This window comes from Rothia endophytica (assembly GCF_039543885.1).
Classification (GTDB): Bacteria; Actinomycetota; Actinomycetes; order Actinomycetales; family Micrococcaceae; genus Rothia; species Rothia endophytica.
Map to the genome: position 1 here is coordinate 602499 of NZ_BAABKP010000001.1, position 57671 is coordinate 660169.

Sequence of the window (57671 nt, forward strand, 5' to 3'; positions counted from 1 at the left end):
AGCGGCGAGTCGTTAGAGCTGTGAGCGCAGCGAACTCGTTGTCCGCCCCCAGGCGGAATAGAAAATCAGATTATTCGGCGAGCATAGCGAAGCGGCGAGTCGTTAGAGCTGTGAGCGCAGCGAACTCGTTGTCCGCCCCCAGGCGGAATAGAAAATCAGATTATTCGGCGAGCATAGCGAAGCGGCGAGTCGTTAGAGCTGTGAGCGCAGCGAACTCGTTGAGGAGACAACGGGCCGTCACGCCTCTGAGGCGTGGCGGCCCTTTTTTGTGAATTTTTTGGTCAGGTAGTGACAAATAAACCTGCGTGCGGTTAGGTTTAATGTGTTGTGTTGTCCCCCCTTTGATGGACACAGCGTTCTTTCCCCCACGATAAGGCTGATTTTCATGCTTGTACCATCCCTTTTGAGGCGTGGAGTGCGCCCTGCTGTCGCCCTGCTGGCTCTAGCGTCGGCGTCCTATCTTGTCCCGGCACATGCCGTGCCTGCTGAGCTTTCGGATGTGGGCATGGAGTCCCGTTCGATCCAACAGAAAGAAACCCCTTTGCCGGTAACCGGTGGGGATAATCCAGGTGCTCAGATGGGGCATGTTTTCAAGAACGCTGAGCAGGAAGGAGCTGGTGTGGAGCAAAACGGCTTGGTGGACGCGGTTCAGAGCGATCTTCCGCCAGCACCAGGAGTGCTGGGTATGGATGTCTCAGGTTGGCAGCCCAACGTTAACTGGGTCAACGAGTATGCTAAGGGTGCGCGTTTTGCCTACGTTAAGGCGAGCGAGGGTAGCTACTACACTTCTGATGATTTTTCCTCCCAGTATCTTGGTGCGGATAGGGTGGGGATGCTCCGCGGGGCTTATCACTTCGCCATTCCGTCCCTGACCAGCGGTGCTGAGCAGGCTCGATTCTTCATTGCGAACGGTGGTGGGTGGAGCCCAGATGGTAGAACGTTGCCTGGCCTGCTCGACATTGAATATAACCCCTATCCGCAACTGGGTAATATGTGCTTCAACATGTCCCCGGCGCAGATGAACCGATGGATTACTGATTTCACAGAAACTTACCGTGGTATTACCGGCCGTTACCCGGCTATCTACACCACTACTCACTGGTGGCGAAACTGTACGGGTAATACAGAGGCCTTCAATTTCATGCCCTTGCATTTGGCAAGCTATTCACACCAGCCTGGAGCTATGCCGAATGGCTGGGTTGAACAAGACATCTGGCAGTATTCTGATGCTGGCCCTTTTGCCGGAGATTCCAATATTTTCAATGGCACGATGAGCGATTTACGGGGGTTCGCGGCTAATGCTAACTACCGCCCCGTGGGTAGCACCAGACCCTTGGTGACCGGTAAAGATTTCATTGATGTGCCACCGCATCATGCCTTTTACGGTGAAGTGAACTGGCTGTCTTCTAACGGTATTTCTAGGGGCTGGGAAGACGGTACATACCGCCCGACGACCTCGATCACACGCGAGGCCATGGCGGCCTTCATGTACCGTATGGCTGGTGAACCTAACTACTCTCCACCTGCTAGATCACGTTTTTCTGATGTTCCTACGAGTCATCATTTCTACAAGGAAATTAGCTGGTTAGCTGACCAGGGGATTACGAGAGGTTGGGATGACGGCACTTTCCGGCCTGACGAGTCTATTAGTCGTGAGGCCATGGCTGCTTTCTTTTACCGTCTAGCGGGTGAGCCGGCTGTTGTAGGGGCTTCCCCTTTCCTCGATGTTCGGCGTGGCGATACCTTCAATCGCGAAATTACCTGGCTGGCATCTACCGGTATTACCAGGGGCTGGGACGATGGTACCTTCCGCCCCCAGACGCCCGTTACCCGGGAGGCGATGGCAGCCTTCATGTATCGCTTTACCTACAGATCCTAATAATTACTAACTACCCAGAATGCAGAAGGCTTCCAAGAAGGTAAAGGTTCTCTGTGATTTGCTGGTTTTGGTGGGGCCAGCTCGGGCTAGGCTGTAGGCAACCCGCGTTAGTGAGTAGCCCTTCTTGACCTGAGGAAAAGTCTAACGACGATAAATGTCCTCCCGCCGCACTGCTTTTTTCAGCAGATACAAGAAAACCCCTGCAGGTCTTCAATGCCGAAGATTAACAGGGGTTTTCGTAGTTGTAGGGGTGCAAGACGCCGCTAGTTGGCTAGGCGATAGACCTTAGCTTCGTAGGGGCGCAGGGTGGTTCCCGCATCATCTGTGTAGTTAGAGATGACCGGTGAAAGGCCCTCTCCGAGACCAAAATCTCGGGTTAGCTCCTGATCGGTAAAGTTGGCAATCACTAGAAGCTTCTCACCCTCGCCAATGCGCTCGTAGGCGTAGACCTGGGCATCATCTTCACCCAGGGGTAGAAAATCACCATAGACCATGAGATGTTGCAGTTCACCGCGGCGCAAACCAATCAGCTGACGGTAGAAGTTCCACAGCGAGTCCTCACGACTTACCGCCTCAGCAACGTTAATCTCGGTGAAGTTGGGATTTATCCCAATCCAGGGCTGCACCCCAGCGTCCGTGAAACCGCCGTTGTCGCTGGCGTCCCACTGCACCGGCGTCCTGGCATTATCACGGCCCTTGGCATAAATCAGCTCCATAGCCTGCTCGTGAGTCAGGGTGCCGTACTGGCGCACCATACTCTCGTACATGTTGAGGGAATCAAGGTCCTTGTAGTCATCGATAGCGTCAAACTGCACGTTGGTCATGCCGAACTCTTCACCCTGGTAAATGTAGGGGGTGCCCTGCATAAAGTGAAGTACGGTTGCCAGCATCTTGCCCGAAAGCTCCCGATACTCTGGTGAATCATTGCCGAAGCGGCTGATAGTGCGCGGCTGGTCGTGATTATTCCAGTAAAGAGAGCCCCAGGCCTTACCTGATAGCTTGGTCTGCCACTCATTCAAAATGGTTTTGAGTTCAACCAGGTCAACAGGCTTTCGGGACCACTTACCCATGCTGGCACCGGGATCAGAATCCACCGTCATATGCTCAAAGTGGAAGATCATGTGCAGCTCATCTGACGTGAAACCTGAGAACTGGATAGCTTCTTCCGGGAGAGTGGCGCTCATCTCGCCCACGGTCATTACATCATATTTAGCGAAGGTCTCAGCGTTGAGCTCATGCATCCACTCGTGCACCCGGGTCCCGTTTTCGATGACGAAAGGAATTGAAGAGGTCTGCTTGCCGGGGACTACAGCAGGGTCATCGGGCAACCCTTCAGGTTTGGAGATGATGTTGATGGCATCTAGGCGGAAGCCGTCCACACCCTTATCCAGCCAGAAGGTGACAATATCGAAGATTTCCTGACGAACCTTGGGGTTTTCCCAGTTAAGATCGGGTTGCTTCTTGCTAAACATGTGAAGGTACCACTGGTCAGTATGCTCGTCATACGCCCAGGCGGGGCCGCTGAACTCAGAAACCCAGTTATTGGGGGGTAGGGGGTTGCCTGCCTCATCGTGACCTGAAGAATCACGCCAGATGTAGTAGTCGCGGTAGTCATTATCCCGGCTGGCACGGGAAGCCTCGAACCAGGCGTGCTCATCCGAGGAGTGGTTGACCACCAGATCCATCAGAATCTTAATTCCCAGACTGTGGGCGGTTTCCAGCATCGTATCGAAATCAGCCATGGTGCCGAACTCTGGCATAATCGCCCGGTAGTCCGAGATGTCATAGCCCATATCGTCATTGGGCGACGCAAAGACCGGAGACAGCCAAATGACGTTAATGCCCAGCTCCGCTAGGTAGGGAAGCTTCTCGGTAATACCGGGGATATCACCCAGACCGTCGCCGTCGGAGTCCTTAAAGGAGCGCGGCCAAATCTGGTAGACCACCGCTTCCTTCCACCACTGCTTACCTGAATGATCTGCCATTAGTTTTCTTCCTTCTGAGTGTAGAGGTAGACCTTTGCCTCGTAAGGGCGCAGAGTTTCACCTTCGTCATCGGTGTAGTTGCTGGTCAATAGTGTCTGCTCGCCGTCCGGCTGTACGTAGGAGCGCTCGATCTGCTGGTCAGTAAAGTTAGCGATGACGAGCAGGGTCTGGTCTGCGCTACTGCCGTTGCCCTCGCGCAGGTAGGCATAAACCTGCTCATCTTCAGCGTCTAACAGACGGTAGGTTCCGTTGATCATCACAGGGTTTGCGTGGCGCAGCTTGATGAGCTCCTGGTAGTGGTAGAAGACCGAATCTTCATCTGCCAGGGCTTCTTCAGCGTTGATTTCTGTGTAACGCGGATTGAGCTTGAGCCAGGGTTCACCTGCGGTGAAACCGGCGTTCTTTTCTGCGCTCCATTGCACGGGAGTGCGAGCATTGTCTCGGCCTGAAGCGGAAATGTAGCGCAGCATGTCCTCATGCGACACAGTACCTGAGCTCACCAGCTTGGCATAGGAATCGTGAATTTCGATGTCGTTGTAGTCTTTGATGTCATCAAAGAATACGTTGGTCATACCCAACTCTTCGCCCTGGTAGATGTAGGGGGTGCCCTGCATGAAGTGCAGAACGGTGCCTAGCATCTTGGCGGAGCGGACGCGGTGCTCGGGGGCGTCGTTGCCAAAACGGGAGACAGCACGGGGCTGATCGTGGTTGTTCCAGTACAGTGCATTCCACGCCTTGCCTGAGAGATCATCCTGCCACTTGGAGAGAATGCGCTTGAGGTCAACCAGCTTAAAGCGGGTGTCATTCCACTTACCCAGTTTGGCGTCCGGGTTGGCATCCACACCCATATGCTCGAACTGGAAGAGGGTTTGCAGTTCACCGCGGTCAAAGCCGGTGTAGAGCAGGCCGTCTGCGGTGGTGACGTGCGGGGTTTCGCCAACGGTGATGACGGGGTAGTGAGCCAGCACCTGCTCGTGCATTTCGTGCAGGAACTCGTGGACGCGAGGGCCGTTGGCTGCCATGCCCAGCGAGTCGGTCTTGGCGCCAGCTGCTACAGCGGGGTCGTCGGGGTAGGCAGGGTCTTTAGAAATCAGGTTGATGACATCCATACGGAAGCCATCGACACCCTTATCCAGCCAGAATCGCATGAGTTCGTAAACCTCTTCACGCAGGACAGGGTTCTCCCAGTTGAGATCGGGCTGCTTGACCGAGAAGAGGTGCAGGTAGAACTGCTCGGTAATCGGTTCCCATTCCCAGGCGGAGGGGGAGAAGGCTGCTACCCAGTTGTTGGGAGGGATGGGGGAGCCGTCTTCGGTGAAACCGGCGGCGTCCTTCCAAATATAGTAGTCGCGGTACTTGTTATCGCGGCTGGTCTTAGCCTGCTGGAACCATTCGTGCTCGTCAGAGGAATGGTTAACAACCAGGTCCATCATGATTTTGATGCCGGCGCCGTGGGCGGTTTCTAGCAGGGTGTCGAAGTCTTCCATGGTGCCGAATTCGTGCATGATGTCCCGGTAGTCCGAGATGTCATAGCCGTTATCGTCGTTGGGTGACTTGTAGATGGGGGAGAGCCAGATGACGTCTACGCCCAGCTTAGCCAGGTAGGGGATTTTTTCGGTGATACCGGGTAGGTCTCCGATCCCGTCGCCGTTGCTGTCGTTAAAGCTGCGGGGGTAGATCTGGTAAACCACCGGCTCCTGCCACCACTGGGTTTCTGCTGTGGACTGGTCTAGTTGTTCGGTCACGGTGAGCTCCTAATCATGGGTGAGGTGTTAGAGGTTGATATCGAGGTAGAGGCCTGAGTGGTCAGAAATCGCCACTGTCGGATCGTTGTCGGGGAAGATGACGCTGTGCTCAGCTACGTTTAGGTCGGTTGAGCTAAAGACGAAGTCAATGCGTTGCTGGGCCGCAACCAGGGCATCCCACCCCGCGATAGGTTTGTGCACGGTTGCCTCACCGGTGACTTTTTGGGCGGTCGTAAAAGTATCAATCCAGCCCATAGAGGTTATCAGGTCATAACCCTCGCCACGTACCTCTGCGGGGCTGTTGAAGTCACCTGCCAGCAAGATGGGGGCACCGCAGGCAAGCTGGTGGATCTGGGCATCAAGCTGCCTGAACTCCTTCTCAAAGTAGCGCACACCTTCCCGCTGCCACCAGGACATGTGGGTGGATACCACCCAGACGCCCTGATGCTCTTCTCCCAGCTGCACTGCAAGGGCAACGCGGCGTGGCACGTCGGTGTAGCTGTAGGACGGCGCGAGGTTGACCATCTCGATACGGGCGACAGGCCTTTTGGCGAGTACCGCAACCCCTTCGTCGTAGCGGTCGAAACCGATGTGTGCTTCAGCCCATCCCCAGTAGTAGCTGTGGCCGGTGAGTTCTGCAATGAACTGGTTGAGGATCAGGGCGAAGTTGTCCTGCCGTATCGGTTGTTCGTTGCCGCCGAGGAAACGCTGTGGTTCTCCAGCGAGTGGGGAGTGCCTAAACTGGTTGACTTCTTGTAGAGCAACAACATCTACAGATTCAGAGACGATGAAGTGAGCTAACTCGTAAATCTTGGGAATTTGGTGAATCTCTAGCCAGCTGTGCACGTTCAGCGTCAGGAGTTTCATAAATGGTCTCACCTTAAAGTCAGAATAAGAGGGTAGGTTACCTACCATCATATAAACAGGTGTTCCCTCGCCGTGAGCAAAGAATGCTTGAAGGGGAGGGGAACTTTTACCCGCTGCTGTAAAAGGTTCCAATCTCTGAAATTAATACCAAGTGTGAGTTGTGCCTCTCAAAAGATGTCAAACGCTGGTTATATTAGGTTTTGAGTTATTACACGGGCGCTAGCCACACACCCTCGCAAGAGTCAGACGCAGCGCCTCACAACATGAAAGGGATCTCTACCGATGATGGAGAAGATTCAGAGGTTCGGCTCGGCGATGCTCGCCCCCGTCCTCATCTTTGCTTTTGCCGGTCTTGCCGTTGGTATCGCGATCATCTGCAAGAACGAGCAACTCCTGGGCAGCATTGCTGCTGAGGGTACCGGCTGGTACAACTTCTGGTCTGTTTGGGAATCAGGCGCTTGGACCGTCTTTAACCAAATGGAACTGCTCTTCGTGCTGGGTCTGCCCATTGCACTGGCAAAGACCGCTCAGGCGCGCGCTGTGCTTGAAGCCGGTATGGTCTACCTGACCTTCAGCTACTTCGTTGGCGCCATCCTTAGCATCTGGGGCTCAAACTTCGGTGTGAACTTTGATGTTGACCTTTCAGAAGGTGCTGCCGGTACCGGTCTGAAGATGATTGCAGGTATCAAGACCCTTGACACAGGTATCTTCGGTGCCATCATCATCTCAGCCATTGTGGTATGGCTGCACAACCGTTACTTCGGTACCAAGCTGCCCGACTTCCTGGGCATCTTCCAGGGCACCCAGTTTGTTTACGCCCTCGGCTTCTTCCTGATGATGCCCGTCGCTCTTCTCTTCTGCCTGGTATGGCCTCCTATCCAGACCGGTATTGAGTCCATGCAGGGCTTCTTCATGGGCTCCGGCGTCTTCGGCGTATGGCTCTACACCTTCCTCGAGCGCATCCTGATCCCCACCGGTCTGCACCACTTCATCTACACTCCCTTCGTCTTTGGTCCCGCTGTGGTTCCGGATGGCATCACCAAGTACTGGGTTGCTAACTTGGACACCTTTGCAGCTAGCCAGACCCCCGTCAAGGAACTCTTCCCCGGTGGTGGCTTCGCTCTGCACGGTAACTCAAAGGTCTTCGGTCCCATCGGTATCGCAGCTGCTTTTTACACCACCGCACGCAAGGAAAAGCGCAAGGAAACCCTTGCTCTGCTGATTCCTGTCTGTCTCACCGCAATCCTGATTGGTATCACCGAGCCTCTCGAATTCACCTTCCTCTTCCTGGCACCCCCGCTGTTCGCAGTTCACGCAGTTCTGGCCGCTACCATGGCAGCTACCATGTACGGCTTCGGCGTTGTCGGTAACATGGGCGGCGGTCTGATTGACTTCCTCTTCCAGAACTGGATCCCCATGTGGCCCAACCACTCCGGTATGGTTCTGACCCAGATTGCTATCGGTTTGTGCTTCACCCTGATCTACTTCGTGGTCTTCCGCTTCCTCATCCTCAAATTCAACTTCAACACTCCTGGTCGCGAAGTTGAAGGCGAAGAGACCAAGCTGTACACCAAGGCTGAATACAAGGAAGCCAAGAAGGCTGGAACCCTGAACAAAGACGGCTCCCTAGCAGCAGCACCCGCAGCAGCTACCGCAACCTACAACGATCCTTACTCGCAGCGTGCGACTGAGTTCCTGGCCCACCTCGGTGGCGCTGAGAACATCACCAGCGTGAACAACTGCGCAACCCGTCTTCGTGTCTCAGTTGCAGATCCTTCACTGGTAGGCACCGAAGCTGACTTCAAGTCCTCCGGAGCTCTAGGCCTGGTCAACAAGGGTAAGGCTCTGCAGGTCATCGTTGGTATGGACGTCCCCCAGGTTCGCGATAAGTTCGAAGATCTGGTCAACGAGGGCAAGTAACCCCGCTCTGGCGCTAGCTAGGTAGCTGAACGCCAAAAGGGCTCCTGAGCTTCAACACATGTACGCTAGAGATAGCAAGCGAGTGAGAAGACAGGAGCCCTTTGTGGATTTACAAGAATTAGTTAACAAGCATCACAACCGGCTGAGTGAAACTGAACGCGAAATCCTCGCGTTCATGCTCAATAACGAGCAGTTTGTTGCTGACTCAACGATTAGCGTACTGGCTCATAAAACTTTCACTTCGACCTCCAGTATCATTCGCTTGACCAAAAAACTGGGGTTTAGTGGTTTCGCCGAGCTTAAGTTCTTTGTCAAGAGTTCTTTGAGTTCAACCTATGAACCTAACGCTGATTTCCTTAAAAGCGGGCGCGAGGACATCCTTAAAACCTATGAGGGGCTGCAGAGCGCAGACTTTGACGCGGTCTCTCAAATGTTATACCGAGCCCGCACCATATACTGCTACGGCACCGGCTTCGCTCAGCGCAATGCTATCTCTGAGTTTTCTAAATCAATGCTGGCCTGCGGAAAATTCACTCACGTGATTCCCGCCAGTAGTGAATTTAGGGGTAGCACCGGCGTCATCACCCCCGAGGACCTCATGATTATTGTGTCTCTATCCGGTGAAACTGCAAGCGCTCTTGATACGGTCAAAACCCTGGCAGCACGCAAAATTCCCATCATTGCCATTACTGCACCGGGGGTCAACACCATCTCCTCGGCAGCAGATATCTCTCTGCACTATATAGCCACCCCCACCGTGACCAAGTTTCACCGAGACCCCTTCCATTCTTTTGTGGCGCTTTCCGTGCTCCTTGACTACACGGTGCGCCAGTATATTCAGTTTCTCGAAAGTAATTAACCCGATGAACGCTATCCTCTATGCCCTGCGCGATCTCAACAAGATGCGCACCTTCCTCTACTGGTACTGGCTCATTAGCCCCTTTGTCTTCTTCTTTTACCAGTATTCTGCGTCCTCTATTAGCGGGGCAGGTTTGCAGGAGATGCTAAATCAACCAGAAATTGCCCTTACCTTCTTGGGGGCATGCATGTCTCTGATTATGGCGGGGCTACTCAAGGGTGCTGAAAGTGAAAACGAAGTGACCGAGAAAACCTTCGGTATCTTCGCCGTGGCCCAGCAACTCTTGGTGGGCAACATCCTTGGTTTTTTGCTCAGCTTCTTCTATGCGAGAGTGCTGTGGGACGCCGGGGGAGAACCTTTCGCGCCGCGTCTGCGCTGGGTACTACTGGGCGGTATGACGCTGATCGGTTTGCTCAGCCTTCTCACGGTGGTTGGAAATATCAATATGGCCCTGAACCGCTAAGCAGCCGGCGCCACTGGTTACCGGGCCCGGTTACTGTGCAGGGCACCTAGCAACTATCATGGTAAACAAAGCAGAAGACGCGTTGAAAGCTAGAGAATCTCAGTGAACGAGCCGCAGGCACCCTCCACCATCCCAGCTGATCAGGCAACCCAGCAGATTTCCCCCTGGTCTCATGGTCCGGTTGCAGCCGAACAGCCCCAAGAGGTCGCTCCTCACCTTTTAGATCATCCACACAGCTCAGATGACGACGTCGAGGTACGTGCTGGGCTTGAAGCGTGGGCTGAGCAGATGGAAATCTATACCGGGCCCGATGCCATGCTGGACTTCAACGAAGTTGACTACGTCCATATTGACCTGACCGACGCCAACTCATCCGGTGTCGCCCAGATGTTCATGGGGCGCAAAACCCGCCTCTCCACAATTCTGCGGGATAAAGAAAAACGCGAAGCTGGAATGGTAGCTGCCCGGGCACTGCGCACTAAAATCTTTGAGCTCAGTGTGGAGCACGGCCTGGATGCTGGGTATTTTGTGGCCGGCACAGCGTCCTGGCTCTCCCACGATGTGCGTGAAGATGGCATGGTGTCCGAAAAACGTTTTATCGCTCCTATTCTCATGGCGCCTCTGTCAATCACTCCGCACCCCAACGGTGATGACTTTGAGGTCAAATTAAACGGCCCGGCTCAACTTAACCCGGCTATGGTGCGCCAGATTAAAAAAGAGTACGGTGTAGATTTGGGCACCATGGATGTAGCGCAACTGGCCAACTCCATGCGGAAGCTTGATCCTGAGCCTGTGATCGAACGGATGCGTATCAGCACCGCTGGAGTGCCGGGTATGACAATCCGGTCCATCTACTTCATTTCTACCTTCGCTGACCTTAAAGAAAGCACGGGCGAGCTACCTGCAACTGCGCATACAGATCTGGTGAGAGAGGTAGCGCGGCTCAAACTGAACCCTCTAGAAAAACCTTTTGTCGCGCCCATTCAGAACACACGTGAACCGGTCGATACGCGTGATTTGAGCAGTGACCTGCTCATTTTCGATGCGGACTCAGCCCAGCAGGAGGTCATTGACCTGGCATACCTGGGGCACTCTTTCACCGTAACCTGCGCACCGGGCACAGATCAGTTGCGCACCGCTATCAACGTGGCAGCTTCGTTGATGAACGAGGGTAAATCAGTGCTGATGGTGGGCGAAAAGCGTTCGACCCTGGCTGATGTGAGGGAGCTAGTTGAGCAAGCTGGGCTTGATGAGCTCTGCTTTGACGTACTCTCTGAAAAAGACGACGAAGCCAACCGCAACGAGTTTATTCAGGCGGTGATCCGCAACGAAAACAGTGCCGTGCCTAACCTCAGCAAAACCTTCACTGAGCTAGAAGAAACCCGGGCTAAACTAAGGGACCACACCCAGTCTCTACGGTTTACCGAGTCCCGTTGGGGCTGCTCTGTCTATGAGACACTGCAAACCCTAGCCGCGCTCACCGCCCAGCACCCGGCTCCTTCAACCCACGTCCGTTTGGACCGCTCCACCATGGACGCCCTAACGCAGCGCAGCGCCACGGCACAGAAGTTACAGCGTCTTGCGCAGCTGGGTGGTTTTGACCCGTCAACTCGCACATCAGCCTGGCACCGCGCCAAGCTGGTCAACACTGATGAGACTGCTGCCGCCCATGAGCTCGCTCAGAACCTGAGCGAATCTTTAGCGAGCCTGCGCGCTAAAATGCGTTTAATGGCCGATGAAGCGGGCATCCAAGAGGGTGCCACCATGGAGCAATGGCATGCTCAGCTCGACCTCTTTGAACGTATCGCAGATACCCTGACCCGTTTCCGCCCCGATATTTTTGACCGTCCCGTGACCGACCTCATCGCAGCAACAGCCACCGGCTCGTGGCGGCGTGAACACGGCGTTGATATGTCGAGTATGCAACGTTCCCGCCTGCGTAAGGTTGCCAAAGAATACATCCTCCCCGGTGTCAGTATTGGAGATGTCCACGAGCAATTGTTTGTGGTCCAGAGCCAGCGCGAGGAATGGATGCGCTGGGTAACCGACCAGCGAGTGCCCACCGTCCCCAACAATCTAGGGGAGCTTCAGGCCGCCTACCTACGCCTTCAAGAAGAATTTGTCGGGCTAGCGATCGTTCTCGAAGATTCGCCTCAGGGCACGGACTTCAACAAGACTGAGCTTAGCGTTTTAGAGAACCGTCTTGCGGCTCTCATCAATGAAGAGAAACTGCTACACACCCTGCCCGAACGGGTGGATCTTCTCACCGAGCTTCAAGAAGCAGGGCTCACCGAGCTGCTCAGAGACATCTATGAGCGTCAAGTGCCAGGAGATGCACTGGCTGCCGAACTCGAATTAGCCTGGTGGCAGACAGCCCTTGAAATGATGCTTCAGTCGCACGAGATTGAGATTCTTGATGGCACGACTCTGCGAGAGCTCGAAACGACCTTCCGCCGCGCCGACTACTCCTTCGTAGCATCGGGCAGCGCCAGGCTGCACTCCAACCTGGCTAAGCTATGGAAGCAGCGTATTGAGAGCGACGAACACGGGGCAGCCTACCTGCGCAGTCAATTACGCAGTCACCGGTTTGAGCTGATGCAACTGCTGGAACAAGCCGGAGCTATGGCGACCAGCCTGCTACCTCTCTGGCTGACCAGCCCCTTTGCACTATCTCGCAGCGTCCCCACCACCATGCGGTTTGACGCAGTCATTCTCTTAGACGCTGAATCAACTCCTTTGGCTGCCAACCTGCCCGCTCTCACTCGTGCTGAACAGGTCATAGCGCTCGGTGACCCGCGCAGCGGTTTCCCTACTCCCTTCATGGTCTCAGCGGTGACCCGTAACCTTCCAGCACCCAAACAGCAGAGCATGGTGAGCACCTTTGATGCGCTCTCTCAAACCTTGCCCTCCCGATCGCTGGCTATGGTCAACAAAGCCCTTGACCATGCTCTCTTCACCTACCTCAATGAGCATTTCTATGAAAATAAGCTCATCAGCTACCCCTGGGGCGAAGATATTACCGATGGCGCCCAAGCCCTCACCGTTGAGGTAGTGAAAACCGAGGGTAAAATCTCGGATAACGCCAACCTCGATTCACCCAGCCCAGAAGTTCAACGAGCTGCAGAGCTAGTGATTGAGCACGCCTACCGCACCCCTCAACAAAGCCTGGCGGTAGTGACAGCTACCCCGCGCCATGCCCAACGAATCGCTGCAGCGGTGCGGAACCTACTGATTCAGTACCCCCAGTTCGCGAGTTTTTTTGCTCCCGGAGAAGAACCTTTCAGAGTTGTTGATCTCGCCCGAGCTGTAGATATAGAACGGGACGTCATTATTTTTGCTCTCGGTGCTGGCAAGACTTCCCGCGGAGCATCCCACCATTTTGGCGCCCTCTCAGAACGCGGCGGGCGTCAAAAATTTGTGCTCGCCCTGACCAGAGCTAGGCACCTTACCCGCATGCTGACCTGCCTAACCCCCGAAGACCTGGACCCCCAGCGCCTTGAGCAGGGAGCCTTCGATATCTACCGCCTGTTACTGGCCTATCGTAAAGACAGGGATGCAAAGGCAGCGCAAGCACTCACCGCACCCATTACCGATAAACTACCGGTCAACGAATTCTTACGACACGATGACCTCGATGCCATCGACATGGGGGACTGGCTACTGAGCGACCTCGTGCGCAGGCTAGGTGCCCAGGGCGTTACACTCCACGAAGTGGACAATAATGTGATGTCCTTAGTGCTGACCGCCGATAACGAGTCCCTGGTGGCTGGAGCGGTTGCTAGCCCCCGCGCTCGCAAACAGAACGGGGAGGTGACCAGGCGCCGGGTTCCCCTCGCCGTCATCTCAGATGGCACCGACGCCTATGCAAAGATGAGCGTCCGCGAACGAACCCGATTACTGCCCGAGCTACTTGCTCGCACCGGCTGGAACCATATGACCGGTTGGACCATAGAAGTCTTTACCAACCCAGAGGCAGTAGTTAAGCGTATGAGCCGCTACGTGGGTGTAGAACACGAGGGCAAATAGATGGTTACGCCGGATCACACAGAAGCTGGCAGCGACCGCTACTCAGCTACACCCCGCCGCAGGCGTGGTAACCGGCGTGCTACCGGTGGTTCATCCTTCACCGGTGCGGAGCCCAAAATAGTCGGCTTAGCCCCCACTAACGCTCAGGGCGAGGAGAGTAACTCTAAGGATGAGCGAGATGCCTGGCTTAAAGAGCAACGCCCCCCGCACTACCAGAATCGGGTCTGAAGCTGGTGGGCAGGGGGCGCGAATCGAGTTTTCTACACCCTATTTTCCCTTGTCATTGGCGTAGAAACCTGAGCCTTTAAAAACTACACCCACCTGACCGAACTTCTTGCGAAGGGTTTCCTGCTTGCATTTAGGGCAGGTACGAAGGGCATCTTCAGCGAAGGACTGATGCTGTTCAAAAACATGGTCACAGTTTTTGCATTGATAAACGTAAACGGGCACGGGTGCTCCTTGCAATGGTGGTGTCTGTATCAATCAAAGAGTTATTCTACCGGCTCACTGAAGCCAACTTTCCCTAAGCGGTGAACCCCGCTTTCAGTGAGGACGTAGCTTAGGCGGGCGTCCCAATGGTCCGCTGGAACCTGGGTGAGAATTTCGCGTTCAAAGGCTACGCCCACCGTGGAGCGGCTACGGGTGCGGTGGTCCAGCTCTTCTAAGAGACGGTCGTAGTAGCCCCCGCCTTGACCCAGACGCCTGCCGGTCACGTCATAGGCGAGAGCTGGGACGAGACGTAAGTCTGCTTCAAGAAAAGCGGAGGAGGTCAGCTCCTCACCCAAGGGCTCTTCTATGCCCAAAGCATTAGTAGACGTAGCTGCACCCGGCGTCCACCGCACCCACGATAGCTGGTGATGGGGGAGGATTCTGGGGACCAGAATGGTGTGGCCACGCGCGATAAGTTGCCCCAGAGCTTTTTTGATGGGGGGTTCTGATACTAACGGCAAGAAAGCCGCAATGGTGAGGTGAGAAGAAGAACCTACCTCATTCTCTATTGCTCGGGTGAAACCCTGAAGTGTCTCCTGCGAAGCAGGGAATCTCTGACGCATCCTTCGTATATGAAACCTTAGAAGTTGCTTATTCTGTGCCGTCTCTTCTGAGAGGTTTGTGGTTTGTATAGGGGACATTGTCCGGTCTTAACCTTTCTATACTGTAAACACTTCAGCCATAAATTTACAGACTGCGCCCGATTACACGAACTATTGTTTGACATTGTTAGGTATTCTGAACGGTATGACTGAAGAAAAATCATTCACCGTAACCAAAGCAGTAATTCCTGCTGCTGGTCTCGGTACTCGTTTCCTTCCCGCTACCAAGGCTACTCCCAAAGAAATGTTGCCTGTGGTTGACCGTCCCGCTATCCAGTATGTTGTTGAGGAAGCTGTTCGCGCAGGCCTCGATGACGTTCTGATGATTACCGGTCGCAACAAGCGTGCTCTTGAGGACCATTTTGATCGCGTGCCCGGTCTTGAGCAGCAACTCTCAGATCAGGGTAAGGACGCCCTGTTGAAGAGCGTCGAGGATTCAAACGATTTGGGCGAAATTCATTACGTTCGACAGGGCGATCCCAAAGGGCTAGGTCACGCTGTTCTGCGCGCTAAGGTGCACGTAGGCAAGGAGCCTTTCGCCGTGCTTCTGGGTGATGACCTCATCGACGAGAAAGAAGATCTCCTATCCACCATGGTAGCTGTGCAACAGAAGACTGGTGGGTCTGTCGTAGCTTTGATGGAGGTTCCTGAGGAGCAGATTTCAGCGTACGGTTGTGCAGCTGTTGAAGAGGTGGCCGGTGAAGACGGTTTCGTTAAGGTAACCGGTCTTGTAGAGAAGCCTGCTCGTGAAGAGGCTCCTTCAAACCTGGCAATTATCGGGCGCTACGTCCTCTCACCCAAGGTCTTCGAAGTACTGGAAAAAACCGAGCCTGGCCGTGGAGACGAAATTCAGCTGACCGATGCTCTGCAGACCCTGGCTCAGGGGCAGGGTGAGGGTGAAGGCGTCTATGGTGTCGTCTTTAAGGGCCGCCGTTTTGACACCGGTGACAAGCTCTCCTATTTAAAGGCTAACGTTATTTTGGCTGCTGAGAATGATGACCTTGGCGCAGATTTGCGCCAGTGGATTAAGGAATTTGCTGCTGAAATCTAAATTTCACTACAGCATATAGATAATGGTGCGTCTCCCTTTCTACAGAGGGTGAGAGGCACCATTTCTATATCTGGTACAAGAAATATTCCCCCATGTATCTGCGGTACAATAGGTCAGATAGATTTCAGCTATAGAGAGGGGCAAACCGTGGCACTTTTGAGTACTTCGGGTGTTATTGTCACTCTATGCATTCTTCTGGGTCTATATGTCATCACGAGCCGCAATTCTAAAGCTCAATCTCGAGCTCCGTTCGGTGCAGAAATCTATGCTGAAGACGTTTTAGAAGACGCCGTTCTGGAGGCCATTAAGCACCAGGATGCAGGCGGTAGCCTCCATCCCTCGGGGGAACCTGCGCCTGCCTCCTCCACCCCTATTGTCCCCTCGCCGCGAGTGCCGGTAGGCAAGCGCGGCCGTCTGGCTATATTTGGTGGGGCAGCTTTCTTATTTTTGAGTGCCTTAATAATGGCTCTCGTGGCAGCTTTTAGCTCGGTCAGTTGGTGGGTTCCCGTATCTTTGCTGGCGTTTTCAGCGTTGATGCTGGGGCTTCTCCGTTTTTGGGCTGTGCAAGATCGCAATAGGTCACGTAGCCTATCCGCTCTTCATCGTTCTGAAATCCACGGTGCGCGTGGGCCAGAGTCCACCCGCGATGTTTCAGTGGAACTTAAACATGCCCCGCTGGTTACTGAACGAAGCAGGCAAGCTCTCCCGGTTAACCACGCTGTAAAAGCTCTGCGGGCAGCGCGCACTCAGCATGTGCCACGCAGGGCACCCCTTGAGCCTCTGCCCCTAACGGCTTCGGGCGAGATGCCCACACGTTTGCGTCTGGATGACGAACTGCCCCATAGTGGCTGGCAGCCCGTAGAGGTACCGCGCCCCACCTATTTGGATGCCGAGGTAGTGCACGCGGTGACTCCTGGGCCACTCCAGCGTAACACTGCACCTAAGAGCCGTAGCAAGACTCTGGCTCAAGCAGCTAGCTTTGACCTCGACGATGTATTACGCCGGCGTCGTGCCTAAAACAATTCATTGTTCACTCAGCGCCCTGTCTCTTGGAAGAGAGCCGGGGCGCTGAGTACTCTTAAGGCGTATCATTCTTGCTTCTTGGCTTGATGAACATATCTACCTCCCACTGCGAAGGGTTATATCCTATGGTGTCCCACCATCTTGAGATTGAGCGTAAATACGAGATGCCAGAGGCTGGATCCCCCATACCTCAGCTGAGCTGGTCCATGAAGGAATTGGTGGCAGCCCCAACTGTCAGCGAACATCTGGATGCCACCTATTTCGATACCGAAACCCAGAGTCTGGGGCGCCATAAAATAGCTGTTCGCCGCCGTACCGGGGGATACGACCAGGGATGGCACATTAAATTCGACGCAGCGGGTGGGCGCCATGAAGTGGGCTTTGACCTCACGGACGATGCGCTAGGAGTGCCTGATACGGTGACCGATTTTGTTCGAGCTGCCATTCTCGATGAGACCCTTGTGCCGAGGGTTTCTTTGACGACCGACCGGAAGCGTACGGTTTTGTCTCTTGCAGGCACCGGGGATATTGCTGAGATTTGTGAAGACAGCGTGAGAGCGGTTGACTATTCCACAGGAATACAAAGAACCTGGTGTGAGTGGGAAGTTGAGCTGCTGGGGGCAGCTGAAGAGAGTGAAGAGCTGGCGCAAAAGGTCTTCTCAGAGGTAGAAACAGTGCTAACTGCTGCCGGAGCAGTACCTTCGCAATCAAGTGCAAAAATTGCTCGGGCGCTGGGGCAGGACGCTGATTTTGAACGCAGACTCAAGGGCGATAAAGCTGATCTCCAGCCATCTGCGCAAGCTCAACGGAAAAAACGTACGGGACGCGCGGGTGCTAAGTTCACCCTGCCCAGTTCTGCGCAGGTGCTCACCACCGTCCTCGCCCACCAAAGCCTAGCGCTGGTACAAGCTGATCTTCTGCTGAAAGCCGGTGTGCAAGACGCAACCCACCGCGGTCGTATTGCTGCCAGGCAGCTGCGTAGCACCATTAAATACATGGTGCGTCCTTACACTAAAAGCCTTGAGGTAGATGAGCACTTGGCTGAGCTTGCCCTCGAACTGAAGTATTATGCCGAGGTGTACGAGACCAACCGAAATGGTGAGCTGCTGGCTGACATGCTGGCTGAGCGGGGAACTCCTGCTGCCGGGGATCTCTCTCATCTGATGAGCCGCGCCCAAGAACAGATGCTGATGGGGACTCAAGAAGCTCTCACCTACAGTGCTTCAGCCCGCCGACTGGCGGTGCAGAGAGAACTAGGGGCACTGATTGCAGATGTGACGTTGAGCGCTGATCTGCCCCTTAATAGCGAAAACTATCTCAATAAGGTGGCTAAGCGTCTGCGTAAGGGCGTCTTGAAAACCTATGAAAGTCACCCTGGGGGAGAGGTCGGGGTTGAGGCCGATGCGTCCTGGCACGATATCCGAAAGGTGGTTAAGGCCGCGCGCTACACCCTAGAATCCTTCCAGGACGCTGGCTTACCCCTCACTGAGGACCAGATCAACATGCTGTCTATGGCCAAAGAGCTGCAGGGGCACCTGGGCCGTCTCACCGATGAGATGACCTTTACTGCTTGGCTTTCAGGCGACGTTCCGCAGGCTCAGGAGAGTGAGAAGCCTTCCTATCTCTACCTGCAGGGCTACAGTGATGGGCAGGCAGATTTGGTACGGGGCGAACTGCAAGAGAAAGTTCCCGCTGCGATGAAGGAACTGAAGCAGCTCGCCTTGAAGTAGCAAGCTACCCTGAAGACGTCATAAAGAGTAAGGCGGAGGTACCTGAGGTACCTCCGCCTTGCATCACACACAGGAAGAAGAAAAATCTTCGACACCTTCTAGCTGCGTTGCTTCCCACAAGCTCAGCAACTATTTGGTAATAAAAATATAACCTAATTAAGCAACCTTTGGCTAGCATTCTGAGCCACTAATTTTGGTGTGCCTGATTATTGACTAAGGATGACCTAATAATACTGGGATGGTACTCCTAAGGTGTCCTGTCTAACGTCTTGCCCTAGAGTCGTCCGCAAGCCGGTAAACTTGAGCAAATGAGAGAATGGCTAGACACCTTGCACTGGAGTGCCGCTATCGGCTTCTTCTGGGTCGTTGGTGTCATTCGCACATCCATTATCTATTCTTTGGGGAGACTAGCTGCTGCAGGCGGGCGTCACTCCCAGAAAATCGCACGTTTGATGCGACATCCGGTCTATGTGCAAGCTAGAAGTTTTGTAAACCGCTGGGGAGTCTTGGCCGTACCCGCCTGTTTTTTCACCGTAGGGTTTCAAACCGCTGTTATCATCACCACCGGCTTCACCCAAATGCCTCTTCTTCGCTGGATACCGGCCATGCTTCTCGGCACCCTTATCTGGGGCGTTATCTACGGGACGGTTGGTATGGCAGTAGTGTGGGCGTGGCTTGAAAACCCCCTCATTGCCGTTACCCTCATAGCCCTCCTGGGTGCAATCATCGTCCTCTATCGCCTCATCCAGCGGAAGCAAACTGCTGAAGCTCTCAAGAAAGTGGAAAAGCTGTGACTCTGAGCGAAGCTATCCTCAACCATCCACACCTCCTCATCGACGAGGAAACTGGCCGCTACGAGCGCGTGGGCAAAGTCCCTGGCCTCTGCATTGGTTTCGTGCCGGGAATTATGCCCGGCAAATGGTTCAACCGCTGGCAACAACGCTACAGCGCGATAGCCCCCCTTACCGAGGTTGCGCTGGCAGAAGCCCGCGGCTTAGATGCTCTAGACGCCTTCGCCGATATGGTTATCGTGCGCGCCGAAGATGAGCCAGAGGCCCGCGACAAGAAAAAGTACCACGCCATCGAGATTTACCGAGAGCAACTGGTCGTCCTGATGCCCAAGGATCATCTACTCACCGTCCTGGATGAAGTACCTCTTGCCGAGCTCTCCGAAGAATTCCTCCTACAAGCGCCTGATGAAGTACCCGAGTGGGCAGAAATCTCAGCAGACTACCGTGCAGCTAACCCCCGCCAGCTACCCCAGATGCGCAACCGTAAGGACGCCGTAGAGCTCGTAGCAGCCGGGGTTGGGCTGATGATTGTCCCTCTCTCAGTGGCCCGCTTTTACCACCGCAAAGACCTTACTTACCGCCCCCTCAAAGGCGCTGATGAACGCCCCGTCCTCCTCTGCTGGAAACGGCAACTACGCGAAGATGACCGCGAAGCTCTTCTGCAAGACTTCGTAGGCATCACCCGCGGACGCACCGCAGCCTCTAACCGCGGTAGCGACAGCAAAGAGGTAGCCCTTGAAAAACAGCGCCGCCAAAAAGAAGAAGCTAAACAAAAACGCCAAGCCGCCAACAAACGCCGCGAACTTGAAGACCGCAAAAAACGCAACGCCCGCAAAAACGGCAACCTACGCCAATACCAGACCCAAAAAGGCGGGGCGGCAGGCCGCAAGAAAAAGTAAGAAAGGGTGTGCAAGTCGGCTTAGCTCCAACTTTTGAGCTATTTCCAAGCCCGTACAAAAGGCCGGAACCAGTCAGCAGCTTAACTACTGTTGACTGTCTGCGGGAACAGTTTTCTTGGAAGGTGATGACTGCTCTTCGGTCAGAACCACGGACTGGTTGGTGTGCGGCATGCGGATACCGCGCGCGTCCATCGCCTTCTTGAGCTCTTCACGCAGTTTGCGCCCCACCGAGAACTGGGCAGCTGGAGCAGTTTTGACCAGCAGGCGAAGCGTCACGGATTCGCCGGTAATGGTCTGCACGCCCAGGTACTCGGGCTTACCGGTCACATTGCCCTTAATGCCGGGCTTTTGCAGAGCCTCAGAGGTAGCCTCAACCAGGAAATCTGCCATCTCGTCAATATCAGCATCGTAGGGGATGGGCAGGTCCACCACGGTGCGTGCCCAGCCTTGGGATGAGTTGCCTACCCTCAGAATTTCGCCGTTACGGACGTGCCAGAGGGTACCTTCTAGGTCGCGCACCTGAGTGGTTCGAAGGCCCACGGCCTCTACTTCACCGGAGGCTTCGCCTAAGTCCACCCAGTCTCCAATACCTAGTTGGTCCTCGGCGACAATAAAGATGCCGGACAAGAAATCCTTGACCAGAGACTGAGCGCCGAAGGACAGGGCAACACCCACCACACCGGCAGACGCAATCACCGGGGCGATATTGAAACCCAATTCAGCGATAATCATGACGATCATGACTGTCCAAATGACGATAGAAGCCACTGACCTCAGCACTGATCCGACGGTCTTCGCACGCTGGGACTGGCGGGCACTCGAGAGAGCGGTGTCGGTCTTCCACCTGTTGCCCTGCCTCTTTTTGGGGGAAGCCGCTACCACCCGTGACTGGGTGCCCCGGGCAATCGAACTGGTGACCTTACGGATAACTAGCCGCACCATGGCATGCAAAATCAGCCCAATCAGCACAATCATGATGATGCGCAAAGGGGCGCCCAACCAGAAATCAATGCTGGCTAGATGCAGAAGAAAATCACTTGCGTTCTGGGCGCCCTCACCTAAGGAAAGCGTCATTAATGAAATCAGTGAAATACTCATGACTCACGAGCTTAGTACCTTTCCCTGAAAAGATCGGCAAAGGTGAGTGCCTCTGGAAGCTACACTGGATGAGAAGGAAAGGAGCCTGCCCTATGCCACTTGTCATGGATACTAGACCTGCAGCCTATGCCGTGGTAATCCGCGATGAATGCCTACTTCTGTCCCGGTGGGTTCCTCACATTCCCGGTATGAAACCGGGCTGGACGCTGCCCGGTGGCGGCATGGACCCGGGTGAACAACCTTCAGATACTGCCGTCCGCGAGGTTTTTGAAGAAACTGGTTACATTATTGAACTGAAGCAACTGCTGGGAGTGCATGCTGGTTACTTCAAGCCGGAAAACGGTTCAACGCGGCCTTTTTGCGCCCTGCGCACCGTGTACCGAGCCGAGGTCACAGGGGGCGATTTGACCTACGAGGTGGGCGGTTCTACCGACCTAGCTGCCTGGGTGCCGCTCGGCGAACTTGATCAACACTTCTGCTACAGCGTCGTAGAAGAAGCCGCAAAGATGATGGGCTTTGAGACCCTGGAATCGATGGCAACCCACTACCGCGCAACTCACCAGCCTTAGAGACCTAGAGAAGAGAAGGCCACCCATGACAACCGCTTTTTTCACTACTCCCCGCCGCAAATCTCTAGCCACGACGCTGGCGCTCACCTGCCTCGCACTCACAAGTTGCGTTTCCGGCCCTTCCGAGCAAAGTGCTGAATATACCGCGACCCCCACCAGCGCCACTATCCGCATCGGAACCGGTATCACCCCAGAAACCCGCCACGCTGCCTACCTTTACGCAGCTGCCCTGGAACAGGCTGGCTACAGTGTCGAAGTAACAGAAACAGGTGCAACCCGAGAAGAGCTCTTCGGCTCCATGGGAATCGATACCACCTCACTTGCTACCGCCGACCCCAGCGCCACCGAACCAGCAGAGGGCCGCATTCACCTCACCCCTGATCTCTCCGGTGACCTGCTGCTCTACCTCACTGATGACGGCAAAATCAGCCCCACCGAACTCGAAGAGAGTCGAGAAAGCGCCCGCAGTACCCCTAGCGAATCACCGACTAGCGCCAGCCCCCAACCAACCGACACTTCGGTGGGGCCCACCCCCTCCGCCTCACCCAGCCCCACTGCCCCGCCCCTCAACATCCGGGGGCTGAGCGGTAGCGACATCATCAGCTACGTGCAAAAATCACTGCCCGAAACGGTCGAGATGCTCGATTCATCGGCTGCCACCAACCGCTACGGTTACGCCATCACCTCAGCGACCGCCCAAAAATACGGCATCAGAAACATGGGGGATTTAGGAGAGCACTGCAAGGAGCTAGCCTTCACCGTGCAGTCCACCTTCACCAGTAACCCCGCCGGCGCCGCATCCTTGGACACCTACTACGGTTGCACACCCGGTAAAACCATAGAAAACGACGATCGAAGCTCACGCACCTGGCAACTTATCACTGCCCAAGCTCAGGTCGCCTACCTCTACAGCACCAACTCAGACATTAAACGCAACAACCTCACCCTGCTCGACGACCCCCAGGGCACTCAGCTTGCCCAAAACATCATCCCACTTACCCGAGCCGGCGAAATACCAAAAGAAGCCCAAAACATCGTCAACAGAGTCTCCGCTCAACTCGACACCCCCTCACTCGAGCGCCTCGAAACCCTCACCACCGGTGAAAACCCCATTTCAGAAACAGACGCCGCAAATTTCTGGCTCGAGAGCGTAAAGGAGTAATCTGGGGCATATGGAGTTCAAGCAATCAAAAAAACTGGCAAACGTTCTGTACGATATTCGCGGCCCTATCCTCGAAGAAGCCCAGCGTATGGAGGCACGCGGCCAACGCATTCTCAAACTCAATATCGGCAACCCAGCCCCCTTCGGCTTTGAAGCTCCCGAAACTATCATGATGGATATCATCGAGCACTTGCCCGAAACCCAGGGCTACTCAGACTCCCGCGGGCTCTACTCAGCACGCACCGCCATCGTTCAGTACTATCAGAACGAAGGCATCATGAACATCACCACCGATGATATCTACCTGGGCAATGGCGTCTCCGAACTGATCCCCATGACTCTGCAGGCCATGCTGGATCACGGCGACGAAATCCTGGTACCCTCACCGGACTACCCCCTGTGGACCGCTTCAACCCAGCTGGCAGGCGGAACCCCCGTGCACTACCACTGCGATGAAGAAAACAACTGGTCCCCGGACATCGAGGACATCACCTCCAAAATCACCTCCAAGACCCGCGGCATCGTTGTCATCAACCCCAATAACCCCACCGGCGCCGTTTACTCCCGCGAAACCCTGCAACGCATCGTAGACCTGGCAAAAGAACACCAGCTGGTGATCTTCGCCGATGAAATCTACGAAAAAATCACCTACGACGACGCTGAAATGGTGCACATTTCATCACTCGCCGGTGAGGACGTCCTCTGCCTCACCTTCTCAGGGCTTTCCAAGGCCTACCGCGTAGCAGGCTACCGCGCCGGCTGGGTCGCCATCTCCGGCCCCAAACTAGCCGCCGCCCCCTACATCGAAGGCATCAACCTCCTCGCCAATATGCGCCTCTGCGCCAACGTGCCCGCCCAGCACGCCGTGCAAACAGCGCTCGGTGGCTACCAGTCCATCAACGACCTCATCCTGCCCGGCGGCCGCCTCAAGGAGCAGCGCGACCTCTCCTACAAGATGCTCAACGACATGGACGGCATCACCGTCAACCAGGCAGAAGGCGCACTCTACCTCTTCCCCAAGATCGACACCGACAAGTTCAACATCACCAGCGACGAACAGTTCATGCTCGATCTGCTGCGCGAACAAAAAATCCTGCTCTCCCACGGCACCGCCTTCAACTGGGACAAGCCGGATCACTTCCGCCTGGTCTTCCTGCCCGACACCCGCACCCTTAGGGACGCGCTGGAACGTCTAGGCAACTTCCTCAGCGACTACAAGCAACAGTAAGGGAAGCGCAACAGGCAAAGGAGGGGTAGCAGGCGGGCACCTTCTCGCTAACTGACCCTCTTTGCAAGAGGGTCAGCCGGCGAGGGCATGGCTATCTGTGTTCTCTGGCGGCTCGTTCCACAGAGCTTATTTCAGCTCTACTACCTACAGGTCTACTGGGCGGCGTCCTTTCGGGCAGCATCCAATTTTGCCTGGGCGCCGTCCAGCCAAGCCTCACAACGTTGCGCCAGCGCCTCCCCGCGTTCCCACAGGGCGATGCTCTCCTCCAGGTTGGTGGCGCCAGATTCCATTCGGCTCACCGTCTGCAATAGTTCTTCGCGTGCCTGCTCGTAGGTCAGCTGATCTACGGGGGTCGCGTTGAGACTGGTGGTGAATTCGATATCTTTACTCATCATCTTCTTCTCTCGTTCTGGAAAATATTAGTGGTGGTGAATGTGGGTGATGGTGGCATCTAAGGATCCGGTTGCCGCGCGTACCTTTACGGTATCGCCGGGAGAAAGCAAAGTAGCGTCCCGCACTAACTGCCCGGTTTCGGTCTGCATGAGCACATACCCGCGCTCTAGAGTTTGCTGGGGTGAAAGAGCGGTGACGCGAGCGCGCAGCTGGGCTACCTCATCGCGGGAACGCACCACCCGCTGGCTTACCGCAGCCCGGGCGCGGGTACGCAGCCTCTCTAAGTCCTCAGCTCTTGCCAGCAGGGCAGAAGCAGGGTCAACCAATACCGGGCGGCTGCGGAGCTGGGCTAACCCAAAGCGCTCGCGTTCCACCCACTGGGTGACTGACCGCTCTAACTGGGCGCGGATTTGGGCGAACATCAGACGCTCCTCAGCAACATCGGGCACGATGCGTTTGCCAGCGTCCGTTGGGGTAGAGGCACGCAGGTCAGCTACATGGTCCATGAGCGGTGAGTCAGCCTCGTGCCCGATCGCTGAGACCACTGGGGTCTGCGCCGCAGCAACAGCCCGTACCATGGCCTCTTCAGAGAAGGGCAAAAGATCTTCGAAAGAGCCACCGCCGCGAGCAATCACAATGATATCGACCTGCGGGAGGGCATCGAGTTCAGCCAGGGCAGCGGTAACTTGAGAGACCGCATTGACCCCCTGCACCGCAACCTCACGAATCTCAAACTGGACGGCGGGCCAGCGCAGACTGGTGTTGCGCACAACGTCTTTGAGAGCGTCCGAATCTCTACCCGTAATCAAACCGATGCGGTGGGGGAGCAGCGGCAGAGGCTTTTTACGGCGGGCATCGAAGAGCCCCTCAGCTTGGAGCTTGGCACGCAACTGCTCTATGCGTTCCAGCATGGACCCAACACCGACCGGCTTGATGTTGGAACCCTGCATTGACAGCCGCCCGGTTTTTACCCAGTAGTCGGGTTTGAGCTGCAGCACCACCCGGGAGCCGCGATCAATATGACCGGCAACCTTAGTCATCTCAGAACCCCACACGGTGACCGAGACCGAAACTTCCTGATCAACATCGCGCAAGGTTACATAAGAAACCCGCCCGCGATTGTTAAGCTCAATGACCTGCCCCTCCACCCAGGTGGGCACGCAGCGGGCGATATAGTCGTGCATTTTGTTGGACAGCAGATGCAGCGGCCAGGGGTTTTCAGGGCTAGTCTGCCCGGCCGTGGGGGCCAACTGCCTCGGTTGCTGGGGTTGCTCCTGCAAAGCCTGAAGCTGCGCTAGGGTGGGTTCAGCAAAATCATTCATACATCTATTTCTAGCACCCCTGGCTGACATTTTAGGTGCCCTTAGAGCCTGCCGGCGTAAAAAGTGCCGGTAAGCTCACGTCAGTACCCTGAGGCAAAACCCAGCTGAAGACGTTAGTATGCTCAGCATGGGCACAGAGAACCGGGGCGCAGACCCCACGCAGAAACTCCCCGATTACGGGGACGGGAGCTGGACGAACCCCCAGATTGCCGCCGATAACAGGCGCTACCTGGCGGATCAAGAGGCGCAACAGGCAGCACTCCACCCTGTACCGCCCTATCAGCCGCCGCAGCCTCACGCTTATCAGCACAATCAGCCTGCCCCCGGTGGCAGTTACCGGGAGCCCGCCTACCAGCCGGCCCAGCGACGCTCCTTTCCAGCGTCCTACCGTGCTCTGCCTGCCCGCAAGCCGGCGCTGAATCTGACCCGGCGCTTTACCTGCATTCTGCTCATGCCCCTGGCACTGCTGACAGGGCTCACCTCGGCCCTGGCCTACTGGGCTGATACCACGCTGGTAGACACCCAAAACTTCACCGAACTGACCAGTTCCTTGGCCACTGACCCCGATTTTCAGCAGGCGCTGGGAACCTCAGTGACCGACGATATTATGAGCTCCGACGCCATCGCCACCTATCTGGGCGACGGCAATAGCACCACCTGGTACGGGGACGTACAGAATTGGCTCTACGATCGCACCCACACCATCGTCAGCGATGCAACGACCGGGGCAATCACCTCAGAGAACTTTCAAACCCTTTGGCTAGAAGTCATCAGTGACACTCACGCCTATAACTTCTCAGGTGAAAGCCGCCCAGCGGTGCTTGATCTTTCAGCAATTTATGATCAGGCTGATGATTCAGTGAATAATTCGCTGGGATTCACCATCGATACCAGCACCCTACCCGGACGCACCGTTCCCCTAGATAACGGGCAGGGCAGTTACCCCATCAATAGTGCTATCAACACCCTCATCAGGTTTTCTGATTCTTGGCAGCTCCTGCTCGCAGCAGCTGCGGTGATAGCGGCACTCAGCTTTTTGCTCTGGCCCGGTAACCGCTTTGCACACCTGGCTTTTGCCAGTCTCTCGGCCGCAGCGCTGCTCTGGCTGGCAGGTCTTGTGGGTGGCGGGCTTTCCCTCACCTCAGGCATTAGCCTGCCGGCCAGCCCCACCGCAGTACTCTTCCTGCAAAGCATCGCTGAAAAACTCACGGCGTCCTACGCAGACCTGCATTACCGCCTGGCCGGCTACGCCCTCATCGCGACCCTAGCCCTTACCCTGATGGCTATTCTCTCAGCGATACTGCGCGCCACTGCGAGAGCCACCACAGCACACACCCGCTAAGACCACGTAGGATAGAGAGCATGTCCACAGCAGAGAAGACCATTGAACTCGGCCTGCCCCGCGTGCCCCGTATGCGCAAGCCCCGCGAAGTAATTGAAGCCGCCGCACCTACCGGCACCAAAAAAGTACTGCTGGCAGCTCCGCGCGGCTACTGCGCCGGTGTTGACCGTGCTGTTATCGCCGTCGAAAAAGCCCTGGACCACTACGGTGCCCCGGTCTATGTGCGCAAGCAAATTGTGCATAACCGCCACGTGGTAGAGACCCTCGAAGCTCAGGGGGCTATCTTTGTGGATGAGGTAGATGAAGTTCCCGAAGGCTCGGTCACCGTCTTCTCAGCCCACGGCGTCTCACCGGCTGTTATCGCCGAGTCAGAAGACCGCCAGCTCAACACCATTGACGCAACCTGCCCGCTGGTCTCTAAGGTGCACCGTGAGGCCGTGCGCTTTGCTAAGCAGGACTATGACATCCTTCTCATCGGTCACGAAGGCCACGAAGAGGTTGAGGGCACCGCGGGTGAGGCCCCCGATCACGTTCAGATCGTCAACTCACCGGATGAAGTGGACAAAGTGACCGTACGCGACCCCGAAAAAATCGTCTGGATTTCACAGACCACCCTGTCCGTGGACGAAACCCTGGAGACCGTTGCGCGTCTCAAGGAACGTTTCCCCACCCTGCAGGACCCGCCCAGCGACGACATCTGCTACGCAACGTCCAACCGCCAGGGTGCCATCAAAGAAATCGCACCCCAGGCTGAGCTGGTGATTGTAGTTGGTTCAACCAACTCATCGAACTCGGTACGTCTCATGGAGGTTGCCCTGGAATACGGCGCTAAAGCCTCCTACCTCGTGGATTACGCCAACGAGGTTGATGAAACCTGGTTTGAGGGCGTCACCACCGTGGGTGTTACCTCCGGTGCATCAGTCCCCGAGATTCTGGTGCAGGACGTGCTGCGCCTACTGGCTGACTACGGCTATGAGGACGTGGAATCTATCGAGACCGCTAAGGAAGATATCCTCTTCTCCCTGCCCAAGGAACTGCGCTCAGCTCTTAAGAATGACACCGGCGCCCCCGCCATGCGCCTGGGCGGACGTGGTGAAAAGCCTAACCGCTAAAGTTTGAGCATCAAAAGTGACCCTTCAACCGTGAATAGTTGAAGGGTCACTTTTTTATCGGCTCCAGTCGGCATCTTCATTCGGTTCTGGCTCTTGTACCGTCAGAAAGTCATCAAGCCAGGAGTCGTAGGGCTCAGGGGTAGGTGTATCGAGGCCTGGTGTGCTGGGGTCAGGATCTGGGCTGGCTACTGTGGTCTCAGATGCAGGATGGTCAGAGTGAGAGCCACTATCTGCTGTTGCACCCGGCTCAGAGGCCGTACCCAAAAACTCTGGAGAGGTCAGCGGCTTGACCGCTGATTCGTTGGGGGAGGGGAACAGGCTCTCCTGCACTGGAGCCTTATTAAGCTCTGCAATCTTACGGGCTGTCACGAAGACCCTGGTTTCTAGGGAACCCACCAGACCGTTGTAGGAATCCACGGCGCGGGTCAGCGAGCGCCCCATAGCGCCTAAGTGAGAACCAGCGGTGCCCAGCCGCTCATAGAGCTGCTGAGAGAGCACAAAGAGCTCCCGGGCGTTATCGGTGAGGGATTCCTGGCGCCACGAGAAGGCAATAGCCTTGAGGGCTGCCAGCAAGGAAACCGGCGCCACCAGGGCAATATTTTTAGTTGCGGCATAGTCCAGCAGCTGCCCATCGTGGACTAGTGCCGCAGCCAGGGCAGACTCGGCAGGAATGAAGCAGAGCACCAGCTCAGGTGTAGCGTCGAAAGCAGCCCAGTACTGTTTGGAGGCCAACGCGTCTACGTGGGCGCGTACCGCTTTGGCATGCCGGTCCAGGTCAGCCTTCTGGGCAGGGCCCTCAGACTCCTGAGCGTCCAGATAGGCACCCAGCGGCGCCTTGGCATCCAGAATGACGGTCTTGCCGCCGGGTAAGTTGATGACCATATCGGGGCGGACGCCACGCACCGCCCCGTGGGCATCTTCAAAACTGGCGGTGGTTTGCTCACTGAAGGCGACGTGAGGTGCCATGCCGGCAGCCTCGACCACGCGTTTGAGCTGGGCTTCCCCCCAGGTGCCCCGAGCACTGGTAGATCTCAAGGCGGTCGAGAGCGTCCCGGTCAGATCCCGCAGCTGGGCCTGAGTTCTGTTGGACTCCGCAATCGCCTGAGCCAGCCCCCCATACTGGTGAGCGCGCTCTGACTCCATGGTGCGCACTGACCGTTCCATGGTGGCCAACTGTGTTTTGAGCGGGGCAAGGGCTAGCAGAACATCGGCATCAGCCTCAGCCTTGGTTTCCAGGCTCTGCACTCGGGCGTTCAGGTGCTTTTCTGCCTGCAAGGACGCTGCTAGATCAGCGGTCAGCCGAGCATTCTTTTCTTTCAGAGCGTCCCCACTGCCCGAGCCCGCGCGTCCCCAGAAAAACCCTGCTAGGGCACCGAGCACTAGGGCAAGAAGAACTGCGAGAAGAACCGTTGATGTAGCCATGCCTCAACTTTACTCTGCGCCACCTATGGTGGCTCCTTGAACCTAGCGGAGCTGCACCCCAAACGTGGTCACCTGTACGTAACTCATCAGCCTTACACTGGTGACTATGGCCTATATTTTCCTGTCGATCGCCATTGCTTCTGAGATTGCGGCGACCTCTTTGCTCAAGTTCACCGAGGGGTTTACCCGTCTTTGGGCTACGCTAGCCTGCCTGGCGATGTACGGTATTGCTTTCTTCATGCTGTCGCTGGCGGTGCGGGATATCCCGGTGGGTGTGGCTTATGCTCTCTGGAGCGGGTTGGGCACAGCGGCCATCGTGGCGGTTGGGGCTGTCTTTCTGGGCGAACCCATTACCCTGGTTAAAGTTCTAGGTATCTCGCTGATTGTGGCTGGAGTGCTGGTGCTCAACCTGGGCGGGGCCTCTGCCCACTAGGGCTAAGCCCTCACCTGCTTAGAGCCAGCCGTTTTCCTCAGCCCGATGGGCTGCATCGTAGCGGTTTTCGGCGTTCAACTTTGCAATGGAACTGGAAAGATGGTTGCGCACTGTGCCTTGGGATAGATGCAGTTGTGCCGCCAGAGTCACGATTGACGCGCCGTCCTTAGCTGCCTGTAGAACTTGCTTCTCGCGGTCGGTGAGCGGGCTGGGACCTACCGCGAAGCTCTCGGCTGCCAGTTGCGGATCGACTACCCTTAGCCCCGCATGAATCTTGCGGATAGTCTCTGCCAGCTGGCTTGCCGGGGTATCTTTAACCACGAAACCGCTGGCACCTGCTTCAAGTGCCCTTGCCAGGTAGCCCGGTCTGCCAAAGGTGGTAACAATGAGACTACGGCAAGGTAGATGTTGCTCCTTCAGCTGCTGAGCCACACTGATACCGTCCATGCCCGGCATATCAATATCGAGCAGGACGACGTCCGGCTGGGTTTGGCGGGCTAGGTCTAGCACTTGGTCCCCGCGTCCGCAGGAGCCCGCCACCTCAATATCTGCCTGTAGGGAAAGCAGGGCGCCTAGGGCGTCCCGGATCAGTTGCTGGTCATCGGCTAGCAGAATTTTAATGGGGCTCACGCGTCAGGCTCCTAGAGGTGAAGTATCTCCGTTCATCGTAACAAGGAGACGAGTACCACCTCCGGTTTCAAGCAATAGGTCGCCACCAGAATCTTTGACCCTTTGTTCCAGGCCGGTTAAGCCGTTGCCCTTGATCAGCTCATGGTCTAGAGAGAGAACTCCGTCATCGACAATTTCCAGCCGTTCGGCTTCAACCTTGACCCGGCAGTTTTCTGCCCCTGAGTGGCGAATGATGTTGGTGACCCCTTCACGCAGAGCCCAGCTAAACAGCACTGAGTTGGTGCCGGGCACCTGGGCCTCCTGCTCGCTAGGCAGATGAGCCTTAATCCCGGCCGTTTCGAGGGCACGTGCTGATGCGAGAATCTCGCCAGTGAAGGTCGGTGTTTTCAAACGGGTGACAGTTGCCCGCACCTCCGCTAAAGCCGTGCGGGATAGTTCTGAGACTTCTTGCATTTCTTGTTGCGCTCTGGCGGGGTCAGCTTCTACCAGGGCCGAAGCTAACTCTGCCTTGAGGTTAATAACTGTCAATGAGCGGCCCAAGATGTCGTGCACATCGCTGGCGATACGCTCGGCTTGCTCGGTACGCTGCTGCTGCTCACGACGCAGGACGCGAGCATCCCCGCCGGCTGAGAGCGCCGCCATGACCAGCACGAAGAAAGCACCGGTAATAAACCCGTACCCACCCTGCTGGAAGATGCGTGGGTAGTACACCACCATGACAAGAGTGGATAAGACGGTGACGAAGGTGCCGACGGTGAGCCCGATACGCGGCGGGGTTTGAAAGGCCCACATGGCAACAATGTAGGTGAAGAAATAGAGCCACCAGGGCCCCACTGCGTAGGTGAGCGCCGCAGTCGGGATGAGCAGGAGCAGGCTCCATTGCAGCGTCCGGTGCCAGGTTTTCTTGCCCGGTAAAACCCAGGGGGCGCCGTAAGAGGCCAAATAGGTCAGGGCAAAAATAACCACAGCAACTAGGCCCAGCGTTTTTTCTGTGTTGCTCAGTTGATTGTTAGTCAGCAATTGTGTGATTGGAAAGAGCAGAAATACTAGCCAGATTCCGGCGAACCCGGCGGCCAGCCAGTCAAAGTGCCGGCGTATGGTGGGTTGTGTGCTCATAATATCTACTTCCTGCTTGCTGCGAGCCTCAAACTTGTTGGCCTAGCGGGCGAGTGACCGCTTGCGCAGTAGGATGCTGGCTCCGATAAAGATTATGCCCCAGGCCGCCACATTTATCAGTGCATAGTGCAACGGTTCGGTCACCATCCGCTGAACCGCGTCGGTGGTGATAGTGTCGCCGGCGGTAAAGGGGTAGCGGGCTAGCTGAGTTACCCCGTACATGGGGGTGAAGCGGGCGTAGTCCATCAGTGATAGCGGCAAGGGGCTAAAGGTGGTGCCAAAGAAGGCGAGGAATACGACCAACCCACTAGCAACTGATACAGCGCGGGCTGACTTCACCAGGCGTGCCACCGCTATACCGTAGAAGACAAAGATAGATGAGGCCGCAATGGCTATTAGGGCGCTGAGCATCTGCTGAGCGGGCGGAATTTCTGCGGTGGTAAACAGCGCAATGATATTGACGGCGATAACCGGCAGGGCAGTGGTGACGAGAGCGTTGAGCACCTTGCTAGCCAGCAGAGCACTGCGGCTCATGGGGGTCAGTGCCAGCTGGCGGCCCCAACCGGACTCTATTTCGATAACCGCCGTGCCTGAGGAGGACACCGCACCGGTGACAGCCCCGTAGACTGCCATGCCGATCATGACGTAGGCGGTAGCGTTGCCATCTCGGAAGGGGGCTGAACCGTAGTCCTGCATCACCCCAAAGAGCAGGTAGAACCCGGCAGGCATGATGATCAGGTAGAAGAGGGTGGAAATATTGAAGAGGGAGTGCTTGAGGTCGTAGAAGAGAAAGCTGAGGCTCTGCATGGTTAGATCTTTTCTCCGGTGGTGTGGGTGGTGAGCTGGGTGAAGGCTTCAGCAAGGCTGGGTGCAATGATTTCCAGGTTGGTGACGCTGTGGTTCTGCAGCAGGTGCAGGGTGAAAGCCTCGGCGTTGTGGCAGTGCAGGGAGTGCGTCGTTTGGTTGACCGTGTAGTTGCTGACTCCCCAGTCACGGGCTTGTTCTTGGGGGAGATGCAGGGTTGGGGCGTCCAGGGTGAAGCTGATAGCGCGGGTGCCAGCGTGATCCCGAATGGTCTGCGGGGTGCCGTCCATAATGAGCTGCCCGCCTGCCAGCACCACGATGCGCTGGGCGAACTCTTGGGCTTCTTCAAGGTAGTGGGTGGCAAAGAGAATGGTTTTGCCAGCCGTAGCCTGAACCCGCATGGACTCCCAGAATTGTTCGCGGGCGTTAACGTCCATGCCGGCTGTTGGCTCGTCGAGGAAGAGCAGGTCAGGGTTGCCCAGCAGAGCGATGGCGAACTTGACCTTCTGCTGCTGGCCGCCAGAGCACTTGCTGATTTTTCTGCGAGCAATGTGGCTGATACCAGCTGCTTCTAGCGCGGCATCTACATCGGGACGGCTGGGGTAGGTGGCTGCCACCATGGCAACCTGGTCGCGGACTGAGAGGTCGGTGAGCAGACCACCTGTTTGCAGGACGGCGCTTACCCGGCCGTCTGCAACAGCCTGACTGGGGGAGGAGCCCCACAGCTTGACTGTACCGCTGGTGGGCTCGGTCAGCCCTAGCAACATGTCGATGAGGGTGCTCTTGCCCGCCCCGTTCTCGCCCAGCAGGGCAACAATCTCACCGGTTTGCACCGAGAAACTGACATCTTTGACTGCCTCCACCGTGGCGGTGCGGGTGCGAAAGGTCTTGTTCACGCTGAGGATTTCAATTGCTGTGTTCATATCTCAAGTTTCCCGCCTGATAAGGGCATTGACTCAGGCTAAATGTCACGACCTGCCCCTGACATTTGTCACGGTCTGCACCCGAGTTAAACCAACGCGGGCTCTAAAGTACAAGCAAACTCACCCGCGCACGTCCTGCTAAAGAGACAGGCAAAGCGCCATGCCTAGTAAACTGGGCACTAAGAACACCCCAAACAAAGGTTTATTTTTCCGTGGCTCTAACAATTGGCATCGTGGGTCTGCCCAACGTCGGCAAGTCAACCCTCTTCAACGCACTGACCAAGAACAACATTCTGGCAGCCAACTACCCCTTCGCTACCATCGAACCCAACGTGGGCGTCGTCAGCCTGCCCGATGAACGCTTGGCTCGTCTGGCAGAGATTTTTGGCTCCGAGCGCATTCTGCCCGCAACCGTTTCCTTCGTTGATATCGCGGGCATCGTGCGCGGTGCATCCGAGGGTGAAGGTCTGGGCAACCAGTTCCTGGCAAACATCCGCGAGGCTCACGCTATCGCCCAGGTAGTGCGTGCTTTTGATGATCCGGACGTCATTCACGTGGACGGCAAGGTTGACCCCGCTTCTGACATGGAAACCATCAACACCGAGCTGGTGCTGGCTGACCTGCAGACCCTGGAAAACGCTATTCCCCGCCTGGAAAAGGCAGTCAAAATCAAGAAGGGCGATGCTGCCCAGCTTGAGGAATACAAGAAGGCTCAGGCTATCTTGGAGCAGGGCGACACCCTAATTTCTAAGGCTGAGGAAGCAAAAATCGATATGGCTCTGCTTAAGGAGCTGAACCTGCTGACCGCTAAGCCCTTTATCTTTGTCTTCAACGCGGACGATGGCGTGCTCGCCTCTGAAGAGAAGCAGCAGGCTCTGCGCGATATGGTTGCTCCCGCTGAGGCTGTGTTCCTGGACGCCAAGCTTGAGGCTGACATGGTGGAGCTGGACGAAGAAGAAGCACGCGAAATGCTGGAAATGAGCGGTCAGGACGAGTCTGGTCTGGACAAGCTGGCTCGTGTGGGCTTCTCCACCCTGGGTCTGCAGACCTACCTGACCGCTGGCCCTAAGGAAACCCGCGCTTGGACTATCTCCAAGGGCGATACTGCACCCCAGGCTGCCGGTGTTATCCACACTGACTTCGAGCGCGGTTTCATCAAGGCTGAGGTTGTTTCATTTGAAGATCTAGACGCCAACGGCTCCATGGCTGAAGCGAAGGCTAAGGGCAAGGTACGCATCGAAGGTAAGGATTACATCATGCAGGACGGCGACGTAGTCGAGTTCCGCTTCAACGTCTAATCATTCTTGTCGCGTCTGCCCTTGGTTTCTATTGAAGCCGGGGGCATTCGTGCGTTCTACGGCAACGGCCGCGAGGGATAAATTGCGATGGTTCGGTTTATACCTTGGGGGATGGCTGTGCCGTAATATTTAGATTCTCAAACTGATATCTGGCAGCGAGACAAGAAGGAGCCCTGATAGCGAGCGCGATGTCTAACGATCCTTTGAAACTCGACAATGCTGGCGAGTGGGCTGGCCTGTGGTGGCTTCCGAGCGACCCGGAAGAGAAGGTCCCGGGCGTTCTCCGATACGACCCAGACCATGGGCTCTCGCTCTCGTTGATCGGCACGTTTGAAGACCGCATCACGTCCAACCCTGCCTCTGGCGTGACCGCGTTCCACGAGGGGATCCGTACTTGGGATATGATCCATGGGGCAGCCGAGCGGCGCGATGTGACTCTGCTGGGTTGCATCCCGAAGAACAGCAAGAGGACATTCGGTGCGAGGGTGAAGAGCCCCGACAAGCAGATCGTGGCGGCTACGACCGCGATCATCGGTGCGCATGTCAGTGGCGAGGTGGACCCGGTGTTCGCTGGGGCAGAGGTCTCGGTCGAGGATTTGGGTCTCTGGGCGGCGTCTTCCGTGTTCGAAGGAATCCTCGGCGCTCCCGACGGCAAGATCGACGGGACCGGGCGCATCTCGGTGAAGCCCCGCGAGGCGCAGTCGGTCGTGGTCGAAGACACCGAGTATCGCCTTGTGCACACCCACACGTTGCCGTATTTCGACCAGCGCAAGGGTGGCACTGTCGGACGTATGAAAGACACAGTCTCCATTCGCGTCACGCCAGTCGATTCTTTCTCGTTGAACGCTGCTCTGCAGTCGGCGAGCCTGGTGCAGGACCTGATCTCCCTGGCGACGCATCGCGCGGCCGGAGTGATCTGGCTCCGGCTAGAGGTGGCTGGTACCGAGTCACTGCTGCCGAACGGTCGGCCCCTGCCGCGCCGGCGCGCCGATGTGCTCTACTCGCCCGCCGCCCTGGGCGAGCATGACGCAAAGGGCGTCGAGCACCACCGAGTGTTCTTCACCTGCGATTCGCTCCCGTTTGAGGAGGTCCTGCCCCGTTGGTGTGAGGCCCATGGCCGCCTGCAGGCAGCGACGAACATGATATTGGGCCTGCGCTACGCGCCGGCCCGCTTCGTCGAGAACAATCTCCTGACTGCAGTCGGTGCCGCCGAGGTTCTGCACCGTAACCTCCGCATTGACGAGAAGCCGTTTCCCAAGGCGGAGTTCGCGGCAATGCGAGCGGCGATGCTGGCACAGGTCCCTGATGAGCACCGAGACAGGTTCAAGGGGGCCATCCGCAACGATCCGACGCTCCGGGACCGGCTCCACGCCCTCTCCGCGCGACCCGATCAGGAAGCGATCGCGCAGCTTGTGCCGGACGTCGACCACTGGGCAAGGAGGACAACGAGGGCGCGCAATGACCTCGCGCACGAGGGCAGCACGCCGAACCATTCCATCGAGGAGCTGTTCGCCATCGTCGAGGTGACGACCGCGGTCGTGATCCTCAACGTCCTGCACGAGATCGGCCTGCCAGCGGACCGGCAGCGAGAGATCGTGCAGGCGCACCCGCAGCTGAGGTCGACGTTCCGGACCGCGAGCGAGTGGCTGGTTGCGTCGAATCCTGACTCCTGAGTGACCGGATCTCGCGGGTGCTTATCGGAGGGGCAAACCTTTGCCTCGCCTCATGCTCACACGGGGCCGTCTTCATGATGAGGCGCAACGGTGGGCACCTCATAGCGAAATGCTGCAGTCCGGCCGCAAGCGATTCGTCCCAAAGTCTGCGCGCCGTCAGATGCTGGTATATGGGGCGATGCGGTGGAGTTTAGATTTCCGTTCGACCGTCTCGTAGGGACGATCCAGCCTGCGATGTGCGATGTGCGGTGTGCATCGTTCTCACGCGCTTGTTGCAGCATTGCAATACCTCAGGGAAGCGACGCGGGCGTTGCGGGTTTCAGGCCGCATGCGTAAGATAGAAACCACTAAGACCGGTTCCGCCTACCTCGGTAGGTCCAGGACCGGTCCTCATTTTTGTCAGGCGGTGTTCGTCGTCGAAGACGTCAAGATGTACAAGTCTTACACCCAGCAAGTGGAGATCCTCGCGGATCGCGGCATGGATATGGGAGATCAGAAGTCCGCCGTTGCGACGCTTCGGAGAGTGAACTACTACCGATTGAGCGGCTACTGGTACCCGTTCAGGAGACAGGCTCCCGATGGCCGTCACGATGACTTTTACGCTGGCACGCGCTTCAGCGATGTCGTCGCTCTATACGAGTTCGATGCGCGCCTTCGCGCCGCCACGTTTGCAGCGCTGGCTCCGGTGGAGCTGGCCATCCGCGCGCTACTCGGGCATGAGCTCGGGCGCATTGATCCCTGCGCTCATTTGCAATCTTCACTGCTGGGCCCCACAGCGCGCAGTGGTGGCGGGTACGCAAAATGGGTGAAGCGTTACGAGGACGAGCTGCACCGATCGCGTGAGGACTTCGTGGAGCACCACCACAAGAAATATGGCGGGAAGCTGCCGGTATGGGCAGCAACTGATCTGCTGGACTGGGGGAGCCTGACGTACCTCTATGGCTTCGCCCCTCGCGGCGTCCAAAACGTCGTTGCCGATGCATGCGGGCTCAGTGCGCCCCAGCTGACTAGTTGGCTCAAGTCGCTCAATCTTGTGCGAAATACGTGTGGCCATCACGGACGACTGTTCAACCGCGTCCATACGATTACGCCCAAGCTCCCTAAGATCGGTCGCCACCTTGACCTCGATGCCGTGTCCGAGGACTGGAGCCGCACGTTCGGTCAACTCACGCTGGTGCAGTTCCTATCTGACAGGTTGGGCACTGGTTGCAGCAGACTTCTCCCCGCGGTTGTGGCGAGCTTTCCGGTGGTTCAGATTGTCCCGATAATGCACATGAGCGTCCCCGACGGCTGGCAGGACAACAGCCCGCTCTGGGCCTGAGAGTGCGTTGCAGTCAGAGGTTGGTATGTACCGGAACTCGGTCGAGTTCCGCTTCAACGTTTAAAACGTATACATTTATAAAATGAATTATTTTCTAACGCTTGTACCACCTTTAGTCACCGCATTATTTGGAGCAGTCATAGGTGCTATCACAGTTCACTGGCTTACTTCTAAGCGTGAGTTGTACAATGTGAGACGCGACTTGCGCACTGAATATCTTATTCAGGCATACCGCAAAATCACGAATGGTACTCAACGCAAAGAGCTATCTGATAGGCAGAAGGATGACATGGAAAGTGCTCTTTCAGATGTCTTTCTATTAGGCGAGTCGGAAGAAGTTAAGGCTGCTTTCGAATTTATGAAAAGAATGGACGAAGGCAGTGGTGCCAGTGCTAATGAAGTGCTTACTGCTCTGCGAAACAGCCTCCGCCGAGAGATTGGTTTATCGTCTAGCGAAACAAATCGGCATTTTTTTCTTCGCTTTACCCGGAACCACGATTCGAATATCAAAATCATGAAACAAAACCCTATCGACTAGGCCTGATGGATGCCATCTACGATGAAGACAATCCCGATGGTCCCGACCATGACTTCTACCATGCAGTCGCTTAAGGGCTGAACGCCACAACCATTGTGGATTTGGGATGCGGCACTGGGGTTCCAACTGTCACGCTTGCTGGTGCTGACCGGAAGGTCATGGGCATCGACCCCGCCTCGGCCATGCTGGACGTAGCCAGAGCACGAGAAGGCGGGGACAGCGTCCAATGGGTGCAGGGCTACTCACCCCTCGAGAACTCCCTTCACGATGGGCGCCGTTGGTTCCACCGGCGCAGAACTAATACACACCCCATGGAACGATCCCCGCCCAAAACTGTTGCTAGGCTCCGTAGTAGCTGCGCACCGCAAGACTCAGCCCAAAGAAATCCTCGCCCTTGTTGAGATCAACCGCTAAAAGCCTCTCGATGGTTGCAATCCGGGAATAGAGGGCTGTGCGCGAAAGGTGAAGCTTCTGGGCCGCTGCTGACCGGGACGTGGGGTGTTCGAGCAGGGTACTCAGCGTCACCATAAGATCAGAATCGTTGCGAGCATCATGCAGCAGCACAGGCTGCAGGGTGGTTTCGCCAAACTCCTGCACCCTCACGTCCTGATGTAAGTAGTTCACTAGACCATCGAACTGGTTTCGGTCAGCCCGTCGCAAAGCAACCCCGGTCTCAGGAATCTGAGCGTTCAGAGCGCTCATTCTGTGCAGGGCTGAACTTAAGTCAACGGGCCCCCTAGGGCCGGTAGCCACCAGAAATTCGATAGCTGTTCCAAGCCCTGCCAGAGCTTGCCTCGTAGCTTCTGCCAGCTCAGTAGCCTCCCACTTTTGGGAGTTTGCTGAAATAATGCAAACCACTCGGTGACTATTATTTTCGTGGTGAGCCACCATCACTTCAACATCTGGACTAATCGATAACAGGACGTTACGAACGGATGTTAGCGATAGTCGTTCGGCGGATCGAAGCTCAGAGGCTAACAGGGCCCGCCCATCAGTATGAAAACCGTTGGACTCCAACACAACTTTTTGGCCCTCAACGGTTGTAAAGCGGTTTTTCAGCACCCGTTTTAGCCCTATACGTTCCCGTAAGTCAGTCCACGCATGAGGGTTTAAAGCGCCCAGCCTTTCGATGGTGAGCGCCATTGCCGCGTGCCTCATCGTGTGCAAGGTTAAGGTATCGTCCAAAGCTGCACCGCGCACAAACAACCTGCCCCAGTGAATACCCTGCCCTTGAATATCTATAAAACTCCAGCTCACCTCAGAATTTTCAGGGTCTTGAACGGTAACAGGGTTAGCAATGAGACCGGCTGCGCTGTGATCAGATGCCCAGCGTCGTGATTTACCCTCCCACCCTTGCAACAACTGCGAGGGCAACTCATGGCCCTCAGCGTATAGAATGACGCGGTGGGCCAGGTCCTCAAGGACCACCGGCAGGGCAAGCTCACGGGACGTATGTAGAATCAGTTGCTCGGCCTGAGCCCTGTTATACATGAGACTCCAAAAGGATTCATTAATACGTTGCAGTTGCTCAACCTGCTGAAACTGGCGCGAAAGAACCGAAGAGTGCACTGCCTCGGTGACCTCTAAGAAACGGACCTCACCAGCGGTAACAATCAGAGGTAACCCCCGCTCTGCACAGTGCTCGAGAATATCTTGCGGTAATTCATCAAGTACAACGCCTATTTCGATGAGCAGGGCGGCCGCTCCTGCGTCCACCCATTTATCAATGGTTCTGTAGCGTTCTGGGGCGGTTTTTCCTAGGCTAGCTCCGGTGGTGAGCAAAAGTTCACCGCCGTCGATCAATTCACCCCCGCGAGGGGTGTCAACCACGTGGACCCACCGTATTGGCTGATCAAGATGGCTTGCTTCGCTTAATAGTCTGGTACCCGCAGCTACTAGTACCGGCAGAGCCAGTATGTCTTTGAGAGTGATTGCTTCAGCTGAGCTGAGGGTCATAGGCTGCGTCCTTAGGTATCTGAGCGTTTACATCATGGGGGAACTAGTTCAGTGATCAAAAAAGGTGTACACGTTGAAATTTTATGGAACCAACCTCTGAAGGACGCGCATGACCCGGCATAGTCAGCGTTGACAGTTTGTTTAATTTCGGGGCGAAACCTGAACAACTTAGCTCTAGTTGCGGTACAGGTGAAATGGAACGATGGAAACTAGCCCCCCTGGCTAATCATCAACTGAACCAGATACCCAAGGAAAAAGGTATGACTATGCTCACCAGAATTCCTCACATTATCGGAGGCAAAGAAGCCTCCGACAGCAACCGTTTTGGCCCCGTTTTCAATCCCGCAACGGGCGAGCAAACTGGCGAAGTCGCGCTCGCCGATGCCAGCACTGTAGAAAGAGCAGTGTCCACCGCAGAAGCCGCCCTCCCCGGGTGGAGGGCTACAGGGCTGGCCAAGCGTACAGCTATTTTCTTCAAGCTCCGTGAAATCATTACTTCGCGTCAGGAAGAATTGGCAGAAGTAATTTCTTTGGAGCACGGTAAGGTGCCTTCGGACGCAGCGGGTGAAATCGCGCGCGGGCTTGAGAACGTCGAATTTTGTGCGGGCCTCTTGCACCACATGAAGGGCGAGTTCTTAGAGCAGGCGGCAAGCGGTATTAACGTGCATCAAACACGCCAGCCGGTTGGAGTGGTTGCCTGTATTACCCCCTTTAATTTCCCTGCAATGGTGCCTCTGTGGATGGTGACCGCTGCAATTGCTGCTGGTAACACCGTGATTTTGAAACCGTCAGAACGCGACCCTTCATCTGCTAACTGGATTGTTAAGGCTTTCCACGAGGCCGGTCTGCCTGATGGGGTGCTCAATGTAGTGCACGGTGACAAGGACACTGTTGAAGCTATTATCGATGCCCCCGCAGTTAAGGCTGTTAGCTTCGTTGGATCAACCCCTATTGCTCAATCGATCTACCAACGTGCCACGTCCCAGGGAAAGCGCTGCCAGGCGCTGGGCGGCGCTAAAAACCATATGGTGGTTATGCCTGATGCTGATCTTGATGCGGCAGCGGACGCCGCTATCTCGGCTGGATTTGGCTCGGCGGGTGAGCGCTGCATGGCAATTTCTGTGGTCGTTCCTGTGGGTGATATCGCTGATGAGCTGGTGCAGAAAATCCAGGATCGTATTGGCGAACTAAAGGTTGGGCCAGGCACCAACCCTGAGAATGAGATGGGCCCTGTGATTACCGCCCAAGCCAAGGAACGTATCGAAGGGCTCATCGCTGGAGCTAATGATTCGGGTGCCACGGTGCTGGTTGATGGCCGTGAGGCTGACCTACCGGCGGAGGGCTACTTTGTTGGGCCTACCCTCATAGATCATGTGAAGCCGGGGATGCCGGTTTATGATGAAGAAATTTTTGGCCCTGTGCTGGTCGTTTCGCGTACCGATTCGTTTGATGAGGCGGTCAGTCTGATCAACTCTAACCGGTACGCTAACGGTACCGCTGTCTTCACTCGTGATGGCCGTACCGCCAGAGAATTTGAGTTCAACATTGAGGTTGGCATGGTCGGCATTAACGTCCCCATCCCTGTACCTATCGGGGCCTTCTCCTTTGGTGGGTGGAAGGACTCCTTGTTTGGGGACACCCACATTTACGGCCCAGAAGCTTTTAATTTCTATACCCGCCGTAAGGTCGTCACGCAGAGGTGGCCGCTGGCGAGTGAGTCCCAAATTAATCTGGGCTTCCCAACCAACTAACTTTGCTCATTAGCACAGATAAGGAGTAACACTTATGGACGGCAACGTCTTTCACTCTTGGTCAGCTCAGGACCTCATTGACCCTGTCAACGTGGTTTCTGGTCAGGGCTCTACCTTCACCGATGACCAGGGCCGAGACTACCTTGATTTTTCATCCCAACTGGTTAATCTAGCTCTAGGGCATGGCAACCAGCGGTTGATTCAATCCATCAAAGATCAGGCAGATCGACTGGTCACCATCCAGCCTTCCTTCAAAAATGACACCCGTAGTCAACTTGCTCAAGAGCTGGTAGAGCGAGCGGGGGAGAGCTTCGGTTCAGTATTTTTCACCAACGGTGGAGCAGAAGCTAACGAGAACGCCGTGCGCATGGCGCGGGGCTACACTGGGCGGCGAAAGGTGATGTCAGCCTACCGCTCCTATCACGGAGCGACCTCTACCGCGATTTCTTTGACAGGCGACCCGCGACGTTGGGCAAATGAACCTTCGGATTCCTCGGTGGTGCATTTCTTTGGTCCTTACACTTACCGTTCAGCATTCTGGTCGGAAGATGAGAGGCAGGAATGTGAGCGTTCCTTGGCTCATCTGGAGCAGCAGATTATTCTTGAGGGATCTCAGACCATTGCAGCCATTATCTTAGAAACTGTGGTGGGCACCAATGGAATTCTGGTACCACCTGAGGGTTACCTGCCAGGGGTGCGCGCGCTGTGTGACAAGTACGGCATCGTCTATATTGCTGATGAAGTCATGGCCGGTTTTGGACGCACAGGCACTCTTTTTGCGGTTGAAAACTTTGGGGTTGTGCCTGACCTGATCACCTTCGCTAAGGGAGTGAACTCTGGTTACGTTCCTCTGGGCGGGGTCATTATCTCCAAGGAAATCCAGAAGACCTGGTCTACGACGGCTTACCCAGGTGGGCTGACCTATTCAGGTCATCCTTTGGCTTGTGCTCCAGGTTTAGAGACCCTCAAAATTTTTGATGAGGACAAGATCCTTGATCGGGTGCGTGACCTGGGTGAGAGGGTGGTGCGTCCCCGGCTCGAGGCGATGAAAGAGAAATACAGCATTGTAGGTGAGGTTCGTGGGCTGGGGCTCTTCTGGGCTATCGAACTGGTCAAAGATAGGGAAACGAGGGAACCTCTCGTGCCCTTCAATGCCTCTGGTGCCGATGCTGCTCCGATGAATGATTTTGCGGGTTACTGCAAGCAGAACGGCGTGTGGCCCTTCGTGCACTTTAACAGGGTGCACGTTGCTCCACCGCTGGTGATTTCGGAGGAGGAACTGGTGCGGGGCTTGGATGTTTATGACGCCGCTCTTGCCGAACTAGATGAGAAAAACTAATACCTTAGCAAAGGAATAAAGCCTCATTCTTATCTATGGAGCATTGAATATCTACCACCACGCTCTGCCCCGTTCTTGAGAAGAACGGGGCAGCGGGGAGATTAGGGTGTTTATTTTTATTAAAGTAGATTCAGTTCAGTAGCGTTCCGAAGGTAGGATTCCTGCCGGCAACACTCTGTTATCTATTACCGTCTAAAGAGAACGTTTTGATAATTGAGCAATGAGGCTTTGTCCACAACACTAGTAAGTAAAGCAATGTGTTCCATGCCTCAAAGTATGAGGTTGTTTCGTAAATGGCCTACAGGCTCAGACGGAAAGGGTTTGAAATGTTTGGATTACCAGGGTTTACCGTCCTAGTGATGACCGTTATTCCACTGTTCTGGATTATATACACCGCAGGGTTCTACTTTATGACCCGAGACTGGGCTAACGCGGATGAGGAGGATTAGGCTGTGAACATTGCAGTAGCATTCCTCATCATCTACTTTCTCGTTATGATTCTGATCGGAATCTGGGCGATGAAAAAGTCTAGTAATGACTCAGAAGATTTCCTCCTTGCCGGACGCTCCTTGGGCCCAGCAGTGACAGCCTTGCGTTTGCAGTCCTCCTCGATGTCGGGCTATATGTTCGCTGGAGCTGGCTCTCTCGGGTACTCATCGGGTTACTTTGGTATGTGGTACGCCCTGGGTGATTTGGGCGGCGGCGTCCTCAACCTCTCTATTATCGGTCGACGCATGCGTAAGCTCACCAAGATCTTGGGATCAATTTCCTCCATTGAATACCTTGAAAATCGCTACCAGTCTTCAGCCGTGAGAATGGTTGCATCCATCTTGGCTCTGGGTGGTCTCTTTCTCTACCTGATGAGCCAGTTCATCGCAGGTGGTGCCGGGTTGGCCTCTGTCACCGGTATAAGCTTCGATATTGCCCTTGTCATCGCGGTAGCGGTGATTGTCTCCTACACCTTCCTCGGTGGCTACCTTGCTGTCGCCTATACCGACTTCGTCCAGGCAATCATCATGTTGATTGGCATGGTCTGGATTCTTATCGCCACCTTGCAGGCAGTAGGGGGCCTGACCGCCGGCCACCAGCAGATTGAAGCCATCAACCCCAACCTGCTCACCATGTTTGGTGCTGACCTTGAATATCAGAATCAGTGGGGATTGATTATTGGTGCCCTTCTGATCTTCTCGATTGGTTACATGGGCTGGCCCCATGTTGTTGTGTCCCATATGGCAATGAAGAAGCCTTCGGTATCGCGCATGGCCGGCGTTTATTCAACCGCCTTCAACTTACTCTTTATCCCCGCTCCCTACCTGGTCGGTCTTCTTGCCCTCATCGTGGTGCCTAACCTGGCAGCCCCTGAACAAGCTATTTTTGAGGTTGCAAAAACTGTATTGCCGAGCTTCGCTGTAGGTATTGTTATGGCTGCAGTGATGGCCGCAATTATGTCTACCGCTGATGCCCTGCTACTCCAGGCTTCAACCATCGCTTCTCGTGACCTTGTTGGGCGCTTCTTCCTCAAAGAGGTCTCTGAGAAGACCCTGGTGAAGGTTTCGCGAATCACCGTATTAGTGATGGCACTGGGAGGTCTGACGATGGCGTTGCTTCAGCCCCCGTCCGTCCTCTTCCTCGCTACTTTCGCAGCAACTGTGCTCGGTGCAGCCTTTGCCCCTGCTTATATATGCGCAGTCTGGTGGAGGAAAGCTAATAAGGTGGGTGCCCTTGCCAGCATGCTGGTAGGTAGCTCGGTCTCTGTTGTGTGGAAGCTTGGAGACTTGGGGGCGGCAACTGGGCTGGACCCCATGCTGATAGGTATCGTCTGTTCAACCCTGGCAATGATTGTTGGATCGCTTCTCACCCAAAAATCACACCCAGTCTCAGCGCATATTCTGGACGCCATTGATAGCGCTGCTAGCGTCACTAACACCCGCTCAACTCGGGATGTCAAGGAAGACATTGACCTGTCGACCCAGATGCCGGAAGGTAGGTAGAGACCGTGACACAGCAGAAGGCTATTAAAGCCTCGGTGACCTACCACGAAGCTCTTGCGCTAGCTCAAAAAGTCTTCCCTGAAAAGGATTGGACGCGAACACTTGAGCCCAGCTATTACCGGCTTACAGGTGTGGTGTTCAGGGTATCGTCACCCAAAGGGCCGTCACGCCGGTTCAATGGCCAGCTTATTCGTGTGCTGGTAGACCCCCGCACCCGCAGAGCTTGGACTTCGGATGATTGGAATCTCTCGAGCGAACCAGTAGATTCTGACCTGGTGCGAGAAGAGCCCCTGGATGATGTAGAGCGTCAGCAGCTGGTGAAAATCGCGCAAGAGGCAGCTTACGTACAATTTCTTAAGCATTACAGGCTTGCTGCAAGCTTCGAGTTTTTACTTGAGCATGTTCAAGAGGCCGTATGGAAGCCCAACTGGTATGCCGAAACCCGAAGTCACCGCCTCCTGATTGATGGGATTACCGGGCGCTATGCAACCGCCACACAACCAACGGACGGTGTGTCACCTATCTCAGTGCCCTAAGTAGGCGTATTATGTAGTCAGCACTATCAGCAACCGTAAAGGTGGACATCATGAGAGCACGTATCGCACTAGTAGCTGGCATCGGCATCGGCTACGTTCTAGGCGCTCGCGCAGGCCGCGAAAGCTACGAAAAGATTAAGACCCAGGCCACCAACGTCTGGCACGACCCCAAGGTGCAAGAAGGCATCAAGGCTACCGAAGAGACCATCAAGGAAAAGGCTCCTGTGGTAGCTGAAAAGGCCAAGGAAGCAGCTGCCACTGCAGCTGACAAGACCAAGGCTAAGGTCGAAGAGGTCAAAGAAACTCGAGCAGAGCACAAGGTTGAAAAAGCTGCTGAGAAGGCAGTCAAGGACGCTCCCGCTGACGTCATTTCAGACCCTGCAACTGCACCTGAGGCTGAAGGCCCCGCCGTTTCTTAAGCCTTTGTGTGAGGTTTAGTAACCCGCCCCTGCCCGCGCTGCTAAGTGTTGGTGGGGGCGGTTTTTCATTTGTGTATTTCTGCCATAATAGAAGCGAACATACCGGCAGAACAATAAACTCCGCTCCCAGACCCAATCAGGCCCAAGACAGCGTTTGTATATCTGCGGCTAAGTTCCGCGTCAATGGGCCGACGAGGAAGAAGTGCTGCGATACCTGGCGAGTTCTTTAGTCAGCTCAGTGATTTCTTCCTCGGTCAGATAGGGCACCGGATGAACCAGAACCTTATTAAGGTGGGTTCTAAAGGCCCGGCTCAAATCTACCGGCTCAGAGCGTCGCCCATCTAAAATTGTTTTAGCGGTGATACCTTGGCCTAAAATCAGCAATTGATCAGCCTGCGTTGCAGCGTCCGTGCCCGGTGTGAGCTCCCCAGCGCGTTCTAGCCAGGCGAACATGTCATGATAGGTGACGCGAAGCTGCTGAAGACTGCGGTGGGCGATTTTCCGTAGCTCAGGGGTGGATCTCATCTCGGCGATCATACCCACCATCACCCGTGCGTAGGTCTCTGTGGCAGGAATAAGAGGAATCTGAAACTCTAGAATCCTCACGGCACCATCAACAGTGAGCCCGTCTCTAGCCCGGGCTCTCACGTTCTCTTGAATACGATCCGTCAAAAGTTGCAGCGCGTACTCGAGTAAATCCAGCCGACTTTTAAAAGAGTGCCGCAAAGAACCCGCCGAAATACCCGCTTCAGCAGCTACGTTTCTGATTGAAATGGCACTGACTCCATGCTCATCAAGGAGCTTCCACACTGCTGCCGAGAGAAACTCTTTACGTTCTGTGTGATCGATAAGTTTAGGCACAAGAGGTTCCTTGGGTTCTAGTCAGTGTTCTTTAAGGACGAGAGATGCATCTTAAGTGGCGCCTGCAGCTCCTGGTCAGAGGCTGTTTGGTCAGAGAGCATGTAGGAGACATCTACCCCGAACAAAAGCGAGACAAGGGTATCAGTTTCGTACTGAACGTCGATATCTGATCTGATGCGCCCGTGAGCTTTCAGCTGGCTCAGAACAAAACTGTAAGTGTAGGACAGCTCGGTTTCCTGCTGCTGAAGCATGCGCGCAGCACCCGGGATGTTAGATGCTTCTGCCAGCATGCCAACTACCACCTCAGAGTACATGCGGCTTTCGTTGCTCGTGGGTAAAAAGTCGAACAGCAAATCCTCAAAGTGATCGATGAGGGGCCGGTGACCTTCCGGCTGGTGAGCGATGCCAAAAATTTTTGACTGCTGTAATCAAGGGAGTAGAGCATCATATCGTTCAGGATGGGAGAAACATGGCGCAGGGAGCCTGTTGAGATACCGGCTTCTGCTGCCACAGTCCGGACAGAAACGCCACGAACGCCCTCGCGCGCCAGAACAGCCCATACCGCCTGAGCTATGTGCTGTTTACGTTCTTGATGGTTAATGAATTTTGGCACATCTTAGTGATGCGCTAAAAACTTCATTGTGTGTGTTAATAAAAACTCTCTTTTTCTTGTGAATATATGAACGTTGGTGGGCTTTAAAAGGCGGGCAGGTTTTGGCGCTCGTTTTCTGTGGGTGGGAGATAAGCGGCTAAATGCTGAGCAGTCAGGGTTGTGGCTAGGGCAAGCTGTGCCGGGGTGCCTTCAAAAACGATGCTGCCGCCGTCGTGACCTGCTCCGGGGCCTACATCGATCACATGATCGGAGTGAGCTACCACAGCCAGGTGATGCTCCACGCAAATGACGGTGGTTCCACCGTGCACCAGCTGATCTAGCAGACCCAAGAACTGCTCGATATCAGCCAGGTGCAGGCCGGTTGTTGGCTCATCAAAGATGTAGATTCCGCCCGGTTCAGCCATTTGGGTTGCCAGTTTGATGCGCTGGCGTTCACCACCTGACAGAGTAGAGAGTGGCTGGCCCAGGGTAAGGTAGCCCAGGCCAACGTCTGATAGGCGCTTGAGAATCTTGGCGACGGCGGGAATCTTGCCCTCCGAGCTGGTGAAGAAGGTGAGTGCTTCAGCGACCGGCAGAGTGAGCACCTGGCTGATGTTCTTGCCGCCAAATGTGTATTCCAGCACGGCAGGGCTAAAGCGCTTGCCTTCGCAGGCCTCGCAGGTGGCGGTTGATTTTTCCATGAAGCCCAGCTGGGTTTCGATGACACCGGTGCCCTTACATTCGGGGCAGGCGCCCTCAGAATTTGCAGAGAAGAGGGCGGGCTTTACTCTGTTGGCCTTGGCGAAGGCCTTGCGGATGGGCTCTAACAGGCCGGTGTAGGTGGCGGGATTAGAGCGGCGCGAGCCCTTGATGGCTGACTGGTCGATAAAGATAATGCGCTCTTCACTGCCCTCGTGCTGGCTGAAGAACTCAGCAATCAGGGAGGACTTACCCGAGCCAGCTACTCCGGTCAAGGTGGTCAGTACGCCGGTCGGCAGGTCAACGCTGACCGAACGCAGGTTGTTGCGCTGGGCGTCCTTGACGGTGAGGACGCCGGTCGGCGTGCGGACGCTACCTTTGAGGCCCTGACGGTCAAAGAGGTGGCGGGAGGTCACGGTGTCAGCTGCGCGCAGATTGTCGTAGCTACCTTCAAAGACCACGGTGCCACCGCCTGAACCGGCTAGCGGGCCCATATCAATAATGTGGTCTGCTACCGCAATGGTTTCTGGTTTATGTTCAACCACCAGCACGGTGTTGCCGCGGTCGCGCAGGGCCAGGAGCAGTTGGTTCATTTTTGCCACATCGTGGGGGTGCAGCCCTGCGGTGGGTTCATCAAAAACGTAGGTGACGTCGGTGAGCGGGGAGCCCAGGTGGCGTACCATCTTGGCGCGCTGCGCCTCGCCGCCTGAAAGAGAGGACGCCGAACGGGAGAGCGCGATATAGCCCAGGCCGATGGTGACCATAGACTGCAGCAGGTGTTCAAGACTAGCAACCAGTGGAGCCACAGAGGGCTCATTCAGCTCCTTTACCCAGGTCAGCAGATCTGAGACCTGCATATCGCTCAACTCGGCGATGTTCTTGCCAGCTACCTTAGATTCAAGAGCTGCCTGAGAGAGGCGGGAGCCTCCACAATCGGGGCAATCCACAAAGGTCACCGCGCGCTCGACGAAGGCACGCACGTGCGGCTGTAGCCCCTCGGCGTCCTTGCTGAGCACCGACTTTTGCAGGCGGGGGATGAGGCCCTCATAGGTCATATTGATACCGGCAATTTTCATGCGGGTTGCCTCTTTATAGAGGAAGTCCTCCCGCTGCTGCTCGGTGAAATCTTTGATGGGCACGTCGGCGGGAAAGAGCCCGCTTTCCTTATAGAGGCGCACGTTCCAGCCTCCGGCGTTGTAGCCGGGAATGGTGAAAAGGTCGTCTTCTAGGGTGAGGTTTTCATCAAAAAGCTCCGCCATGTTGATGTCGCTGGTTCTACCCAGGCCTTCACAGCGGGGGCACATGCCGCCGGCGCGAGAGAAGGTAACATGCTCCACCTTGCCGTTGCCTACCTTGCGGGCACCGGTTGCCTGTACCGATGCCTGGTTGAAACTAAAAGCGGTAGGGGAACCAAGGTTGGGGGAGCCGACGCGGGCAAAGAGCATACGCAGCATGGGTAGAGCGTCGGTGGCTGTACCCACGGTTGAGCGCGGATTGGCGCCCAGGCGTTCCTGGTCCACAATGATGGCGCTGGTCAGCCCTTCAATTGAGTCAACGTCGGGGCGGTCCTGGTGGGGCATGAAACCCTGCACAAAGGCTGAGTACGTTTCATTGATCAGGCGCTGTGACTCAGCTGCCACCACACCAAACGCGAGGGAGCTTTTACCCGACCCCGAGATACCGGTGAAGACCGTCAAACGGCGCTTAGGGATTTCAACCGTGACGTTCTTCAGATTGTTATTGCGGGCACCGGTAATACGAATAACCTGGTGCGTATCTGCGGGATGCGACAATTCTGCCCCTCTAGGGTGGTGCGAGTTTGATTAGGCTCAAGTTTAGCGAACAAGAGTAAAATGCTAAACGTCCTCTAGACCTAGAAAGTTGACTACCGCATGTTCGCTTTGCCCCTCATGATTCTGGGTGGGGCTTTGCTTCCCATTCAAACCACCTTTAATTCCAGGTTGCGGGAGTCTGTAGGTTCCCCTTTCCTCTCATCTTTGGTGTCCTTCATCGGTGGTACGCTCTTCCTGCTCTTTCTCTCTACGGTTGTTGAGGGCCACTTCTGGTTTTCCCCGGAGGACGTGAGCGGACAACCCTTTTGGATTTGGACCGGCGGCCTGCTGGGCGTCATCGGTCTTACCACCAATATCTTTATCTTTCCCAAATTGGGCGGGGTGCAGTCCGTCATCCTGCCCATCACCGGGCAAATCCTCATGGGCCTCATCATCGACCAGTTCGGTCTCTTTCACGCACCTCAGACCTCCCTGACCCCCTTCAGAAGTATCGGGGCTGCTCTGGTTTTGACTGGTGTGTTCGCTGCTGTTTTGCTAGGACGCCGCGCCAAGGCACCGGATAGTGGTACGCAGCAACAGGGAGCTACCTCACCTGGCAGTCAGCTGGGGTGGCAGGCTTTGGCTATTTTCTCGGGTTTTCTCATGGCCATGCAGTCACCCATCAACGCGAGTCTGGGCACCCTCATCGGTTCCGGACTGAAGGCTGCTCTCGTTTCTTTTACCGTAGGCACCTTGGTATTACTGTTCATTGCCTTGGCGCTCCGCCTCAAATTTAGAGTGAGGGTGCCAGGCGGTAAAACTGCCAATCCGCTTTGGATGTGGGTAGGCGGCCCGCTAGGCGCCATCTTCGTCACCTTTAACGCCCTTTTCGTGCCCATTCTCGGTGCAGGCTCTACCATTATGGCCGCATTGACCGGCATGGTGACTGCCTCACTCATCGTTGATAAGTTCGGAATCTTCGAGGCTCCCCGTCGCCCTGTGACCGTCCTGCAGGCTGCCGGTATCGCGGTTATGCTGGCCGGTGTTGCACTCATTCGCCTCACCTAACGTACTGCGGGTGAAGTTCCCAGCAGGTGGAAGGACGCCGCCGTAGCCCCTGCTCAGAGATAGACGTTGAAGACCTACTAGGGCACGCGGTGAGTCCATTCTTTGGTGGCGAACTTTTCATCGACCAGTTTCTGGGTAGCAGCCATATCGGCATCGGTGAGCTCACCCAGGCTGGCACCGTACCTGCCGGTGAAAGTATTAATCATGGTCTGCACGATTTCTTCACGGCTGGCGCCTGTCTGACGGCGCAGGGGATCAACTCGCTTCTTGGCGGAACGGATACCCTTATCCACAATCTTTGCCTGCCCGATACGCAGGACTTCCAGCATCTTATCGGCGTCAATGTCATAGCTCATGGTGACATGGTGCAGCAGACCGCGGGTGTTGCGTTTCTGCGCAGCACCGCCAATCTTGCCTGCTTCTGAGGTGATGTCGTTAATGGGCTTGTACCACGCTTTCACACCCAGCTCTGCCAGTGCAGCCAGCACCCACTGATCCAAGAACTCATAGGACTTCTCATAGGACAGCCCTGCCACCAGCTCCTTGGGTGCGTAGATGGAATAGGTGACGCAGTTACCGCCCTCCATAAACATGGCACCGCCACCAGAAATACGGCGTACCACCTGCACATCGTGCTCAGCCACACCTTCAGGCCACAGCTCATTGGTGTAGGACTGGAAGGAGCCAATCACCGTGGCACGGTCCTCCCAATCCCAGAACCGCACAATAGGCCCGCGCCGCCCAGACAGTACCTCTTCGAGTAGATACTCATCCAGGGCAACGTTCATCGCAGTGGGCAGAACACCGGGGCGCAGAATGGTCCAGTCGTAGTCAGTAAATTCCTTGGCGCCAGCCAGGGTACGTCGCACAATAAAAGCGATGTCTTCTACCGTAAAGCCGTGCAAAGATAAATCATCGCCAAACTGCGCAAGAGCTGAGTTAATGCGGGTGACCAGGGCATCGGCGTCCTCATGCACCGACGCTCCTACCAAGGCAGGTGCAAGTTCAAAGAAAGCCTCCTCCGGCTCAATAAAGAAATCACCTGAAACCTTAGCGCTGGTGAGAACCTCCCCATCGGTCTCAAAATCGACCACCACCAACTTACCGTTCACCACCTTGCGCTCGCCGTGGTAGCTCTGCTTTTCTGACATAATGACTCTGCCCTTTCTTCTGGCGTTAGTCGTATTTTATTCTCCAGCAATGAGCGCCTACAAGGGGCGAGGCTCAGGTAGCAGTGAGAGTAAGCGTAGAGCCAAATACCTTGCCAGAAGCAGGTAATCAGAGACACAATAAATCTATGGCTACAACTAAATTTCAAGGCACCGACGTCCAGACCGTAGGCGAACTGCCTGCCGTTGGCTCACAGGCCCCCCACTTCACCCTGGTCACCACAGGTCTCGAAAACACCACCGGCGCAGACTTTGAGGGCAAGAACCTTGTTCTCAACATCTTCCCTTCGATTGACACCGGTGTGTGCGCCGCATCAGTGCGCAAGTTCAATGAAGAAGCTGCCAAGCTCGAGAACACTACCGTGCTCTGCGTGTCCAAGGACTTACCCTTCGCCCTGGATCGTTTCTGCGGTGCTGAAGGCATCGAGAACGTCGTCTCAGCGTCCGCCTTCCGTGATAGCTTCGGCGAAGACTTCGGTGTGACCATGACCGATGGCCCTCTAGCAGGTCTACTGGCACGCTCCGTGGTCGTCCTTAACTCCGCTGGTGAAGTGATCTACACCCAGCTGGTCGATGAAATCACCACCGAACCTGACTACGAAGCAGCACTCGCAGTCCTCTAACGCCCCATAAATAACTGGCCCTCGCTACAGCAAGCGGGGGCCAGATGTCTTTAAGCAGGCTGTTAGAAAACCCAGGTAGAAAGGATGACGCAGACCGCGGTGCCAGCCACCAGGCTCAGGGCCAGGTTTCTGCGCCACAGGTGCAGACCGGCAGTGATCACTGAACCTGCCAGGTAGGGGATAGCGGTGTGGGCTGAGGAGTAGTCGATGCTAACCAGTACGTAAAAACCCAGACAAATAATTGCACCCATAGGCAACCACTGCGAGAGATTCTCTACCAGTGCGTTGCCTTTCAGCGCGCTCTTGATGCCAAAGGGAATCAGGCGCAGAGCAAAGGTAATGCCGGCAGCCAGAAAAATTGCCGTCAGAATGTAGCCGGTGTTAGGCATATTGACTCTCCTGGGTAGAGATCTCGCAAGCGCCCTGACGGCCCTGCACAAGATGGCGCAGAATCAAGAAGCACACCAGGGCTAGCAGGGCTATCAACAACATGGACTGCGGGTAGAGAATGATAGCGGTGATTGACGCCGCGGCAGCCAGCGAAGCGGTGACATGATCTTTGACAGCGCGGTAAGCGTCGATGGAAAGAATGATGAACATGCCGGTCATGACGAAGTCCACGCCTGCAAGGTTGCTCAGGAAAGCTGCGCCTACGAAGTAGCCCAGGGTGGAGCCACCCCACCAGCTGACCCAGAGGAGTATCGAAACGGTCAGGATCCTCCCCTGGCGGTAATTCTTAGAGCCTGGCCCCGTGTTCACTGCGTAGGCCTCATCGCAGAGCATGTAAACAGCTAGCGCCTTGGCGAAGCCGCCCCGCACATTCTGCAGCGGGTAGCTGATGCCGTAGACCAGGTGCCGGGCGTTCATAATCAGGGTGGTGGATGCAATGAGGGATAGGGGAGCGGCGGCCGCGATCATGCCTACCAACAAGAACTCAACAGATCCGGCGAAAACCACGGCAGACAGCACGGGGGCAACCCACCAGGCTAACCCGTAGGATGACACCAGCACACCCAAACCCATACCCATCACCACAAAGCCAAGGCACATGAAACCGGCAACGCGCAAGCCCTCGCGGAAGCCGCTCTCACCAGGCAAAGTATGCACATGCTCGCCAGAAATTACGGGCAGTGCCCCGGTCGCTGTAGCGGGGCTGGTGACCTCGCTGGTTGTCACAAACGGCAGTGAAGCGGTGGTGGTTCTTTCCTGGTACATAAGAAACAAGTCTAGATAAAAAGCCCCGCAAAGTGTTTGCTTTTTATTGCTAAAAAGCAGCTCTTATAGCAAGATAAAGCACATGGACAACCTTGATAGCGCAATTATTGAAGAGCTTACCGCTAATGGTCGGCTCGCCAACCAGGAACTTGCTGCTCGGGTAGGGCTAACAGCTGCCCCCTGTCTGCGCCGGGTGCGTCGGCTAGAAGAAGCTGGAATTATTGCTGGCTATACGGCCCGCATCAACCATGCCCTGCTCGATGAAGGCTTTGAGGTGCTGGTCTTCGTAGATCTTTCACGCAACGACCTGCCCAGCGTAGAAGCCTTTGAGAGCACCGTCCTTGCCGATCCAGCTGTCATCGAATTCCGCCGCATGTTCGGTCTGCCCGACTACTACATCAAGGTACGCGTGAAAGACTCAGAAGCCTATGAGCGCTGGTACAGCGCGCTCGCCTCTCAGCACGAGTACATCTCCCGCATCGATTCGCGGATCACCATGAAGCTACTCAAAGCGCCCTAACCGCCCTAGCTGTGACAGCGCACGGAATAAGTAGCTAGCGCCACACGTTTTTATAAGAAGACCTCTTACTCCATTCGTATAAGGAGAGCCCCATGGCAGAAAATGCCCGCACTGAAGACCCTAACTACCGCGCTGTGCCCGTTGAGCGCATCGGTAAAAAGCACTACCGAGCCACCGGTGCTAACGGGGCTACCTTAGATTTTGGCCAGGGGGAGGGGATGCTGACTCCGGTCGAGCTACTGCTTGCCGCAATCGCTGGTTGCTCCGCCGTGGACGTCGATGTGGTGACTTCCCGAAAGGTGGAGCCCGAGACTTTCGAGGTGCTGTCCTCTGCCATCAAGCAAAATGAGGACGGCGCTGTTCGGCTTGATGATGTTGAGGTGAGCTTCAAGGTAGCCTTCCCCGCCGGTGCTGAGGGCGAGAAAGCGCAGAAGATGGTGGACCGCCTGATTAAACTCTCGGCCGAGAAGGACTGCACCGTCAGCCGCACTGTAGAGCACGCCACCAAGGTTACTTTTATCAACGAGAACGCCTAGGTCAACCCGGGTGTATTTCTAGCCCGCTCTTCATCACCATTGCGCCGCCCTGCGCTCCAGCCCCCACGGTCACTGGAGTGCAGGGCGGCTCTTTTCTGCCCTCTGGGCTGGATATCACGCGGTGTTTAGGGGTCAAATGGACGCTGCGGTGGTAATCTAAAGTTTGTCTTATGCCCCATTAGCAAAACTGTTGGGGTAAGTTCTTGGGTCCTGGTGTAATCCTCCAGCATCCTAACTACCGAAAGCAGTACGCTCCTTATGTCTACTGATGCAGTTCCCACTCCGGTTGGTGAGAATAAAGAAGAGCTGAAGCGCGGCCTGCGCAGCCGTCACCTCTCCATGATTGCTATTGGCGGCGCTATTGGCACCGGCCTCTTTGTCGCTTCAGGTTCCACCATCGCAACCGCTGGCCCCGGCGGCGCTCTGCTCGCCTACTCGCTCATCGGCATCATGGTGCTGCTCCTCATGCAGTCCCTGGGCGAAATGGCAGCCAACCTGCCCGTAGCAGGCTCCTTCCAGACCTTCGCTTCACGCTACGTCTCAGAGTCCTTTGGCTTCGCTATGGGGTGGAACTACTGGTTCAACTGGGCCATTACCGTTGCCGCAGAACTGGTCGCTGCCGGCGTCATTATGTCCTACTGGCTCCCCGGCGTCCCCGGCTGGATCTGGGCGGGCCTCTTCCTCTTCATCATCTTGGGCATCAACATTCTTTCAGCTCGTGCTTACGGCGAATCAGAATACTGGTTGGCCGCCATCAAGGTGCTCACAGTCATCGTCTTCCTCATTGCAGGTATCCTCATGATTTTTGGAATCCTGGGAAATAACGAGGCGGGCTTTGGTAACTGGACCGACGGCGAAGCACCCTTCAAGGGCGGTTTCATCTCCATCTTGGCCATCTTCATGGTCGCTGGCTTCTCCTTCCAAGGCACCGAAATGATTGGTGTTGCCGCTGGCGAATCAGAAAACCCCCGCCGCGACGTCCCCCGTGCCCTCAAGAGCGTCTTCTGGCGCATCATGCTCTTCTACATTGGTGCTATCGCGGTGATCGGTACTCTGATTCCTTACACCAACCCCAACCTCTTGCGCGCTGATGAAACCGACATCGCTTACTCGCCCTTCACCATGGTCTTCGATAACCTGGGTATCGCGCTCGCAGCTTCCGTGATGAACGCGGTCATTCTGACCGCTATCCTCTCTGCCGGTAACTCAGGCCTCTACGTCTCATCGCGTATGCTCTACTCCCTGGCAGTCGAGGGCAAAGCACCCAAAATCTTCATGCGCGTCAACAAACGCGGCATCCCCATGCCCGCCCTGCTGATGACCGCAGCTATCGGTCTCTTCGGCTTCGTCACCGCACTCGTAGGCCAGGGTGCCGCTTACACCTGGCTGATTAACATCTCAGGCCTCTCCGGGTTCATCACCTGGGTGGGCATTGCTATCTGCCACTACCGCTTCCGACGCGCCTACGTCGCCCAGGGCTTCGATGTGAATGGCCTGCCTTACAAGGCACCGCTCTTCCCCATCGGGCCCATCGTTGCGTTGCTCATGTGCCTCTTGGTCATTGGTGGCCAGAACTATAACGCCATCTTTGAGGGCCACTGGTTCGAGGTTGTCTCAGCCTACATTGGTGTACCTATCATCATTGGCGTCTACCTGGTCCACAAGATGGTCAGCGGCTCAAAGACCATTCCCCTCAATCAGGTGGATGTCTCTGGCATCGAGGTGGAACCCGTCAAGGGCTAACCTCAAACTGAACGGTGGCGGGGCGGGCGGGCTCTCGCCGGCTGCAAGCACGTCCACTCCGCCACCACTGCACCAGCATGGCTCACCTTTCGCTCGCGAAGGGGAGCCGCCATGCTGGTGTTTTTGTTTGCGGGTAGACTGGTGCCGTTTGATTTTTCTGGTGAAAGG

General features: G+C 55.8%; 52 protein-coding genes. 32 read left to right on the top strand and 20 right to left on the bottom strand.

The features are described 5' to 3' along the window. Positions 1 to 385: 385 nt before the first annotated feature. Positions 386 to 1879, top strand: a complete 1494-nt coding sequence (locus tag ABD982_RS02750) for a GH25 family lysozyme (protein WP_345444432.1) — start codon at positions 386 to 388, stop codon at positions 1877 to 1879. A 263-nt stretch (positions 1880 to 2142) separates the two neighbouring features. Here the strand turns inward: ABD982_RS02750 and ABD982_RS02755 are convergent, their stop codons facing one another. The 3 genes from ABD982_RS02755 to ABD982_RS02765 are packed head-to-tail and all read right to left on the bottom strand — an operon-like array spanning position 2143 to position 6476. Next, on the bottom strand, positions 2143 to 3864 hold the full coding sequence (locus ABD982_RS02755; protein WP_345444434.1) for a glycoside hydrolase family 13 protein: 1722 nt from the start codon (positions 3862 to 3864) through the stop codon (positions 2143 to 2145). Continuing rightward, positions 3864 to 5609: a glycoside hydrolase family 13 protein gene (locus ABD982_RS02760; RefSeq protein ID WP_345444436.1), complete on the bottom strand. Its 1746-nt coding sequence runs from the start codon at positions 5607 to 5609 to the stop codon at positions 3864 to 3866. Before ABD982_RS02760 ends, ABD982_RS02755 begins: the two co-directional genes overlap by 1 nt. A gap of 27 nt (positions 5610 to 5636) precedes the next feature. Next, entirely contained in the window at positions 5637 to 6476 is an 840-nt protein-coding gene (locus ABD982_RS02765; protein WP_345444438.1) for an endonuclease/exonuclease/phosphatase family protein, read from the bottom strand. A gap of 282 nt (positions 6477 to 6758) precedes the next feature. On the opposite strand from ABD982_RS02765, the gene ABD982_RS02770 reads away from it, so the two are divergent. The 5 genes from ABD982_RS02770 (at position 6759) to ABD982_RS02790 (ending at position 13972) form a co-directional block, all read left to right on the top strand. Further along, entirely contained in the window at positions 6759 to 8396 is a 1638-nt protein-coding gene (locus tag ABD982_RS02770) for an alpha-glucoside-specific PTS transporter subunit IIBC (protein WP_345444441.1), read from the top strand. Between the two features lie 103 nt (positions 8397 to 8499). Further along, positions 8500 to 9255, top strand: coding sequence for a MurR/RpiR family transcriptional regulator (locus ABD982_RS02775; RefSeq protein WP_345444444.1), 756 nt, complete (start codon positions 8500 to 8502; stop codon positions 9253 to 9255). 4 nt (positions 9256 to 9259) lie between these two features. Further along, positions 9260 to 9718, top strand: coding sequence for a cell shape determination protein CcmA (locus ABD982_RS02780; RefSeq protein WP_251379192.1), 459 nt, complete (start codon positions 9260 to 9262; stop codon positions 9716 to 9718). A 102-nt stretch (positions 9719 to 9820) separates the two neighbouring features. Then, positions 9821 to 13744, top strand: coding sequence for a DEAD/DEAH box helicase (locus tag ABD982_RS02785; protein WP_345444448.1), 3924 nt, complete (start codon positions 9821 to 9823; stop codon positions 13742 to 13744). After that, positions 13745 to 13972, top strand: a complete 228-nt coding sequence (locus ABD982_RS02790; RefSeq protein ID WP_345444451.1) for a hypothetical protein — start codon at positions 13745 to 13747, stop codon at positions 13970 to 13972. A 39-nt stretch (positions 13973 to 14011) separates the two neighbouring features. Here ABD982_RS02790 and ABD982_RS02795 read toward each other — a convergent pair whose 3' ends face one another. Together ABD982_RS02795 and ABD982_RS02800 are read right to left on the bottom strand one after the other, a co-directional pair. Further along, complete coding sequence (locus ABD982_RS02795) at positions 14012 to 14194, bottom strand: FmdB family zinc ribbon protein (RefSeq protein WP_251379189.1); 183 nt, start codon at positions 14192 to 14194, stop codon at positions 14012 to 14014. A gap of 41 nt (positions 14195 to 14235) precedes the next feature. After that, on the bottom strand, positions 14236 to 14874 hold the full coding sequence (locus ABD982_RS02800; protein WP_345444456.1) for a 5-formyltetrahydrofolate cyclo-ligase: 639 nt from the start codon (positions 14872 to 14874) through the stop codon (positions 14236 to 14238). A 106-nt stretch (positions 14875 to 14980) separates the two neighbouring features. On the opposite strand from ABD982_RS02800, the gene galU reads away from it, so the two are divergent. From galU to ABD982_RS02825, 5 genes are all read left to right on the top strand, one after another. Continuing rightward, positions 14981 to 15886, top strand: a complete 906-nt coding sequence (galU, locus tag ABD982_RS02805; RefSeq protein WP_251379187.1) for a UTP--glucose-1-phosphate uridylyltransferase GalU — start codon at positions 14981 to 14983, stop codon at positions 15884 to 15886. Positions 15887 to 16033: 147 nt separating this feature from the next. Further along, a complete protein-coding gene (locus ABD982_RS02810; protein ID WP_345444460.1) occupies positions 16034 to 16903 on the top strand; it encodes a hypothetical protein in 870 nt (289 codons plus the stop codon). A gap of 131 nt (positions 16904 to 17034) precedes the next feature. Continuing rightward, positions 17035 to 18639 (top strand): CYTH and CHAD domain-containing protein, encoded by a 1605-nt coding sequence (locus tag ABD982_RS02815; RefSeq protein WP_345444462.1) that lies wholly within the window; start codon positions 17035 to 17037, stop codon positions 18637 to 18639. Positions 18640 to 18947: 308 nt separating this feature from the next. Continuing rightward, positions 18948 to 19433: a DedA family protein gene (locus ABD982_RS02820; RefSeq protein ID WP_345444465.1), complete on the top strand. Its 486-nt coding sequence runs from the start codon at positions 18948 to 18950 to the stop codon at positions 19431 to 19433. Continuing rightward, complete coding sequence (locus tag ABD982_RS02825) at positions 19430 to 20329, top strand: LysR family substrate-binding domain-containing protein (RefSeq protein ID WP_345444468.1); 900 nt, start codon at positions 19430 to 19432, stop codon at positions 20327 to 20329. Before ABD982_RS02820 ends, ABD982_RS02825 begins: the two co-directional genes overlap by 4 nt. An 84-nt stretch (positions 20330 to 20413) precedes the next feature. Here ABD982_RS02825 and ABD982_RS02830 read toward each other — a convergent pair whose 3' ends face one another. Continuing rightward, entirely contained in the window at positions 20414 to 21427 is a 1014-nt protein-coding gene (locus ABD982_RS02830) for a mechanosensitive ion channel family protein (protein WP_345444471.1), read from the bottom strand. Between the two features lie 92 nt (positions 21428 to 21519). Between ABD982_RS02830 and ABD982_RS02835 the strand changes: the two genes are divergently transcribed. The 3 genes from ABD982_RS02835 to ABD982_RS02845 are packed head-to-tail and all read left to right on the top strand — an operon-like array spanning position 21520 to position 24386. Next, positions 21520 to 21996: an NUDIX hydrolase gene (locus ABD982_RS02835; RefSeq protein ID WP_345444474.1), complete on the top strand. Its 477-nt coding sequence runs from the start codon at positions 21520 to 21522 to the stop codon at positions 21994 to 21996. A gap of 25 nt (positions 21997 to 22021) precedes the next feature. Further along, positions 22022 to 23158: a glycine betaine ABC transporter substrate-binding protein gene (locus ABD982_RS02840; RefSeq protein ID WP_345444477.1), complete on the top strand. Its 1137-nt coding sequence runs from the start codon at positions 22022 to 22024 to the stop codon at positions 23156 to 23158. Positions 23159 to 23168: 10 nt separating this feature from the next. Continuing rightward, positions 23169 to 24386, top strand: a complete 1218-nt coding sequence (locus tag ABD982_RS02845) for a pyridoxal phosphate-dependent aminotransferase (protein ID WP_345444480.1) — start codon at positions 23169 to 23171, stop codon at positions 24384 to 24386. A 152-nt stretch (positions 24387 to 24538) separates the two neighbouring features. On the opposite strand, the gene ABD982_RS02850 is transcribed toward ABD982_RS02845, so the two are convergent. Then, entirely contained in the window at positions 24539 to 24778 is a 240-nt protein-coding gene (locus ABD982_RS02850; RefSeq protein WP_345445755.1) for an exodeoxyribonuclease VII small subunit, read from the bottom strand. Between the two features lie 27 nt (positions 24779 to 24805). After that, positions 24806 to 26101, bottom strand: a complete 1296-nt coding sequence (gene xseA, locus ABD982_RS02855; RefSeq protein ID WP_345444482.1) for an exodeoxyribonuclease VII large subunit — start codon at positions 26099 to 26101, stop codon at positions 24806 to 24808. 127 nt (positions 26102 to 26228) lie between these two features. On the opposite strand from xseA, the gene ABD982_RS02860 reads away from it, so the two are divergent. Beyond that, on the top strand, positions 26229 to 27443 hold the full coding sequence (locus ABD982_RS02860; RefSeq protein WP_345444484.1) for a hypothetical protein: 1215 nt from the start codon (positions 26229 to 26231) through the stop codon (positions 27441 to 27443). Between the two features lie 20 nt (positions 27444 to 27463). Then, positions 27464 to 28555: a 4-hydroxy-3-methylbut-2-enyl diphosphate reductase gene (locus ABD982_RS02865; protein WP_345444487.1), complete on the top strand. Its 1092-nt coding sequence runs from the start codon at positions 27464 to 27466 to the stop codon at positions 28553 to 28555. 54 nt (positions 28556 to 28609) lie between these two features. Here the strand turns inward: ABD982_RS02865 and ABD982_RS02870 are convergent, their stop codons facing one another. Continuing rightward, on the bottom strand, positions 28610 to 29977 hold the full coding sequence (locus tag ABD982_RS02870) for a DNA recombination protein RmuC (protein ID WP_345444490.1): 1368 nt from the start codon (positions 29975 to 29977) through the stop codon (positions 28610 to 28612). A gap of 106 nt (positions 29978 to 30083) precedes the next feature. Here ABD982_RS02870 and ABD982_RS02875 point away from each other — a divergent pair, with 106 nt between their 5' ends. After that, a complete protein-coding gene (locus ABD982_RS02875; protein ID WP_345444492.1) occupies positions 30084 to 30410 on the top strand; it encodes a DMT family transporter in 327 nt (108 codons plus the stop codon). Between the two features lie 18 nt (positions 30411 to 30428). Here ABD982_RS02875 and ABD982_RS02880 read toward each other — a convergent pair whose 3' ends face one another. Genes ABD982_RS02880 through ABD982_RS02895 form a run of 4 tightly spaced genes read right to left on the bottom strand, consistent with a single transcriptional unit; the run spans position 30429 to position 33883 of the window. Then, complete coding sequence (locus tag ABD982_RS02880) at positions 30429 to 31040, bottom strand: response regulator transcription factor (RefSeq protein WP_345444494.1); 612 nt, start codon at positions 31038 to 31040, stop codon at positions 30429 to 30431. A 3-nt stretch (positions 31041 to 31043) separates the two neighbouring features. Then, the gene (locus ABD982_RS02885; RefSeq protein WP_345444497.1) at positions 31044 to 32156 is read right to left on the bottom strand and encodes a sensor histidine kinase; all 1113 of its coding nucleotides are present in this window, start codon (positions 32154 to 32156) and stop codon (positions 31044 to 31046) included. A gap of 42 nt (positions 32157 to 32198) precedes the next feature. Next, positions 32199 to 32963 carry an ABC transporter permease gene (locus ABD982_RS02890; protein WP_345444500.1) on the bottom strand — a complete coding sequence of 255 codons (765 nt, stop codon included), beginning with the start codon at positions 32961 to 32963 and terminating at the stop codon, positions 32199 to 32201. A 2-nt stretch (positions 32964 to 32965) separates the two neighbouring features. Beyond that, positions 32966 to 33883, bottom strand: a complete 918-nt coding sequence (locus tag ABD982_RS02895) for an ABC transporter ATP-binding protein (RefSeq protein WP_345444503.1) — start codon at positions 33881 to 33883, stop codon at positions 32966 to 32968. A gap of 212 nt (positions 33884 to 34095) precedes the next feature. Between ABD982_RS02895 and ychF the strand changes: the two genes are divergently transcribed. The 5 genes from ychF (at position 34096) to ABD982_RS02920 (ending at position 39114) form a co-directional block, all read left to right on the top strand. After that, positions 34096 to 35181 carry a redox-regulated ATPase YchF gene (gene ychF / locus ABD982_RS02900; protein ID WP_345444506.1) on the top strand — a complete coding sequence of 362 codons (1086 nt, stop codon included), beginning with the start codon at positions 34096 to 34098 and terminating at the stop codon, positions 35179 to 35181. Between the two features lie 188 nt (positions 35182 to 35369). Further along, positions 35370 to 36854 carry an ApeA N-terminal domain 1-containing protein gene (locus tag ABD982_RS02905; protein ID WP_345444509.1) on the top strand — a complete coding sequence of 495 codons (1485 nt, stop codon included), beginning with the start codon at positions 35370 to 35372 and terminating at the stop codon, positions 36852 to 36854. Between the two features lie 250 nt (positions 36855 to 37104). Then, complete coding sequence (locus ABD982_RS02910) at positions 37105 to 38175, top strand: Abi family protein (RefSeq protein ID WP_345444512.1); 1071 nt, start codon at positions 37105 to 37107, stop codon at positions 38173 to 38175. A gap of 82 nt (positions 38176 to 38257) precedes the next feature. Continuing rightward, the gene (locus ABD982_RS02915) at positions 38258 to 38713 is read left to right on the top strand and encodes a hypothetical protein (RefSeq protein ID WP_345444515.1); all 456 of its coding nucleotides are present in this window, start codon (positions 38258 to 38260) and stop codon (positions 38711 to 38713) included. 95 nt (positions 38714 to 38808) lie between these two features. Continuing rightward, complete coding sequence (locus tag ABD982_RS02920; protein WP_345444518.1) at positions 38809 to 39114, top strand: class I SAM-dependent methyltransferase; 306 nt, start codon at positions 38809 to 38811, stop codon at positions 39112 to 39114. On the opposite strand, the gene ABD982_RS02925 is transcribed toward ABD982_RS02920, so the two are convergent. Continuing rightward, positions 39053 to 40669: a PucR family transcriptional regulator gene (locus ABD982_RS02925; RefSeq protein ID WP_345444521.1), complete on the bottom strand. Its 1617-nt coding sequence runs from the start codon at positions 40667 to 40669 to the stop codon at positions 39053 to 39055. The genes ABD982_RS02920 and ABD982_RS02925 overlap by 62 nt on opposite strands. Before the next feature lie 260 nt (positions 40670 to 40929). Here ABD982_RS02925 and ABD982_RS02930 point away from each other — a divergent pair, with 260 nt between their 5' ends. The 5 genes from ABD982_RS02930 (at position 40930) to ABD982_RS02950 (ending at position 46705) form a co-directional block, all read left to right on the top strand. Further along, entirely contained in the window at positions 40930 to 42420 is a 1491-nt protein-coding gene (locus ABD982_RS02930; RefSeq protein ID WP_345444523.1) for a CoA-acylating methylmalonate-semialdehyde dehydrogenase, read from the top strand. A 34-nt stretch (positions 42421 to 42454) separates the two neighbouring features. Continuing rightward, positions 42455 to 43759 (top strand): aspartate aminotransferase family protein, encoded by a 1305-nt coding sequence (locus ABD982_RS02935; RefSeq protein WP_345444525.1) that lies wholly within the window; start codon positions 42455 to 42457, stop codon positions 43757 to 43759. A 452-nt stretch (positions 43760 to 44211) separates the two neighbouring features. After that, complete coding sequence (locus ABD982_RS02940) at positions 44212 to 45750, top strand: sodium/proline symporter (RefSeq protein ID WP_345444528.1); 1539 nt, start codon at positions 44212 to 44214, stop codon at positions 45748 to 45750. A 5-nt stretch (positions 45751 to 45755) separates the two neighbouring features. After that, entirely contained in the window at positions 45756 to 46286 is a 531-nt protein-coding gene (locus ABD982_RS02945; RefSeq protein WP_345444530.1) for a hypothetical protein, read from the top strand. A gap of 50 nt (positions 46287 to 46336) precedes the next feature. After that, positions 46337 to 46705, top strand: a complete 369-nt coding sequence (locus ABD982_RS02950) for a YtxH domain-containing protein (protein ID WP_251379156.1) — start codon at positions 46337 to 46339, stop codon at positions 46703 to 46705. A gap of 180 nt (positions 46706 to 46885) precedes the next feature. Here ABD982_RS02950 and ABD982_RS02955 read toward each other — a convergent pair whose 3' ends face one another. The 3 genes from ABD982_RS02955 to ABD982_RS02965 all read right to left on the bottom strand — a co-directional run bounded on the left by ABD982_RS02955 (position 46886) and on the right by ABD982_RS02965 (position 50650). Then, positions 46886 to 47566: a TetR/AcrR family transcriptional regulator gene (locus ABD982_RS02955; RefSeq protein ID WP_345444536.1), complete on the bottom strand. Its 681-nt coding sequence runs from the start codon at positions 47564 to 47566 to the stop codon at positions 46886 to 46888. A 17-nt stretch (positions 47567 to 47583) separates the two neighbouring features. After that, on the bottom strand, positions 47584 to 47919 hold the full coding sequence (locus ABD982_RS02960; RefSeq protein WP_345444539.1) for a TetR family transcriptional regulator C-terminal domain-containing protein: 336 nt from the start codon (positions 47917 to 47919) through the stop codon (positions 47584 to 47586). A gap of 343 nt (positions 47920 to 48262) precedes the next feature. After that, positions 48263 to 50650 carry an ATP-binding cassette domain-containing protein gene (locus ABD982_RS02965; RefSeq protein ID WP_345444542.1) on the bottom strand — a complete coding sequence of 796 codons (2388 nt, stop codon included), beginning with the start codon at positions 50648 to 50650 and terminating at the stop codon, positions 48263 to 48265. Positions 50651 to 50749: 99 nt separating this feature from the next. On the opposite strand from ABD982_RS02965, the gene ABD982_RS02970 reads away from it, so the two are divergent. Then, positions 50750 to 51697, top strand: a complete 948-nt coding sequence (locus ABD982_RS02970) for a DMT family transporter (protein ID WP_345444545.1) — start codon at positions 50750 to 50752, stop codon at positions 51695 to 51697. 77 nt (positions 51698 to 51774) lie between these two features. On the opposite strand, the gene ABD982_RS02975 is transcribed toward ABD982_RS02970, so the two are convergent. Next, a complete protein-coding gene (locus ABD982_RS02975) occupies positions 51775 to 52848 on the bottom strand; it encodes a lipoate--protein ligase family protein (RefSeq protein WP_345444548.1) in 1074 nt (357 codons plus the stop codon). A gap of 146 nt (positions 52849 to 52994) precedes the next feature. On the opposite strand from ABD982_RS02975, the gene tpx reads away from it, so the two are divergent. Next, positions 52995 to 53489, top strand: coding sequence for a thiol peroxidase (tpx, locus tag ABD982_RS02980; protein ID WP_345444551.1), 495 nt, complete (start codon positions 52995 to 52997; stop codon positions 53487 to 53489). Between the two features lie 62 nt (positions 53490 to 53551). Here the strand turns inward: tpx and ABD982_RS02985 are convergent, their stop codons facing one another. After that, on the bottom strand, positions 53552 to 53878 hold the full coding sequence (locus ABD982_RS02985; RefSeq protein WP_345444554.1) for a branched-chain amino acid transporter permease: 327 nt from the start codon (positions 53876 to 53878) through the stop codon (positions 53552 to 53554). Further along, on the bottom strand, positions 53871 to 54704 hold the full coding sequence (locus ABD982_RS02990) for an AzlC family ABC transporter permease (RefSeq protein ID WP_345444557.1): 834 nt from the start codon (positions 54702 to 54704) through the stop codon (positions 53871 to 53873). Before ABD982_RS02990 ends, ABD982_RS02985 begins: the two co-directional genes overlap by 8 nt. Positions 54705 to 54786: 82 nt before the next feature. Here ABD982_RS02990 and ABD982_RS02995 point away from each other — a divergent pair, with 82 nt between their 5' ends. The 3 genes from ABD982_RS02995 to ABD982_RS03005 all read left to right on the top strand — a co-directional run bounded on the left by ABD982_RS02995 (position 54787) and on the right by ABD982_RS03005 (position 57503). Further along, positions 54787 to 55224 carry an Lrp/AsnC family transcriptional regulator gene (locus tag ABD982_RS02995; RefSeq protein WP_345444560.1) on the top strand — a complete coding sequence of 146 codons (438 nt, stop codon included), beginning with the start codon at positions 54787 to 54789 and terminating at the stop codon, positions 55222 to 55224. A 92-nt stretch (positions 55225 to 55316) separates the two neighbouring features. Then, positions 55317 to 55760 (top strand): OsmC family protein, encoded by a 444-nt coding sequence (locus ABD982_RS03000; protein ID WP_345444563.1) that lies wholly within the window; start codon positions 55317 to 55319, stop codon positions 55758 to 55760. A 258-nt stretch (positions 55761 to 56018) separates the two neighbouring features. Next, positions 56019 to 57503 carry an amino acid permease gene (locus tag ABD982_RS03005; protein ID WP_345444566.1) on the top strand — a complete coding sequence of 495 codons (1485 nt, stop codon included), beginning with the start codon at positions 56019 to 56021 and terminating at the stop codon, positions 57501 to 57503. The last annotated feature ends 168 nt before the right edge of the window (positions 57504 to 57671 follow it).

Coding starts and splice junctions, on each gene's coding strand:
- ABD982_RS03000 (WP_345444563.1), top strand. CDS start 55,317: ATGGCAGAAAATGCCCGCACTGAAGACCCTAACTACCGCGCTGTGCCC.
- ABD982_RS02860 (WP_345444484.1), top strand. CDS start 26,229: ATGGGCACAGAGAACCGGGGCGCAGACCCCACGCAGAAACTCCCCGAT.
- ABD982_RS02770 (WP_345444441.1), top strand. CDS start 6,759: ATGATGGAGAAGATTCAGAGGTTCGGCTCGGCGATGCTCGCCCCCGTC.
- ABD982_RS03005 (WP_345444566.1), top strand. CDS start 56,019: ATGTCTACTGATGCAGTTCCCACTCCGGTTGGTGAGAATAAAGAAGAG.
- ABD982_RS02990 (WP_345444557.1), bottom strand. CDS start 54,704: ATGTACCAGGAAAGAACCACCACCGCTTCACTGCCGTTTGTGACAACC.
- ABD982_RS02865 (WP_345444487.1), top strand. CDS start 27,464: ATGTCCACAGCAGAGAAGACCATTGAACTCGGCCTGCCCCGCGTGCCC.
- ABD982_RS02985 (WP_345444554.1), bottom strand. CDS start 53,878: ATGCCTAACACCGGCTACATTCTGACGGCAATTTTTCTGGCTGCCGGC.
- ABD982_RS02950 (WP_251379156.1), top strand. CDS start 46,337: ATGAGAGCACGTATCGCACTAGTAGCTGGCATCGGCATCGGCTACGTT.
- ABD982_RS02905 (WP_345444509.1), top strand. CDS start 35,370: ATGTCTAACGATCCTTTGAAACTCGACAATGCTGGCGAGTGGGCTGGC.
- ABD982_RS02935 (WP_345444525.1), top strand. CDS start 42,455: ATGGACGGCAACGTCTTTCACTCTTGGTCAGCTCAGGACCTCATTGAC.
- ABD982_RS02930 (WP_345444523.1), top strand. CDS start 40,930: ATGACTATGCTCACCAGAATTCCTCACATTATCGGAGGCAAAGAAGCC.
- ABD982_RS02790 (WP_345444451.1), top strand. CDS start 13,745: ATGGTTACGCCGGATCACACAGAAGCTGGCAGCGACCGCTACTCAGCT.
- ABD982_RS02750 (WP_345444432.1), top strand. CDS start 386: ATGCTTGTACCATCCCTTTTGAGGCGTGGAGTGCGCCCTGCTGTCGCC.
- ABD982_RS02815 (WP_345444462.1), top strand. CDS start 17,035: ATGGTGTCCCACCATCTTGAGATTGAGCGTAAATACGAGATGCCAGAG.
- ABD982_RS02765 (WP_345444438.1), bottom strand. CDS start 6,476: ATGAAACTCCTGACGCTGAACGTGCACAGCTGGCTAGAGATTCACCAA.
- ABD982_RS02835 (WP_345444474.1), top strand. CDS start 21,520: ATGCCACTTGTCATGGATACTAGACCTGCAGCCTATGCCGTGGTAATC.
- ABD982_RS02850 (WP_345445755.1), bottom strand. CDS start 24,778: ATGAGTAAAGATATCGAATTCACCACCAGTCTCAACGCGACCCCCGTA.
- ABD982_RS02820 (WP_345444465.1), top strand. CDS start 18,948: ATGAGAGAATGGCTAGACACCTTGCACTGGAGTGCCGCTATCGGCTTC.
- ABD982_RS02780 (WP_251379192.1), top strand. CDS start 9,260: ATGAACGCTATCCTCTATGCCCTGCGCGATCTCAACAAGATGCGCACC.
- ABD982_RS02870 (WP_345444490.1), bottom strand. CDS start 29,977: ATGGCTACATCAACGGTTCTTCTCGCAGTTCTTCTTGCCCTAGTGCTC.
- galU (WP_251379187.1), top strand. CDS start 14,981: ATGACTGAAGAAAAATCATTCACCGTAACCAAAGCAGTAATTCCTGCT.
- ABD982_RS02975 (WP_345444548.1), bottom strand. CDS start 52,848: ATGTCAGAAAAGCAGAGCTACCACGGCGAGCGCAAGGTGGTGAACGGT.
- ABD982_RS02915 (WP_345444515.1), top strand. CDS start 38,258: ATGAATTATTTTCTAACGCTTGTACCACCTTTAGTCACCGCATTATTT.
- ABD982_RS02840 (WP_345444477.1), top strand. CDS start 22,022: ATGACAACCGCTTTTTTCACTACTCCCCGCCGCAAATCTCTAGCCACG.
- ABD982_RS02845 (WP_345444480.1), top strand. CDS start 23,169: ATGGAGTTCAAGCAATCAAAAAAACTGGCAAACGTTCTGTACGATATT.
- ABD982_RS02895 (WP_345444503.1), bottom strand. CDS start 33,883: ATGAACACAGCAATTGAAATCCTCAGCGTGAACAAGACCTTTCGCACC.
- ABD982_RS02875 (WP_345444492.1), top strand. CDS start 30,084: ATGGCCTATATTTTCCTGTCGATCGCCATTGCTTCTGAGATTGCGGCG.
- ABD982_RS02925 (WP_345444521.1), bottom strand. CDS start 40,669: ATGACCCTCAGCTCAGCTGAAGCAATCACTCTCAAAGACATACTGGCT.
- ABD982_RS02885 (WP_345444497.1), bottom strand. CDS start 32,156: ATGAGCACACAACCCACCATACGCCGGCACTTTGACTGGCTGGCCGCC.
- xseA (WP_345444482.1), bottom strand. CDS start 26,101: ATGAATGATTTTGCTGAACCCACCCTAGCGCAGCTTCAGGCTTTGCAG.
- ABD982_RS02995 (WP_345444560.1), top strand. CDS start 54,787: ATGGACAACCTTGATAGCGCAATTATTGAAGAGCTTACCGCTAATGGT.
- tpx (WP_345444551.1), top strand. CDS start 52,995: ATGGCTACAACTAAATTTCAAGGCACCGACGTCCAGACCGTAGGCGAA.
- ABD982_RS02830 (WP_345444471.1), bottom strand. CDS start 21,427: ATGAGTATTTCACTGATTTCATTAATGACGCTTTCCTTAGGTGAGGGC.
- ABD982_RS02800 (WP_345444456.1), bottom strand. CDS start 14,874: ATGTCCCCTATACAAACCACAAACCTCTCAGAAGAGACGGCACAGAAT.
- ABD982_RS02970 (WP_345444545.1), top strand. CDS start 50,750: ATGTTCGCTTTGCCCCTCATGATTCTGGGTGGGGCTTTGCTTCCCATT.
- ABD982_RS02890 (WP_345444500.1), bottom strand. CDS start 32,963: ATGCAGAGCCTCAGCTTTCTCTTCTACGACCTCAAGCACTCCCTCTTC.
- ABD982_RS02755 (WP_345444434.1), bottom strand. CDS start 3,864: ATGGCAGATCATTCAGGTAAGCAGTGGTGGAAGGAAGCGGTGGTCTAC.